This is a genomic window from Hymenobacter lapidarius, assembly GCF_001816145.1.
Taxonomy (GTDB): domain Bacteria; phylum Bacteroidota; class Bacteroidia; order Cytophagales; family Hymenobacteraceae; genus Hymenobacter; species Hymenobacter lapidarius.
This window is the reverse complement of sequence record NZ_MDZB01000101.1, coordinates 1-55,307: the sequence shown is the minus strand read 5'-3', so window position 1 is coordinate 55,307 and position 55,307 is coordinate 1. Positions and strand designations below refer to the sequence as shown.

Genomic DNA, 55,307 nt, shown 5'->3' with positions numbered 1-55,307 from the left:
TTTGTTGAACTTTTTTACTCAGCTGTTTTCCCTCTTTTCCCGCTAATTATGAACGTAGCCGTTATTGGTTCCGGCACCATGGGCAATGGCATTGCCCACGTATTTGCACAGCACGGTTTTTCCGTGGCCCTCATCGACATCAGCCAGCCGGCCCTGGACCGCGCGCTGGGCACCATCACCAAAAACCTGGACCGCCAGGTAAGCAAAGCCACCCTGAGCGAGGACGATAAAACCGCCACGCTGGGGCGCCTGCGCACCTTCACGTCGCTGCAAGAGGGCGTGGCCAACGTGGGCCTGGTAGTAGAAGCCGCCACCGAAAACGTGGACCTGAAGCTGCAAATCTTCCGCGACCTCGACCAGTTCGCACCGGCCGATACCATTCTGGCTTCCAACACCTCGTCCATTTCCATCACCAAGATTGCCGCCGTCACCAAGCGCCCGCAGCAGGTCATTGGCATGCACTTTATGAACCCCGTGCCGGTGATGAAGCTGGTGGAAGTAATTCGGGGCTACGCCACCTCCGACGCCGTGACCGAGCAGGTGATGGACCTGTCGCGCCAGTTGGGCAAAACTCCCACCGAGGTGAACGACTACCCCGGCTTTGTGGCCAACCGCATTTTGATGCCCATGATTAACGAAGCCATTATTTCGCTGTTTGAAGGCGTGGCCGGTGTGGAAGAAATTGACACCGTGATGAAGCTGGGCATGGCTCACCCCATGGGCCCCTGCAATTGGCCGACTTTATCGGCCTGGACGTGTGCCTGGCCATCCTACGGGTGCTGCATGAGGGCCTGGGCAACCCCAAATACGCCCCCTGCCCCCTGCTAGTGAACATGGTAATGGCCGGCCGCCTGGGCGCCAAGTCCGGCGAAGGCTTTTACCAATACACGGCCGGCTCGAAGGAACTGGTGGTAGCCGAGCGGTTCCGCCGCTAGTCAGCAGGGGCCACAACGCGCTCCGGAGAAAAGGCCACCGCTTTGCTGCGGTGGCCTTTTCTCCGGAGCGCCGCCCTGTTTACGGCACAATATGGCAGCGGCGATTGTTATGGCCGCACAATGCGCGCCCGAACGCTGGCGGCTAGGCAATAACCCAAGCGGGTGGCAGCGCGTTGTATTTACATCTTAATAAATCTCCCCAGTACATGGAAAAAGCAACATTTGGAGCAGGCTGTTTTTGGTGCGTCGAAGCCGTATTTCAGAACCTGAAGGGCGTGGAAAAAGTGGTATCCGGCTACGCCGGTGGCCGCATCGCCAACCCAACCTACAAGGAAGTATGCAGCGGCCTCACGGGCCACAACGAAGTCATCGACATCACCTTCGACCCGGCCGTTATCAGTTTCGAGGAGTTGCTGGAAATTTTCTGGAAAACCCACGACCCCACCACCCTCAACCGCCAGGGCAACGACTCGGGCCCCCAGTACCGCTCGGGCATCTACTACCACAACGAGCAGCAGCAGCAGCTGGCCGAAGGCTACAAGCAGAAACTCAACGACAACCAGGCCTTCCCCAATCCCGTGGTGACGGAAATCATGGCCGCGCCCACTTTCTACCCCGCCGAAAACTACCACCAGAACTACTACAACCAGCACGGCCACGAGCCCTACTGCCAGTTTGTGGCCCGCCCCAAGGTGGATAAGGTGAAGGCACTATTTGGCGATAAACTAAAAGCAGGCATCTAGACCACGGATGAGCTCGGATTTTTCCGGATTTCACGGATTTTGTGGACGACTACAAAACCAACTGCTTTCTTGAAACAAAATACCAACCACAAAAAAGGCGCTCAATTGAGCGGCCTTTTTTGCTGGTTCTGAATTCGTCCACAAAATCCGTGTAATCCGGAAAATCCGAGCTCATCCGTGGTCTAGACACTCACCCCAAAATCCCGCAGTGCATCATTCAGGCTCGTTTTCAAGTCCGTGCTCGGCTTGCGTTGGCCGATGATGAGGGCACACGGCACCTGGTACTCGCCGGCCGGAAACTGTTTGGGAATGGAGCCGGGAATGACCACCGAGCGGGGCGGCACATAGCCACGGTACTCCTTGGGCTCGGGGCCGGTCACGTCGATGATTTTGGTGCTGCCGGTGATGGTGACGCCCGCGCCAATCACGGCCTCCTTGCCGATGCGGCAGCCTTCCACCAGAATGCAGCGCGAGCCAATGAACGCGCCGTCTTCAATGATAACCGGAGCCGCCTGCACGGGCTCCAGCACGCCGCCCAGACCCACACCGCCGCTCAGGTGCACGCCCTTGCCCACTTGGGCGCAACTGCCCACAGTGGCCCAGGTGTCCACCATGGTACCCTCGCCCACGTAGGCGCCGATGTTGGTGTAGCTGGGCATGAGGATGACGCCGGGGGCCAGAAACGCGCCGTAGCGGGCCACGGCGGGCGGTACCACGCGCACCTGCTGGCCAGCGTAGTCAGTTTTGAGGGCCATTTTGTCGTGGAACTCAAAAGGACCCACTTCCTGCGTATTCATCTGGCGAATGGGAAAGTACAGAATCACGGCTTTCTTCACCCACTCGTTGATGGTCCACTCCCCGCCGTCTTCGGCGGGCGGGGTGGCCACTCGCAAGCGGCCTTTGTCGAGCTCCTCGATGACGTGCTCAATGGCCGCTTTAATTTCGGGGGTTTGGAGCAGGGCGCGGTCGGCCCAGGCCTGCTCGATTAGGGTTTGTAATTCAGCCATGAGAAGTTTAAATGTGCTTCCGGAAGGGCACTGGAAAATGCCAGCCCCGCTTGGAAGTGGCAAAACTAGCATCTTTGGGGCGTGCTTGGCTCCAGTCCCCCCCGTTTATTGGTGTTGCTGGCTTCGGTGTTGAAACCCGTAGACGACACCCGCATGCGCGGAAAGTTTGCCGAAACGCTGCTCAACCGCCCGCAGGTGCAGGTGCACGTAGCGGGCCGCGCCACGCCCGACGATTTGGATTACCGGCTGGTGGAAGCCTTTCCCCGCATTTGCCACCACGCTATTTTTTTGGGCTCTCGGCTTAGCTTCAACCGCCTGCTAGCCCAGGGGCGCTACTGGCGGCTGCTGCGCGTGCTGCAGCCAGCGGTGGTAATCGTGCACGCCCCGGAGCTCCTGCCGCTCACGCTGCTGTGGCAGTGGCTGGGCAAGGGCCGCAAGTTCATTTACGATATCCAGGAAAACTACGCGCTCAACGTATCTACCCAGCGCGTATACCGCGGGCTGGTGCGGCGCGGGGTGGCCGCGGCGCTGCGCTGGGTGCAGGGCTTGGCCGCCTGCCGGGCCGCAGCCATCATCCTGGCCGAAGCCAGCTACGCTGACGAGCTACCCTTTCTGCGCAAGCTGCCGCCCCACCGCGTGCTGGTGCTGGAAAACAAGTACCAGCCCCTGCCCGGCCAGCTTTTGCCGCACCAGCCCAGCAAGTTTCCGCTGCCCGGCGAGCCCCTGCGCCTGCTGTTTTCAGGTACCATCTCGGAGCTCAACGGCATTTTGGAGGCTTTCTGGTTTGCCGGGCAGCTACGCCGGGCCTGGCCCGGTGGCGTGCAACTAACCGTTATTGGATTTTGCCAGCAACCGCAACTGTTGCGGCAGCTGCAGCAGCTAGCGGCCGAAAATGCCGAGTGGCTCACCCTCATTGGTGGCCACGAGCTGGTGCCGCACGCGCAAATAGTGGCCGAAATCGAACGCAGCCACTTGGGCCTGCTGCCTTACCGGCCCCACACCAGCACGGCGCGCTGCCGGCCCACCAAGCTGTTTGAGTACCTGGCCCACGGCCTGCCGATTATCACCTCGCCCAATGCCCAGTGGCAACTGGTGCTGCAGCAGCACGGCGCGGGCCTACAGCTGGACTTTGACCAACCGTTTGACGCGCCTGCACTGGTAGATGAGCTGCGAGGGACCAATTTCTATCCCCAAGGCGTTCCAATTGACGTACTGTGGACGGAAGAAGGCAAAAAATTGTGGCTTTTGCTGGATTCTCTCGTTTAACCTGCCACCTTTGCCCCCCGTTTTGTGTGTTCGGAGCCGCTTCTTTTGGCGGCAACCTCGTTTGCGCTACCACTCACGTATCCTCAAAAATCCCACTCCAACTTTAGCTCCTCATGGCAACTTTGCGTCATTCTTACATTGCCGGCGTCGGCCACTATGTGCCCACCCGGGTGGTTACCAACGCGGAATTGGAGCCGATGATGAACACCTCCGACGCCTGGATTCAGGAGCGCACCGGCATTCGGGAGCGCCGCTGGTTTGAAGAAGGCACCGATACCACCGCCAACATGGGCGCCAACGCCGCCCGCAAAGCCATGGAGATGGCCGGCGTGGCTCCCAACGACGTGCAGATGATTGTCTTCGCCACGCTTTCGCCGGATTATTTCTTTCCCGGTTCGGGCGTGCTCATGCAGCGCGAGCTGGGCATCACCAACAACTGCCCCGCTCTGGACGTGCGCAACCAGTGCTCCGGCTTCATCTACGCCCTGTCCGTAGCCGACCAGTTCATTCGCACCGGCATGTACGACACCGTGCTGGTGGTGGGCTCCGAAATCCATTCTTCGGGCCTCGACAAATCCCCCGAAGGCCGCACGGTTTCCGTTATTTTTGGCGATGGCGCCGGCGCCGTGCTGCTGCGCCCCAGCACCCAGGAAGGCCAGGGCATCCTCAGCACGCACCTGTACTCGCAGGGCGAGCACGCCGAAGAGCTGATTGTGAAGGAGCCCGGCTCGAACCGTGCCGACCGCCTGCAGTACGTGCTAGACCACCCGCAGGACCTGTACCCCTACATGAACGGGCAAACCGTGTTTAAAAACGCCGTGGTGCGCTTTCCCCAGGTCATTAAAGAAGCCCTGGACCAGAACGGCATGGAGGCCGCCGACATCGACATGCTCATTCCGCACCAGGCCAACCTGCGCATCACGCAGTTTGTGCAGCAGAAAATGGGCTTATCCGACGACAAAGTCTACAGCAATATCCAGCGCTATGGCAACACCACCGCGGCCTCGGTCCCCATTGCCCTGAGCGAAGCCGTGCAGGAAGGTAAAATCAAGCGCGGTGACCTGGTGTGCATGGCCGCCTTTGGTAGCGGCTTTACCTGGGCCTCGGCCCTGTTGAAATTCTAAACCGGGCCACCTCAGGCACTACCCGCTTGAGATTCCGTCTTTCTGGACACCGAGCGGGGCAGAATGGCAGTAGTTGCTGCTTTGCCTCGCCTGTCCGCCCTTATTACACCTCCTACTGACGCCGTCAGCATGATTCCCTCCCCCCTTCCGGCGCAACCTTCGCGGCTCCCCAGCCAAACCGAGGAGAACTACCTCAAGGCCATTTACAAGCTGGCCGAAGACGCGCCGGACGCCGCCGGCGTGAGCACCAACCGCATAGCCGCCGCCCTCGACACGCGCGCGGCCTCCGTTACGGACATGCTCCGCCGCCTGGCCGACAAGGGCCTCCTGGCTTACGAGCGGTACCGCGGCGTGCAGCTGACGCCCGAAGGCAAGCGCCTGGCCCTGCTCACCATCCGGAAGCACCGTCTCTGGGAGGTTTTTCTGGTGCAGCAACTGGGCTTTAATTGGGACGAGGTGCACGAAGTAGCCGAGGAACTGGAGCACGTACAGTCGCCGCTGCTCATGCGCCGGCTCGATGCCTTTCTGGGCCACCCCGCCCTGGACCCCCACGGCGACCCCATTCCCGCCGAAGACGGGGCCATGCGCCGCCCCACCCACCGTCTGCTGGCCGACCTGGTGGCCGGCGAGCGCGGCACCCTGGTCGCGGTTAAAGACACCACGGCGCCCTTCCTGCAATACCTCGACAAAGTAGGCCTACAACTGGGTGCTCTAGTTGAAGTACTGGACAAAGTAACGTATGACAATTCATTCGAAATCAGAGTTAATGCGGAACGCACCGCATTGATATCGGCCGAAGTAAGCTGCAACTTGTTCGTTACCGAATAGCCATTTATCAGGGTCCGGCCACCAACTGCGACCCATTTGCTTAATCCCAAAATCCCGTGGTTCAGACAATTTTTTCCGACACCATCGTCGCGTTGTCTACCCCTCCCGGTGCCGGGGCGTTAGCAGTGATTCGGCTCTCCGGTCCCGCCGCAATAGCCATTACCGCCACCGTTTTCAGCAAGAAGAGCCTGCTCGCGGCCCCCGGCCACTCCCTGCACTACGGCACCCTGCGCGACCCCGAAACCCAGCAGCTGCTGGATGAAGTAGTCGTAGCCCTGTACCGCAACCCGCGCTCCTTCACTCGGGAAGACGTGGTGGAAATCAGCTGCCACGGCTCCGACTACGTGGTGCGCCAGGTACTGGCCGTGCTGCTCCGGCAGGGAGCCCGCCTGGCCGAAGCCGGCGAGTTCACCAAGCGCGCTTTCCTGCACGGCGCCATGGACCTGGCCCAGGCCGAGGCCGTCGCCGACCTCATCGCCTCCGACTCAGCCCTGAGCCATCGCGTGGCCCTAAACCAGCTGCGCGGCGGCTTCTCGCAGGAGCTGCGCGAGCTGCGGGGCCGGCTCATCAAGTTTGCGGCCCTGCTGGAGCTGGAGCTCGATTTCGGCGAAGAAGACGTGGAGTTCGCCGACCGCAGCGGCCTAGCGCTGCTGCTGGCCGAAGTGTGGGGCGTAATAGCCGGACTGCTGAGGTCCTTTGAGCTAGGCAACGTTATAAAGAACGGCATCACCGCCGTGATAGCCGGCCGCCCCAATGCCGGCAAATCCACGCTGCTCAACGCTTTGCTGCGCGAAGAACGCGCCATTGTTTCGGCCATTCCGGGTACCACCCGGGACTTCATCGAGGACGAAGTGAGCCTGGAGGGCATCCGGTTTCGGTTTGTGGACACGGCCGGCCTGCGCGATAACCCCGCCGATGAGATTGAAGCCATTGGGGTGAGCCGCACGCGGCAGCGGGTGCGCCAAGCGGCCCTGCTGCTTTATTTGTTTGACCTGACCGAAGTGACGCCCGCTGAAGTGCGGAGCGAGATTGAGGAGCTTACCGAGGGGCTGCACTTGCCGGTAGTGGCCGTGGGCAACAAAACCGACCTGGCCTCGCCGGAAACCCAGGCCAGCTTCGTGGCCGCATTTGAGGGGCCTGCCCAACCGGTGCCACTGGTGCTTGTGGCAGCCGGCCCCAAACAGGGCCTGGACGCGCTGCAGACGGCCTTGCTGGCTCAGGTGCGGGGCTCCGACCTGGAGAACACGGCCTCGGCTACCATTGTCACCAACGTGCGCCATGCCCGCGCCCTGGAAACAGCGGCGGCGCACCTGGCGGCAGTGCAAGCCGGCCTCGACAATAACCGCGGTACCGAGCTGCTAGCCGCCGACTTGCGCCACGCGCTGGCCGCCCTGGGAGAGATTACCGGAGAAATTTCATCGGAGGACTTGCTTACTAGTATTTTCACCGAATTCTGCATCGGCAAGTAGCTCAAGGCCGGCATCGTTGCATTTATTATCGAACCTCCACCCTGTTTATCCTGTATTTATCCTGACTCCGAGGCCGGGAAATTTCCCGGCTTACGGCTTATGCGTTAGTTTCGCACCGTAATTTCTTTCTCATCCCTCCCGCCCATGGCAGAATCTGCTGAACTTATCCTCGACGGCAAATCCATCACCTTGCCCGTCATTGAAGGCACCGAACACGAAAAAGCGTTTGATATCGGCAAGTTGCGCGACCAAACCGGCTACGTTACCCTCGATTCGGGGTACAAGAACACCGGAGCCACCAAAAGCGCCATTACTTTCCTCGACGGCGAAGAAGGCATTCTGCGCTACCGCGGCTACCCCATCGAGCAGCTGGCCGAAAAGTCGAGCTTTCTGGAGGTAGCTTACCTGCTGATTTACGGCGCCTTGCCCACGGAGAAGGAGTTCGCCGCTTTCAACCACGAAATCACGCAGCACACCCTTGTGCACGAGGACATCCGCAAGATTCTCGACGGTTTCCCGTCGTCGGCCCACCCCATGGGCATCTTGTCGTCGCTCATTTGCTCGCTCACGGCTTTTTATCCCAAGAGTATTGCGCCCGAAATCAGCAAGGAGGAGCTGGACCTGAACATCGTGCGCCTCATGGCTAAGATTTCAACCATTGCCGCCTGGAGCTACAAGAACTCGGTGGGCCACCCGCTTATCTACCCGCGCAACGACCTCGACTACTGCGCCAACTTCCTGTACATGATGTTCAGCTTCCCCACGGAGAAGTACGAAGTCAACCCCATTGTGGTGCGCGCCCTCAACAAGCTGCTCATCTTGCACGCCGACCACGAGCAGAACTGCTCCACCAGCACCGTGCGCCTCGTGGGCTCGGCCAACGCCAGCCTTTACGGCTCGGTTTCGGCGGGTATCAACGCCTTGTGGGGCCCCCTGCACGGCGGTGCCAACCAGGAGGTGATTGAAATGCTGGAATCCATTGAAGCCGACGGCGGCGATACCAGCAAGTGGATAGCCAAGGCCAAGTCCAAGGACGACTCGTTCCGTCTTATGGGCTTTGGCCACCGCGTATACAAGAACTTTGACCCCCGCGCCACCATCATCAAGAAGGCCGCCGACGAAGTGCTGCAAGCCCTGGGCCTGCAGGACAGCCCCTTGCTTAAAATTGCGCAGGAGCTGGAGCAAGCTGCTCTCACCGACCAGTACTTCATCGAGCGCAAGCTGTACCCGAACGTGGACTTTTACTCGGGCATTATCTACAAAGCCCTAGGCATTCCCACGGAGATGTTCACGGTAATGTTTGCCCTGGGCCGCCTGCCCGGCTGGATTGCCCAGTGGAAAGAAATGCGCGAAAACAAAGAACCCATCGGCCGTCCCCGTCAGATTTACACCGGCGAGCTGGAGCGCGACTACCAGGACATCAACGCCCGCTAGTTATGGGCGGTTGACTGAGCAGTTTTCTGCTTATTCAACCTGCTATAAACCTGCTATCAACTGGTAATTAGAAAAACAACAGACACAAAAAAGCCCGCTCTGCAAGGCGGGCTTTTTTGTGTCCAGCAGGGGCCTCCCCTACTTCACCCGGTGAGCGGTGAAGTTGGTGCGAAGGGCCTGATATGCCACCAGCTGCTGGGGTTTGAGCAGGAACATCAGCTCGCTCTCGTAGCGCTGCTGCGCCCAAGAGAGTTGGGTGTCCCGCTCTTCGGCGCTGGCGCCGTTAAGAAGAATTTCAAGGTCGCGGCGCTCGGTGAGCATGTTCAGGTGCAGCTGCTTCACGGCAATGAACTGGGCTTCGTTGAAATGGATGCGTTCTGCTAGGGCGCGGGTGAGCGTCGTGGCGCGGCTCATCATGGCGGGTGAATAGGCACCGTGGCCGGGGCCGCCAATTGCCCAAACAGGTGAAGCAACTGATACGCCCGCTGCAATGCAAGTAGCCAAGAACAGATTTTTCATGGGGGTAAGAAAGATTGGGTGAGAGAATGAGTGACAAAGCCAAACCGGTGTGTTCGACTGGGTCAAACGTAGTGGAAATAATTTCTCAAATGGCAAACCCTTTTTTTGGCACTTTTTTGACCTATCAATTTCTATTGAACGGTATAAATACCTCATTCATAATATATTAATTACACATTAAATAATTAGTCAGTGAAACAAAAAAAAGGCTCGCCAACGGGCGAGCCACATTTTTTTATTACCAGAATGCTATTATATTTTACACTTTCTAAAGCCTTGCTTTAAGTAAAAGCCCCCTTATTCAGTTTAAGAAGGCCCTGAGCACAGCTGCCGAACAGCACTTGCAGCTACAGAATATGGAGCTCAATGCGGCGGTTTAGCTGTCGGTGAGCCTCAGAATCGTTGGCTGCCAGCGGGGATTTATCGCCGTATCCCTTCGAACGCAGCCGGTTTGGCGAAATCCCGTGCCCCGACAAGTAATCCACCACCGATTGGGCGCGGCGCTGCGACAATTGCAAATTGGCTTCGGGTGTGCCCACGTTGTCGGTGTAGCCCGATACTTCAATCTGCACGTCGCGGTACTGGCGCAGAAATTCAATCAGGCGGTTCAGCTCGGTGCGGGACCGGGGCTTGAGCTCGTACTTATTGGTGTCGAAAAACAGGTTGTTCAGCACCACGCTGCGGCCAGAGCGCACCGGCTCCAGGTAAATATCCAGCGTGAGCGGGTCGAAGGTGCGCTGGCTGGAGTAGTCGAAGCTCAGGCTTTTAAGCAGATATTTATCGGCCGCCGCATACATGGTGGTGCTGTCGCTGTTGCGGGTCAGTACGAATGAGTTGGTGGGGCCCATTTTGCGGCCTGAGGTGGCTTCGTAAAGCCTGAGGTACTTCTCCAGCAGCTTTTGGGGCTGCTCGTTGCCGTCTACCACCAGGCCTTTGGCCGAGAGACGGAACTGAAACGTGTTCCGGTTCCTGATGAGGCCGTCTTTCAACAGCTCCGCACCCACGGCCTCCTCCACGGAGCCGTTTCTGGCACGGGCGCTTTCCGACTCCCGCATACGGTCGCGCATCTCCTCGCGGCGCTCCTCCATTCCTTCGCGAATTTCCTCCTGGCGTTCGCGCATTTCCTCCTGGCGGAGGCGCATTTCCGTGCTTGGCAGGCCCCCTTCGGCCCCACTCGAGCGCAGCTGCGACGTGGACGCCGCACTTTCCGTTTTCCTGAGTTGGGCCCGCACTTCTTCCAGGCGCTGGTTGAGGCGTTTGCGCTGTTCAGCACTCAGGTTTTTCACCGCGCTGGCTTCCTTGAGGGCACTCTCGGCGGTGCGCAGGGCTTCGCGCTGGGTGCGCAGGCCCTCTTGCTGCGCCCGCAGCGAACCAGCCGGGCCGGTGAAAGCACCGTTGGGCGTCACCATGGTAAACGCCCGGTTGCCGTTGCCCCTCAGGGCGAAGCCATACACTTGGCTATTAACCGAAGCGGTGGGCCCAGACTGGCGGCCGAAACCGCGCGTCCGGAATTCGTCCCCCCGCCGGAACTCGCGCCCGAACTGGTTTTCACCATCGTTCCGGTGCACAAAACCTCGCACTTCAGGCTCATCGCCGGGCATTAGCCGGATGATTTCCACCCGCTGCTCGTCGCGTTTGCCCTTGGTGCCTTTGCCAGGCCGCTTGCCCGTTTCTGTTTCCACGCGCTGGCCGTTTACCACCAGGTCGGTCAGCCTGCCTTTTTTGTCTTTGGTAATAACCACCGTGCCGGGGGTGCGGCCGAAAGTCGAAGCGCCCGGACCGCTGCCACCAACGACCACGCGGCGGTTGTCGCGCACCCGGCCCGGCTTGCTACGAATCACGCGGGTTCGAATGACGGTGTCTTCCTCCAGCATCAGTCGGTTCATACCGAACTCGTCCCGCACCACGCTCATGCGGCGGGCGTCATTGCCCATTGCCACCCCGCCCGCATTCACGGCAAATTCCTGAATAGTGGTAGGCGAGCTTCCCTCCTGCCAATCAAATGCCGCAGGGCCAGCGGCCGGAGCCGCAGTCCGCGTGAGCGGCCCGGCCAGCGCCACGCTGCTGCCCAGCAGCCCCAGGCCGCCCAGCACCAGCGCCCCGGCCAGTAGGCCCTCGACCAGGGTAGGCGCTGCCGGGCGCCGCTGCACTAGGCGGCGCACGCGGTTCAGCAGCGCCCCGCGGCTGCCGATAGCCGCCAGGGCTAAGCGCGGCGCGGTGGGCACCACCGCGCTCTGGCTCCACTCGGCCAGCGCGGTGAGGGCCCGGGCCAGGCGCAGCGAATCACCGTCGCACAGCGCAGTGGCGGCGTCGTCACAGCAGTTTTCGCGCTCGGTGCGCACGCAGCTGGCCACAAACCACACGGCTGATGGTAGAAAAACAGTACTTCCGCCACGGTCTGCAGCAGGTTCACGAGGTAGTCGCGCCGCAGGACGTGGGCCAGCTCGTGGGCCAGTATTGCTTCGAGATAAGCCGGCGGAAGGCCTGCCACTGCCCCCAAAGGCAGCAAAATCACGGGCCGCACATGGCCAACCACCAGCGGCACTCGCACCAGCGCCGATTCCAGCAGCGCCACCGGCTGGCGCAGGCCACTGCGCGCCGCCATCACCGCCACCCGGTCCTGCCACACCTGGCTGAGGGGCCGCACCCGGTAGCGCCGCAAGCGCTGCACATAGAGCAGCCCGCCCAGCATGCGCAGGCTCATGGCCAGCAGGCCCAGCAGCCACAGCAGCACCAGCAGCGGCATATGGTTATCAATGTAGCGCAGGCTCGTGGCCAGCCAGTTCGGCGCTGCCGGGAGCGCAACGGGCGCTTCACCGGCCGTCGCAGCCGGTTTTTGTGGTTGGGCGGTGGCATCAGTCGTTAACCGGGCCTTAGCAGCAGCCGGCGCCGGTAGGGCAGCCAGCACCACGGGCACCTGCTTGTTGGCTGCTGTCGCCTTCACGGTTTCAATTGAGCCGGAAGTCAGCAGCACGTCCTGGCCCGCGCCGGCATTGAAATAGAGGCCGAAGGTGATGCCGGCCAGGGCCACCACCACGCCCAGCGCACCGGCCGAGGCCGCGTAGCGCAATTCGGCCCGCTGGCGCCGGAGCAGGAGCAGCGCCCCCGCCAGCATCGCTGCCACCAGCGCGCCCTGCCAGAGCGAGTGCAGCAGCGTCCAACCCAAAGCCCGCATCAGCGCGGGCGAAACGAAATTCTCAAGCGCGGTCATCGTCGTCGGAATTAGAGGTGGAATTTTGGATTTCAATGTCGTTGAGCAGGCGGCGGATTTGCGCCAGCTCGTCGGCCGAGGTCTGGCGGCTGCCCAGGGCCTGCATCACCAGCTTCAGGGCCGAGCCGCCGAAGGTGGCATCCACGAACTTGTCGAGAAGCAGGCCCTGGGTTTCCTGCTCGCGCACCGCGGCCCGGTACACGTGGCTGCGGTCGGCATCGTCGCGCCGCACCAGGCCCTTTTCCAGCATCAGCTGCAGAATCTTGAGCGTGGTGGTGTAGCCCACCTCTGCCTGCCGGCGCTCGCTCAGGTTGTCGTTAATGGCCCGCACCGTGGCGGGCCCGTGCTGCCAGAGCACGTGTAGGATTTCCAGTTCGGAATCCGTAGGTTTGGAGGGCGGTGCTTTGCTCATGCTGAAAGATACGAAGCATCTACGAAGAATTTCGTAGTGTGCGGCAAAGATGGTACGAATGACTTCGTAGTTGCAAGAATTAACTACGAAGTCATTCGTATAACATAGTAACACTCTGTATTTCATTGCATTAATTTGAGATAGAATATCTCAATGCAAAACCCACTACTTCTTGTGCCGGGTCCTGACCCGCTTGAGGACTTTCGCCGCGCCTTCTTTGGACCCTATGACCACTACTTGGGCTGGCACGGTGGCTACGATGCCAATTTTAGCGTCCTCGACCGGCTAACGCCCCACCACCGCCTCTTGGCCCAGGCTGAGCTTTGCCAAGCCCTGCGCGCCCAGACCGCCGATCCGCGGGCCGTGCTGGGACTAGGGCACCTGCGCAGCCGCGCCAGCCTGCCCGTGCTCCACGACAATCTGATGAGCTTCGGCATTTACGCCCTGGGCGCAATAGCCAGCATCGACCCGGCTGCCTTGGCTACTGACCGGGTGCTGGCTCTCTTGTCTAGCAACAAGCTCTCTGAGGGACAGCTCTACCGTTTGGCCATCGGCTTGGGGACCTACTTCACTCGTGGCCAACTCGACCCGCGGGTACCGGCTCAGCTATTGGAACTGGTGGCCCACCAGCAATATTTGGTGCGGTACCACGCCCTGGCGGCACTTCGCCGGCTCTACCACTTGCCCGACCCGGCGGCTGGCAACGGTGTCACCATCACGCGAGCCGATATCAGCCGCGATACACTATTTGGCTACATCAGCACCAACGGGCGGGCAGCCGACTTTCGCCGGGCACAGGACCTGCTCCAGACCCAGATTCAGGCAGCTACCTCTTCCTGATACGTTCTTAGCTGGCGGCCTGCTTGCGGCGCCGCGTCAGCGTGACGCGCGCCCGGTGGCAGATGCCGCCCAGCGGCGGGTTGAACTTGCTCACGCTCACTTTCACCTTGCGCACGTGCGGCAATTCGGCCATGATGCGGTCCAGTACGCGGTGGGCCACGTGCTCCAGAAGGCGCGCTGGGGCCAGCATTTCTTCCGCCACCAGCCGGTACAGCACTTCGTAGTTCACCGTTTGCTGCAGCTTGTCCGACTCGCCCGCGGCCAGCAGATTGGTGCTGATGTACAGGTCCACGCCGTACTTATTTCCCATTTTCTGCTCTTCGTCGTAGTAGCCGTGAAAAGCAAAAAACTCCAATCCTTCAAGTGCAATCTGGCCCATGCGGTGGTGGTGAAATGGTGAACTGCGCGCTACGTAGTCGTTTGAAAATAAATGGTGTTGCCAACGAGTCGCTGCAATCTGCTGGTCGGGGCTCCCAAAACACTAATAGCTAACAACTGAAACCAGATTATTCCGCTACCACGGAACAAAAGTCGACCACAAAAAAAGAAGACCTGCCATCACAGCAGGTCTTTTCCAGAATCAACTATAGAATCCAATAAATCCGCGGTCTAAATTTCGTCGAAAAACGACTTTTCTGCTACGGCTACCGCGGCTGGCGCAGCGGTGGCGGCCATGCCGGGGTGGATGCTCGGCGAAGGCTGGGTGATTTCGGGCCGGTCGGGGCCAATGGGGCGAATTTCGGGCTCGGTGGGGTCTACGCGAGGCGCGCCGGGATGCGGCACCTGCGAAGGCTCGGGCTGGTCGATGTGGGGCGCGGGCGCAATGCCGGGGTTTTCGGCGGGCGCGTCGGGCCGTTCAATGTCGGGGTTGGGCGTGGTGTAGGGGTCGGGCGTGGTGTAGGGGTCGGGCTGCTGGCCGGGCTTGGGGTTGTAGCCGGTGGTTTCGGCGGTGCGCTCCAGCTGCTCTTCTGAGCGGCTGCGGGCACCCGGCGCGAACGACGCGGGCGTGGCAGCAGCAACAGCGGCAGCCGGCAAAATGGCGGAGGAAGAAGTAACCTGCATGGCGGGAGTGGGCTCAGGAGTGGGGTCAACGGCCGTTTCTTTCGGCCTTTCCACTTGTACGCGCGCCGCCCGCGAAAGGATGGCTGCCGTGCTGCCCTTGGGCCGGCTGCGGGCTTTTTCCACCTTGTCCAGGGCATCGGAGGCGAGGTGGTGCAGGTCGCGGGCCAGGCCGTCGAGCTGCTGCTCCAGGCGCTGGCACTCCTGGCCAAGGCCCGAAACCTCGCGCTGCATTTCCGATACCGTTTTCTCGGCCTGCTGGTAGGCTTCGTCTACCACGGCGCGGGCGCGCTGGCGGGCTTCGGTCAGCAGCTGCTCGGCCTGAAACTGGGCTTCGCGGATGCGCAGGTCGGCGTCGCGCTGGGCTTGCTCGGTGATGTTGTTGCCGGTGTCTTCGGCCGTTTTTAGGGTGCGGTAGAGGCTGCTTTCTACCTCGCGCATCTTTTGCACGTCCTGCTGGGCGTGCTCCAGCTTGAGGCGCAGCTCGCGGTTTTCGTCGCCCAGCCGCTCCCACTGCTGCGAAACGGTATTTAAGAAGGCCTGCACCTCGTCTTTATCAATCCCGCGAAAGGATTTTTCAAACGTTTTCTGGCGGATATCGAGGGCGGTAATTTTCATATTTTCAGTTAGCAGTTATCAGTGAGCAATGAACAGATTAGGAGATAAAGTGCGCGTCAAGCAGGTTTTATGCTAACTGTTCACTGTTAATTGCCAACTGTTAATTGCCACACAGCCAAGCTCCGGTCGTCGCTACACGAAACTAGCCGGTTTTCAGTGCCCGGCCAAACCAGCCGATTCACGGACGTGCCGTGTCCCGCCGCCCGGGCCCGGTCGAGCACGCGCAGCAGGGTCATGGTGGCCGCATCCCACAGCTTTATGCTTTTATCGAGGCTGCAGGAAGCCAGGTAGCGGCCATCGGGGCTGAAGGCCAAATGGTTGATGGTGTACATGTGGGCCGGCACGGTGGTGGTGAGGGCATAGCCCGCCGCCACGTCCCAGGTTCGGATTTGGGCATCGCGGCCGGCAGTAAATAGCTGGGTGCCATCGAACGAAAAAGCCACCGAAAATACCGAATTAGTGCTTTCGCCCAGGGTGTAGCGGGTTTCCAGCGAGTCCAGGTCCAGGATATAAGTGCGCGTATCGGAGCTGCCCACGGCCAGCTCGTCGCGGCCTTCGTGCAGGGCCAGGCAGCGCAGGCTTTTGTCGGCAAGGCGCAGGAGCTTTTCCAGCCGGAAGTCGGGTACGCTCAGCACGGCCAGGGTACCATCGCCCAGGGCCACATACAGCCGCTGCCGGATTTCGGAATACACCATCTCAAAGATGGCCACCGGAGGCAGGGCCGTGGCGTGCACCAGCTGCCGCTGGGCCAGACCAATGGCCTGAATGCCCTGAAAATTGTGCCCTAGCACCAGCATATCCAACGCGGGCAGGTGGCGCAGGGCGTACACCGAATTCTCCACGCGGGCCAACAGCTCGCCGTCCCGGTCGGGCTCGGCGGCGTTCCAGCCCACCACCATGCCGTCGGCACTACCCGAGTAAATAGCGCTGTCCGAGCCGCCCGTCAGGGCATACACCGCGTCGCGGTGGCCAGCCAGGGTGGCTATTTTGGTAACGGACGGGCGGAAAATTTCGGACATACGAGCGGCACAAAGGTAGCTTTGCCAGGGAGTAGTTCGCGGCAAATGGCCAGTGGGCAGCAGTGCGCAGCAGCTGGCTGCAAGCTGCCCGCGGCTTATTCTCCCCATCGGCACCACGCTATTGCGGCCCATTCACTCCCTCTCTTTAATGCCCCTGCACACCCTTCAGCGCCTCTCTCCTACTGCCGTGCTGGGCCTTTGGCACCTCACCGAAACCCCCACCGACCTGTGGCGCGCGTTGCCGCAGCCGGAAGCGTACCGGGCGCTGGTGCCCGCCACCGCCGATGCCACGCGCCAGGCCCAGTGGCTGGCCGGCCGGGTGCTGGCCCACGAGCTGCTCCGCAGCACCGGCACGGCCGACGAGGCCGGCGTGGTGGTGCACAACGATGCCACCGGACGCCCCTGGCTGGCGGGCGGCGGGGTGCATTCTGCCTTGTCCCTGTCGCATTCGGGCGTGTGGGTAGCGGCGGTGCTGGCACAGGGCGCCCGCGTGGGCATCGATGTGGAGATGATTCGGGACAAGGCCCAGCGGCTGGCCAGCAAGTTTCTGAACGCTGATGAATGGGCCGCAGCGCAGGCTGCCGCGCCGGCCGCCCATGCATCAGCGCCTGCGCACTACACCCTGCTGTGGAGCGCCAAAGAGACCCTGTACAAGCTGGCGGGGCAGCGGGGCATCGTTTTCAAAACCCAGCTGCTGCTTGGTACCTTCGAGCCCGGGGAATCCGGCGAAATCCCCGCTACGTTGGTAGTGGGCGGCGCTCATACCCGGCACTGCATTTGCTATTCACAACCGTCGCCGGGCTACGTTCTCACGTACTCTCACCAATCTGACCCGTAGCCTTCGGCACGCCCTCCCCCACAAGCCTTACCTTACCGCCATGTATTTTCGCCGAATTCCCCTTCTTACCGCCGTGGCGCTGCTTGCCGTGACCATGGCCGTGGGCGTGGCACGCGCCCAGTCGGTGGGCAGTACCGTTGCCGATTTCACGCTCAAAACCGCTACCAACTCCAACGTGTCGCTGAAAAGCTACGCGGGCAAGAAGGCCGTGGTGGTGGTGTTTTTGAACCCCGCCTGTCCTTTCTCGCTGGCTTACCAGGGCCGGCTGGCCGCGCTCAACAGCGCCTACGACGCCAAGGGAGTTGAGTTTCTGTTCATCAACGCCCCCATCTACACCGAGTCCGGCAGCAGCACGGCGCCCGGCAAGCTCGACCTGCCCACCCTCACCGATGGCAGTCTGCAGGTGAGCACGCTGCTCGGCGCCACCAAAACCACCGAAGTGGTGGTGCTGCAACCCACGGCGGGAGGCTTCGCCATCCGCTACCGGGGCGCCGTTGACGACAACCCGCAGGTAGCGGGCAGCGTGCAGCAGGCCTACCTCAAGCAAGTGCTCGACAACCTGCTGGCCGGCCGCCCCGCTGGCGTAGAAGAAAAACGCGCCGCTGGCCTGAGAATCAAGACGCAGTAATTGCCTGCTTATTCCAGAATGCTGAGCAGGACGGCCACCTCGGTCGCCTTCACGGGTTCCTGTAGCTTCTCGAAGCTCATTTGCAGGTTGCGCAGGGCGCGCCGCACAATGTCCAGGTTGGTGCAGGGCTCGTAGAAAATCGGGTTCGAGGAAATATTGAGCTGGCCCACGTAGTGCTCGATATCGGTGCGCGAGAGCACCAAGCCACGGTTGTAACAGTTGATGTAGAACGGCTCGGCCCCTGGCAGCTCGGGCCGGAACGTCAACACAAACAGGTTGGGCAGGTTTACCCCAAACACGGGCAGGTGCAGCCGCTGGGCCACCAGCAGGTAAATCACGCAAAGCGTGAGCGGGTTGCCGCGCTTGGTCTCAATCACGCGCTGCAGCATCGTATTGGCCGGCGAGTGGAAATGCTGGGTGTTGGCTGCGAACTTGTGCACCCGGAACATGACGTGGTTCAGGGCCTGCACCTGGTCGGCGGGGTGCATATCGGGGCGCAGGGCGGTCCAAGCCTCGAAGCGCAGCTGCTCAATGGCGCGGTTTAGGGCCTGGAGGTCGGCATCGGGGTATTGATACGTATTGAGCAGCCACATGCCCTCCAGCAGGTCGGTGGCGCCGGCCTCGCGCCACACCCGCAGGCGCTGCTGCAGGCCCTCAAACTGCAGGTGGTGAATCAGGTCCTCCAGCCGCTGCTGCTGCTGGCCGTCGAGGGTTTCCTCCCACGACTCCTCCAGAAACGGGATGATGCTTTCTCCTAAATTCTGGATTTTGTCCTGAATTTGCGGCGCCACTTCCGGGTCGTCGAGCAGCGAGATTAGGGCTTTGATTTCTTTGTTTGTCATTACGCAGGGGTAGCACAGCCCCGCAAATTTACGCCCGGAAGCGGTTGCGGTGCGTTTTGGGCACCGATTTTAACACCTCTCCCCCCGAAACAAGTTCGTTTTGCCCCACTCCGGCCATTCGCCGGGTCGCTCACGGATTGTACTGCCGCTACTGCCCGTGCAGGCTGTTTTCACGCCAGGTCTTTTGTGGCCAGGCCATCAGCCCCGAGCAAGTGCCGGGCGCGGCTGGCACAGGCCGGCTTTTGGGTATTGCCGTGCAGCAGCAGGGGCACCACAGCAGCCAAAAAGGTGCGCGGCTAAACGGCGCGTAGGCTGTACCAGCTTTTTGACCATTTTTGCCGACGACCAGCCGCGTAGCTGATTTTCTGGCGGGTTTTACCATCGGCGTAGTATTCGGTGCGGGTGCCGGTGAGGGGCTTGTCGTTCTGGTAAAACAAGCGGTTTTGCTCCCGCCCATCGGGGCCGTAGGTCATAAACTCGCCGTGGAGCCGGCCGGCTTTGTAGTGGCAAATGTCGAGCGAGCCATCGGAGTGGTAGTTCACCCACCGGCCCACGCGCAGGTCGTGGGCGTAAGCGCCTTCCTGCTCTTTGCCCCAGGCAGCATAGTGCACGGCAGCGCCGTGGCGCTGGCCTTTCCGGTAGTGCAGCACCGCCGCCGGGCAGCTTTTGGCGCCCCATTCCACATAGTCCTCGCACTGGCCGTGGCGCTGGCCGTGGCGCTTGCCGTGGCAGTAGTGATAGGCCGTGGCCAGCCGGCCACTGTCGGGGTGGTACTCGCGGTAGTAGCCGTGTTTCTGACCAGCCAGTTTGGCTTGCTGCTGGAGTGGCTGGAGTTTACGCAGGAGCAATGCCCCGAGCTGGCTACGCTGGAGCACAACGTGTACAATGAATTGCTGCGGGCTTTTTATGCGGTAGCCCAGCTACGTACCCATCACAGCCGGGCCTCGGTTCCCAGCGTGCAGGACCTGTTTCAGCTGGAAACCCACAGCTGGCTGCTCGACTATTACCAGGTGCACATCTGGATGGTGGAGTTGCACTTTGCCACCGGCACCGACGCGGCCGAGGAAACCCGGTTGCTCAGCCACATCCAGGAGTTTGCCGCGCTGCACAGCATGCCATTTTTTGAGCGGGTGGCCCGGCGCATCGGTGTGGCTTAAGCTGGTGTGGCTTTTTTCCGGCAGCGGGTGCGGGTTTAGTGCAGCGGAGCCCGCTATCGGAATTCTCTTTACAGCCCGAAAATCAGCGGACCCGTGCCCGCCTTCGGAACCTTGTGGGTTTTCAGAAAAGCTTTCAGCGCCGCCGGGTCGTGGCTGAAGGCCAGCACCTCGGCTTCCAGCTGCTTGATTTTGTAGTCCAGGCCAGATTTCTGGTACTGGTAGTCCAGCTCCATCGCAACGGGCGTGGGGGTGTAGTAGTAGGGCTTGCCGGTAAAGGCCGACTAGTCCTGCTGCTCGGCCAGCAGGGCCTCGTCCAGCTCACGGGTTTGCTCCTTCAGCAGCTTGTTGTAGTATTTGAGTTGGCCTTCGGCCAGGTTTTCGAGGTGGCTTTGGTCGATGCGCTGCAGCTCCAGTTGCAGGCGCAGCAGGGTGAGCAGCTCGTTGGCCTGGTAGGCGGTGGTGACCTGCTTGAGTAGCTCGGTTTTGCGCAGCTTTTCGGCTTCGTCGGGCTCCAGGTCGGGGTGCAGGTGCTTCACCAAATCCATGTAGAGCGTGCGCACGGCTTTGGTGATGTTCTTCTCCTCGGCCTGCTTCTGCTCCTCGGCGGCCTGCTGCTTCGGGCTCTTTTTGCGCCGGGTGCGGCGCTTGGCGGCCTGGGCTTCCGGCTGCTCATACTCGGCTTCGCGCTCGGCCATCTTCTGGTCTACGTAGGCCATGAATTTTGCCTGCGTGCTCACGTCTACGTTGGGGTCGAACTCGATGCCATACTGCATGGTGAATAGCTGCTTCATTAGCTCCGAAGTGTGCTGGTCGGCGGCCACTTCTTCTTCGGCCGTGAGCGGCGGCGCGTGCTTGTCCATGATGGGGGCAAGGTCGGCGTGGCCGCGTTCGAGCAGGTCGACGCACTGGGCGATGAGGTCGGCAATCTTGTTTTTTTCGCCTTTGGTGAGCTTGTGGGTTTCAAACGCCTGGTCGAGCTGGCGCACCAGGGCGGCGCGGGCGTCGTTGTGGCGGGCTTGCAGCGGACGGTACTCGTTTTGCACGCGCTGCCGCATCGCAGTAGCAGTTTCGCGGAAATCAACCACCTCCTTTTCCAGCCGGGCAATGCGTTTGGTGAGGCGGTTGAACTCTTTCTGGGCCTTGGAAAGCGAATCGGAGCCCGCGCCGGACGACTTAATGTGCACGAGCTGCGGCTTGGGCGCAGTGGTTTTCTTGGCCATTATGATTACAAAGCAGGTAGGCGGCAAAAGTAGTAAGTGGGGCCACTGCCAACCAAGTCGGGCAGCAGGGCGTAGGCAGCAGTGGTTTTGCCCGCGCCGTTGCAGCCGGCCAGGAGGTAGCGGGTTTTCATAGGCTATTCTCCGGCTTGCTTGAGAATTTCCATTTCAATTGCGGCAGAAAAACGAAAGTTGGTTTGCCTGATTTGGTCCAGCAGCGGCTTCACAGCCGGCACCAGCCCTTGGCCTTTGGCCCGCAGCAGCACGCCAAACGTACCGGTGATTCGAATTGCTAGCCTTTCAGCCGTCTTTCGCGCCTTATAATCGTCCAGAATCGGGGTGCATCCCGGCCACTCCAGCGCCAGCGCAATGGCACTGGCCTCGCCGGCATCTACCAGCAGCGCCAGCAACTGCTGCCGGGCGGCGTCGGTAGCCGCTTCCTGCTTCAGCCACGTCGGCAGCGGCAAGCCGTATTCAGCTGCCACGGTCGGCGTGGCCGTGCCGTAGAGCTGGCGCAACAAATCCAGCTGACTGATTTTGGTGAGCACAATCAGGCAGCTGGCATCAGCGATGATGAGTTCAGGCATTGGCCGCGTCGCGCGCAATACTCTCGGCCGGGTAGTTGAACACTGACACGCCATAATCGCCCAGCAGTTCCATAAAGGTGCGCTTGCTGTAGCCGGCCAGCTCAGCGGCCTGCCCCAGCGAGAGCTTGCCTTGCTCGTAGAGACGCGCGGCCAGCAGCATGCCCACCTCTTTGGAGGTAATATTCAGCGAATCGGGCAGTTGCAAGATGATGGTTTGCATGACTTTTCGGGTGAGATGGTTTCTCTAAGTTACGGCCGGCCTGGCAGCATTCACGAACTCGCGGCAACCCAACAGGTCGGACAGCAGGGCGTAGGCGGCCGTGGTTTTTCCCGCGCCGTTGCAGCCGGCCAAGAGGTAGAGGGTTTTCATGAATAATCCCGCGGCTTTACCTAACTTTTAAAACAATGAAAATTTAGAGCTAATCAACTTATGCAGCTTTTCGGTCTCGGGGCTCAGCTTTTTCCAATCACACACCGAATCATAGGTACAAGACTGCGTTACTTGGTTTGAAATAATGGTAAACCTAGCATAACCTACGTAATCTGTACAATAGCTATTGGGGCGAACCGGAGTAACAACTAATCTTTTCATCCACGAGTAAACACTGTCCTTTTCCCATTTAGCTATTTTGGCTTCGTAGCTTTTCTTGTTAATGGGAAGATGGTAAACCACACCACTATTTGCGAGAGAGTCTCGCGTTCCGTGCGTTTCCAACGTCATAACGTTGGTAAAGGCATTAGCAGATACTTTAGCCCATCCAAAATTGAGGTACAAGACGCTGTAAGGATACTTGTCTTTCTTTAAAACAGGCAACTCATGCTGTTTTTCTTTGCTGCAACTCAAGCAAAACATTGCGAAAACTAGCATTATTGATAGATACCTCATACTATTTGCTTTCGTAAAGAAAAACCGTTTACTCACACCTGAATAACGCCCACATTATACGCCTTCTCAATCGGCGCATGATTTGCGGCCGCAATGCCTTCCGAAATGACTTTCCGCGTTTCCAGCGGGTCAATCACGGCATCGACCCAGAGGCGGGCTGCGGCGTAGTAGGGCGAGAGCTGCTCCTCATAGCGGGCCTTGATGCGGTCGAGTAGCTCCTTTTCGGCTTCGGGGGTGATGGTTTCGCCCTTGGATTTGAGGGAGGCTACCTGGATTTGCAGCAGGGTGTTGGCGGCCGCCGCGCCGCTCATTACGGCCAGTTGGGCCGTGGGCCAAGCCACGATGAGGCGCGGGTCGTAGGCCTTGCCGCACATGGCGTAGTTGCCGGCCCCGTAGCTGTTGCCCACGATGACCGTGAACTTGGGCACCACCGAATTGGCCATGGCATTCACCATCTTCGCGCCGTCCTTAATGATGCCGCCCTGCTCGGAGGCCGAGCCCACCATGAAGCCCGACACGTCGTGCAGGAACACCAGCGGAATGCGCTTCTGGTTGCAGTTCATGATGAAGCGGGCCGCCTTATCGGCCGAGTCGGAGTAGATGACGCCGCCCATCTGCATGCCGGTTTTCTTGCTTTTCACAATCTTGCGCTGGTTAGCCACGATGCCCACCGCCCAGCCATCGATGCGCGCCAGCCCGCACAGCAGCGTCTGGCCGTAATCGGGCTTGTAGGCCTCAAATTCGGAGTTGTCAACCAGCCGGTTGATGATGTCCATCATGTCGTAGGGCTTCACCCGGTCCGAGGGCAGCAGGCCGTATATTTCCTGCTCATTCTGTGCAGGTTTGGCCGGCTCGGTGCGGCTGAAGCCGGCCGTGGGGTGGCTGCCCAGCTTGTCAAAAATGGCGCGGATGTGGTCGAGGCACTCCGCATCGGAATCGAATTTATTATCGGTCACGCCCGAAATTTCGCAGTGCATGCTCGCGCCGCCCAGCGCCTCGTTGTCAATGCTTTCGCCGATGGCCGACTTCACCAGATACGAACCCGCCAGAAACACCGAGCCCGTGCTGTTCACAATCATGGCCTCGTCGCTCATAATGGGCAGGTACGCGCCGCCGGCCACGCAGGGCCCCATGATGGCTGAAATCTGCACGATGCCCATGCTGCTCATCACCGCGTTGTTGCGGAAAATGCGGCCAAAATGCTCCTTGTCGGGGAAAATTTCGTCCTGCATGGGCAGATACACCCCGGCCGAGTCCACGAGGTAGATGATGGGCAGCTTGTTTTCGATGCTGATTTCCTGGGCCCGTAGGTTCTTTTTGGCCGTGATGGGAAACCACGCGCCGGCTTTCACGGTGGCGTCGTTGGCCACCACCACGCATTGCCGCCCGGCCACGTAGCCGATAACGACCACCACGCCGCCGCCGGGGCAGCCGCCTTCCTCCTGATACATGCCATCGCCCGCGAAAGCGCCGATTTCGACCTGCGCCGCGTCCTTATCCAGTAGGTAGGCTATGCGCTCGCGGGCCGTGAGCTTGCCCTTGGCCTTGTGGGCCGCAATGCGCTTCTCGCCGCCGCCGAGGGCTACTTTCTGGAATTTCTGGCTGAGCTTAAAGCTGAGTTGCTTGAGTTGGTCTTCGTTGCGGTTGAACTCGACGTTCATAAGAAAGGCAGTGGTGGGGTTTTGGGAGATAAGGCACAAAAAAATCCGCCCGGAGGCGGATTTCAAAGGTACAGCCTCGGCGCGTTCAATCGTGGCCGGGGTTGATGTGGAAACGCGCCCTGGCGCGTTCAATCGTTGGCGCGGATACCGGGCCATTGGGCGTGCAACCTGCTCCGGCGCCGAAAGCGCCAAGGCGCGTTCCTACTTTACGGTGGTCTTTACTTCTTTATCTACGGTGGTACCGTTGGGCTTGGTGGTGGTAGTTTCCACCTCGGTTTTCTTCTTACTGCCGCCGCCAAATACCGAGAAGTGCACGTAGCGCTTGGGGTTGGTTTTAAAATCGGTCATAAGGGCGTTGGAGCTGGCCGCGGTTGCGTTCAGGTTGTTGTACAGCAAGGTGTCGTTTATGAGCTTGCCCATGGAGCCCTTCTGGTCGTTGAGGGCCCGGTTAAGGCTGGCCACGGTGGTTTGGGCTTCGGCCATGGTGGCATCCAGGCGGCGCACCGCGGAGCTCACCGGCGCCTGCTTCAGCGAATCAGACAGCTGCGAGAAGTTCACGGCAATGCGGTCGAGCTTGCCCGTGGTCTGGTTCAGGGCGGAGGTCATCTGGGCCAGGTTGCGGGTAATCTGGTTGATGTTGGCCTGGTTGTCAATGATGAGCTTTTGCAGGGCTTCGGTGCTGGCGCGGGCGCTGAGCAGCGTGCTCTGAATGTTGGTTTCGGCGTCCTTGTTGATGATGCTGTTCACGTGGCGCAACGTGGAGTCGAGGCTGGTGAGCACGGGTAGGGCGCGGGCCTGCAGGGCCGTGGCTAGGCCCGCAATGCCCGTCGAGGACACAGTTAGCAACTCTTCACCGCCGGAATATTCCTTGTTGTTGCGGCCCAGGCTCAGGGTAATGGTTTTGGAGCCCAGCAGCGAACCGCCCAGACTGGCCACGGTAGAATCGCCGAGGACGATGCCCTTTTCCAGCTCCAGCGAAGCCCGCACGGCGTTGCCCTTTTCGGGCATCAGCTCCATTTTTTTTACTTGACCTACCTTGATGCCGTTCAGGATGACAGCCGCGCCCACGTTCAGGCCGTCCACGTCGGGGTAGGTGGCATAAAAAGTACGGTCCGACGAAAGAATATTACTACCCCGCAGGAAGTTGAAGCCGAAGATGAGTGCGGCAATGGCTACGAGGGCAAGTAGCCCCACTTTTATTTCTTTTGACACGAGTGGCGAGGGTGAATTGGTGGATGGGTGCGGCAATAGCACCGGTTCATAAACAGGGTACGTGAGAACTGCCTCCAGAGATTGAATACGGCCCTGACAGCGCCTACAGTGCCATTAATCAGGAGCCGCCTTCCAACTCGCGCTTGTACTCGCGAAAGGCGCGGTAAATTCCCGCTGCCATATACGACTGATTGCCTTTGTCGTTGAGGTACCGCTCTTCGCTGGGGTTGGTGAGGAAGCCCGACTCGATGAGCACAGCCGGCATGGTGGACTTCCAAAGCACCAGAAAACCGGCTTGTTTCACGCCCCGGCTGGGCCGGTTCACGGTGGTGCGCAGCTGCCGGTCTACCTGCTGGGCAAAGCGCAGGCTGTTGGTGATGTAGGCCGATTGAAACAGCGTAAACAGGATGTGGCTCTGGGGCGAGCTCGGGTCGAAGCCGTTGTAGCGCTTCTGGTAGTCCTTTTCCTGCAGAATAACCGAGTTTTCGCGCTGGGCCACGCCCAGGTTGGCCGTGGACTTGTGCAGGCCCATGGTCCACACCTCGGTGCCGTGGCTCTGGCTGGGGCCGGCGTTGCAGTGAATGGAGATGAACAGGTCGGCCTTGTTGCGGTTGGCAATGGCGGCGCGCTCGTCCAGCTCAATAAACACGTTGGTTTTGCGGGTGTAAATCACCTTCACCTCCGGCATGTTTTGCTCAATCTGCTGGCCCAGGGCCAGCACCAGCTTCAGGGCCACGTCGGCCTCGCGAGCCGAAACACCGGCGCAGCCGCGGTCTTTGCCGCCGTGGCCGGCATCGAGCACCACGGTGCGCAGCCGGTAGCGGTAGGGCGAGCCGGCAGCCGCAAGCGCGGAATCGGGAGCGGCACTCGCAGAATCGGCCGGGGTTTGGGCTTCCGCTTTCCACTCTCCGCTACCCGCGCCCAGCAAAAGCAGGGCGACACTGGCCAGGTTGACAATAATCCGCACGGCGTTCGTTGAAGGGGTGGTAGCGACCTGCTACCTTTGTAGAAGCCCCAAAAGTAAACGAATTAAACGCGACTATACTTTGCCTGTTCGGTTTGGCCCTTGTTTGAACGCCGGTTTTTGGCCTGGGCAGCCCCGCCCGGCTCCGGCCGGGGCCCGCCTGGGCTTGCCGGGAATGGTGTTTTTGCTCCTGCTGGCCCTGGCCGGTTCGGCCGGCGCCCAGACGGGAGCACCGGGCCAGCCCAAACCCAAGCCGAAGCCCAAAAAGTCGGTAAAGGTGCAGGAGCGTAAAGCCCGGACGAAAGCCATTCTGGCCACGCCCGCCACCCCGTCGCCAAACTACCAGGTCACCCCGCCCAAGAAGGCGGCACCGGCGCGCCCCCCAGCCCGGCCAGCGCGCCGGTAGCGCGCCCACCCCGCCGGTGCGCTACATCTCGCCCGACCCGCGCGACCCCGTGGGGCCGCCGCCGCCCGGCGTGCGCAACACCGGCAAGCCCCTGGTGCCCGGCACTTCCAACAAGGCCGTGCCCGATACCCTCACGCCCCGCGGCACCACCCGGCGGCCCGGCCTCACCCCCACCGACACCACCAACCTGGTGAACGGCGTGACCCGGAGCGGCGACTCGCTGCAGCTCGCGGCCCGGCGCCGCGGCCAGATTGAAACCACCATTCAGTACACGGCCAAGGACTCCATTCAGTTCGACGTGACCCGGAAGGTGGCGCGGCTCTACAACAAGGCCAGCGTGGACTACGGCGACACCGAGCTGAAGGCGGCCGTCATCACCGTGGACTATGGCAAAAACACCATGACCGCCGACGGCCGGCGCGACACCCTGACCAACCGGCTGGAAGACCGGCCCGTGCTCAAGGACAAGGCCGGGCTGTACACGGCCACCAACATTGCCTACAACTTCAAAACCAAAAAGGCCCGCGTGAGCGATGCCGTGACCACCCAGGGCGAAGGCTACGTGAGTGCTTCCGTCATCAAGCGGCTGCCCGACGGCACCATCAACGGCCTGGTGGGGCGCTACACCACCTGCAACCTCGAGCACCCGCACTTCTACATTCAGGCCCGCAACATGAAGGTAATTCCGGGCGATAAGGTGGTGACCGGGCCGTTTAATCTGGTGATTGGCGACGTGCCCACGCCGCTGGGCTTCCTGTTTGGCTTCTTCCCCACGCCCAGCAAGAGCCGGGGCTCGGGCGTCATCATCCCCACCTTCGGGCAGGCCGCCGACCGCGGCTATTTCCTGACCAACGGCGGCTACTACTTCGCGCCCAACGACTACATCGGCGTGCGGCTCACGGGGGATGTCTACGCCGGCAACGCCCAGACCTTCGGCGGCTGGGGCGGCACCGCCGACGTGTCGTACCTCAAGCGCTACACCTTTCAGGGCAATTTCAACCTGCGCTTCTCCACCCGGCCCGGCACCCAGATTCTGGCCACCGACGCCCTCACCACCAGCCCGGTTTACATTCAGCCGCCATCGGCCAACACCTTCTGGATTACCTGGAACCATACGCCCGTGCCCAAGCCGGGCGGCGGCCGCTTCTCGGCCAGCGTGAACGCGGGCTCCAGCAGCTTCAACAAGGTCAACAGCCTCGATGCGCGCCGCTACCTGGCTACGCAGTTCAACTCCAGCATCAGCTACTCCAAGCAGATTCGCAACTCGCCCGTTAACTACGACCTGCGCCTGAGCCAGAGCCAGGGCGCCGACGGCACCATGACCCTCACCCTGCCCGACGTGAGCCTGGGCGTGGCCCGGCAGTTCCCGTACCAGTGGTTCGGCATCGAGCCGGGCGCTTCCAAGCTGGGCAAGGTCTACGAGCAGTTCACGGTGAGCTACAACCTGACCGGCCGCAACGAAGTGACCAACGTGCAGGCCCCGCGCGTGCTCGCCAACGGCCTGCCCCTGCTGGGCGGCACCACCGTGCCCACCCGCATTCCGCTCGATGTGAAGAACCTGGGCCAGCTGCTGCTCGGTGGCCGCAACGGCCTGCAGCACACCTTCGGCATTGGCCTGGGCTCCTACCCCATTGCCCAGCACTTTCAGTTCACGCCCTCCGTGAGCTACGGCGAGGTGTGGTATGGCCAGCGCCTTGACTACCGCTTTAGCCCCACGGCCCAGGCCGTGCGCATCGACACCACCTACGGCTTCAACCGCATTGCCAACTACTCGGCGCAGGCCAGCCTGAACACCACGTTTTACGGCACCATTGTGCGCAAGGGCACCCGCAAAATTCAGGCCCTGCGGCACAAGGCCACGCCCAGCCTCTCCTACAGCTTCGCGCCCAACCTGGCGAACCGGCGCAGCGTGTTTCCGCAGCCAGACCTGTTTGGCCTCACCAACCAGTTTGGGGTGCAGGTGCCCACCCGGGACCGGGCCGGACGCAGCCTCTACCCCTTCGAGAGCTACAGCAACTTCCTGTACGGCGCGCCGGGGGGCAGCCGGCAGAGCGTTGTTTCCTTCACGTTTCAGAACGCTGTGGAAATGAAGGTGCGCAACGACAAGGACACCACCGGCACCAACCCGTTCCGCAAATCCAGCCTCATCGAGGGCCTGGATTTCACCACCAGCTACAACTTCGCCGATACCGCTTTCCAGCTTCAGCCGATAAACGTCAACTTCCGCACCCAGGTGGCCCGGAAGCTAAACCTGAACAGCACGGCCAGCTTTGAGCCCTACCAGCGCGACAGTGAGGGCCGGGCCATCAACAAGTTTCTGTTCGAGGCAAACCCGCGCAAGCTGCTGCGCCTGGCCTCGGCCAGCCTTCAGGCTACTTACGCCTTTAACCCCGCCAATGGCGAGCGCAGAAGCGCCATTCCCCGCACGGTAGCGCCCACCAACGACCCCACCCTGGGCACAGTAGGCCCGCCCAACTACTACGCCGACTACGTGAATTTCGACATTCCCTGGGAATTGAATATGAGCTACGCGGCCGGTTACACTACCAACCCCATTCCGCTACGCAAAGGCCAGGACCGGCCGCCCATTCTGGCCCTGAACACCGTGCGCATCGACGGCTCGGTGAAGCTGACCGAGAACCTGCGCTTCACCTACAACTTGGGCTACGACCTTACCCAAAACGCCATTACCTACCCCACCCTGGCCTTTTTCCGGGACCTGCACTGCTGGCAGATTGTGGGCAGCTGGATACCTTTTGGCCAACTGAAGGGCTACAATTTCACCATCGCGGCCAAGAGCAGCCTGCTGCAGGACCTCAAGCTCAACCGTAACCGCCAGGTCCAGTTCCAGTAAAGCGGTCGGCCAGCGGTGGGCCGTTCGCACAGAGCAGGCTTGGCTTGAACGGCCCCGGCCCGCTGTTGGTCTGATTGGGCCTTGCGGTGCGCGCCTGTGTTAAAACCTTCGGCTTGTGCTCCCCTCCTACGGTTATGTCTGCCAGCCCCCTGCGTGTCTTAGTAGCCATTGATGACGCTGAGCGCGCCGCGGCCCTGGTGGTGCATCTGCGCGCTGCTGGCATCGATGAAATCATCGTGGCTGAAGCCCGCGGCGATGCGGCTCTGCCAGTGGCCGGCCCAACACTCGAATCCTGAAGAGAAATGGAGTGCCTGACGCCTAATTTATATAACCCCTGTGCCTTGGCCAGGGGCTTTCCTATGTCCGCACGGCGCGAGATACCGAAATTGTTGCCAGCTTTGCCCCGCCAAATGGCGCATTGCCTCGTATTTCTGCCCTCCCTAGCCCATCATGTCCCAGCACAAGGAAGTTAAGCTCGTTACCACCCACCAGATGCTCGCCATGAAAGAGCGGGGGGAAAAAATCTCCATGCTCACGGCCTACGACTTCTCGATGGCCCAGATTCTGGACGGCGCCGGCATCGACGTGCTGCTCGTCGGCGACTCGGCCTCCAACGTCATGGCCGGCCACGAAACCACCCTGCCCATCACCCTCGACCAGATGATATACCACGCCCAAAGCGTGGTGCGCGCCGTGAAGCGCGCCTTCGTGGTCGTGGACATGCCCTTTGGCTCGTACCAGGGCAACTCGTCGGTGGCCCTGCAGTCGGCCATTCGCATCATGAAGGAAAGCGGCGGCCACGGCGTGAAGCTCGAAGGCGGAGCCGAAGTAAAGGACAGCATCATTCGCATTCTCACGGCCGGCATTCCGGTGATGGGCCATCTGGGCCTCACCCCCCAAAGCATTTATAAGTTCGGCACCTACAGCGTGCGCGCCAAAGAAGAAGCCGAGGCCCAGAAGCTGCTCGAAGACGCCCGCCTGCTCCAGGAAATCGGCTGCTTTGGCTTGGTGCTGGAGAAAATCCCCGCCACCCTGGCCAAGCAGGTAGCCGAGGAACTGACCATTCCCGTCATCGGCATCGGCGCCGGTCCCGATGTGGATGGCCAGGTGCTAGTAGTGCACGACCTGTTGGGCATCACCAAGGAATTTAAACCGCGCTTCCTGCGCCGCTACGCCGAGCTGCACGACATCATGACCGAAGCCGTGCAACACTACGTGGCCGACGTGAAAAGCCGCGAATTTCCGAGCAAGGAAGAGGGTTACTAAAGCACCATTGCAATCCGGAGCGCGCGAAGGGCCTTACCACGTTGCAACGTATTGTGCAGCGTTGGCAAGGTCCTTCGCGGCGCTCCGGATAACAGTCCTCAATCGGCTCACTCTCATTCAACCGCGTATCTTTGTGCTATCAACAGCAAGAGCGGAGCGCCCGGTGAGTGTGGTCTGACGACGTGCGGTAGCCCCCTGGTGGGCCCTGGCCCCCCTCCTGCTAAACTTCCTATCCCGCCCGCAACCGCCGCGTGAATCGTCCCAACATCTGGTCCGAAGGCAGAGAAATTCTGTTTGAGGACAACCACCTTCTCGTCATCAACAAGCCCGCTGGCCTACTCGTGCAGGGCGACGCCACCGGCGACGAGCCCCTCTCCAAAAAAGCCGCCGAGTACCTGCGCTTCAAGTACAAGAAGCCCGGCGAGGCCTTCGTGGGCGTGTGCCACCGCATTGACCGGCCCGTGAGCGGCATTGTGGTGCTGGCCAAAACCAGCAAGGCCCTGAGCCGCCTCAACGAGATGTTCCGCGACTCGCTGATGACCAAAACCTACTGGGCCCTCACCGGCAAGCCTCCCATTCCCGAAAACGGCACCCTGGTACACTGGCTGGTGAAGGATACGGTGCGCAACGTGACCAAAGCCTATTCCGAGAAGCATTCGCAGGGCCTGCGCTCCGAGCTGCACTACGAGCTGCTGGGCCAGGCCGGCAACCGCTACCTGCTGCAGGTGAACCCTGTGACGGGCCGCCCGCACCAGATTCGCACCCAGCTGGCCACCGGCCTCAACACGCCCATCGTGGGCGACGTGAAGTACGGCTTCATTGCGCCCCTGCCCGACGTAAGCATTGCCCTGCACGCCCGCCAGTTGCAGCTACAGCACCCCGTCACCAAAGAAGCCATGACCTTTGTGGCCCCCTTGCCCGACGCGCCGCACTGGGACGCCGCACGGGAGTTCTACAAATAGCAAGTAGCGCGCAGCGGCGCATCGCCGTGCCGTTGGAGCCGCTACAAGTATGACAAACGACGCCGGCACGCGAAACACTGCTGCGCGCTACGTGCAACATTTTGGCCTTCCTGGCCCAGAATACCCGCCAGGCGCACCCTGGCCGTAATTTTGCGTTACCTATTCTGAACCTTACCCCGGGCTTTCTGCTTGTGCGGGCAGTTCCGCTTGCTACTCATTCCTATGGCTATCCTCATCTTCTTCGTCGCGCACTACTATTTGTCCCTGTTCACGCAGACATTTTACCTGCACCGCTACGCGGCGCACAAGATGTTTACGATGAATAAATTCTGGGAGAAATTCTTTTTCGCTTTCACCTACATCTGCCAGGGTAGCAGCTTCCTCTCGCCGCGGGCCTACGCGCTGCTGCATCGCATGCACCACGCCTACTCTGATACCGCGCTGGACCCGCACTCGCCGCACTTCTCGAACAACGCGTTCGACATGATGTGGAAGACCAAGGTGATTTACAACGACGTGGTGAACGACGTGCACGAAGGTGCCAAGCGCTTCGACGGCGACATTCCGGAGTGGAAGTGGCTCGACAAGTTTGGCGGCACGGTGTACTCGCGTTTGGGCTGGGGCACGGTCTACGTGCTGTTCTACATCAACTTCGCCACGGCGTGGTGGCAGTACCTGTTGCTACCCATCCACTTCCTGATGGGTCCCATCCACGGCGCCATCGTGAACTGGGGCGGCCACAAGTACGGCTACCAGAACTTCGACAACCGCGACAAATCCAAAAATACGCTGGCCCTGGATTTCCTGGCCTTTGGCGAGTTGTTCCAGAACAACCACCACAAGCTGCCCATGCGCGTCAACTTCGGCGTGAAGTGGTGGGAATTCGACCCTACCTACGTGGCCATCTGGAGCCTCGACAAGGTCGGCGTCATTAAAATCAAACGCAAAAACATGAACCTGAACACCATATCCAAGCTGGCGAAGCCCAAGCCCAAGCGCGAAGCCATGGCAGCGTAGTTTCCAGCGTTTGTCATTCTAAGCGCCGCCAGGGCCCTCATCACGCATGAACGAATCGTGCCAACGTGCCAAGGTCTTTTACTATGCTCGGGATGACAAACGATATAAAAGCCCTGGCCCCGCGCCAGGGCTTTTTTTATGCCCGAGCCTAGCTAATACCCTGAACAAACGCTACCTTTGCACTCCCAATTTCGGGAAAATATCACCAGACGCACGAGCTGCGTCGCACCAAACCCATCGGTTTATGGCAGTTAAAATCCGCCTCGCCCGTCGTGGCCGCAAGAAGGCCGCAACTTACGACATCGTAGTAGCTGACGCTCGCGCTCCCCGCGACGGCCGTTTCATTGAGAAACTCGGTACCTACAATCCCCAAACCAACCCCGCCACCATCAACTACGACGCCGACCGCGCGTTTTACTGGATGATGACTGGTGCGCAGCCCACCGACACCGTTCGGGCCATGCTCAGCTACCGCGGCGTGCTCTACCGTCGTCACCTGCAGTTGGGTGTTGACAAAGGCGCCATCACGCAAGATGTAGCCGACGAGCGTTTCAGCGCTTGGAAAGAAGAGAAAGACGCTAAAATCGAAGGCAAGCGTACTGGCCTGGTTGACGCCAAGGCAACCGCCAAGCAGGCTGCTTTCGACGCCGAAACCAAGGTTAAGGAAGCTCGTTCGGAGTCCCAGCGTCAGAAAGCTGCCGCGCTGCTGGCAGCCAACACGCCCGCTCCCGCTGCCGAAGAAGCCGCTACCGAGGCTCCGGCCGAAGAGGCTGCTACCGAAGCTGCCGAGTAGTTTTTAGGTTTCTAAACCGAAAGGGTTTGGGGGTTGTGAGCCGGACCGGCACGCAACCCCCAAACTTTTTTTCGTTATCTCCCCTTCCCTGCTTATGACCCTCGACGAAACCTATCAGCTCGGCTACATCATCAAGACCCATGGCCTGCGCGGCCACGTGGTGGCCCACTTCGATGTTGACGACCCCAAATCCTACCTCAAGCTGAAAACGGTGCACCTCGCCCTGGCCGGTGCCCCCACCAAGCTGGTAGAGTACCAGGTAGAAAAAATACAGCCCCAGCCCGGCTCCAAGATTCTGCTGAAACTGCGCGGCATTGAGCGCATCGAAGAAGCCGAGCCCCTGCGCGGTGCTCAGCTGCACCTGCCCCTCGCGCAGCTCCCCGAGCTGGCAGAAGACCAGTTTTACTTCCACGACGTCATCGGCTTCACCGTAGTTGACGAAAACCTGGGCCAGCTGGGCACCGTGGAGAATTTCTACGAGCTGCCCCAGCAGGATATGCTGGCCATGCGCTACCAGGGCCAGGAAGTGCTGATTCCAGTAGTAGACGAGCTGGTGACCCACGCCAACCACGAAAAAAAGGAGATATACGTAAAGCTGCCCGATGGCTTGCTGGATGTGTATCTAAAGCCCAGCACCCGCCAGCAGGACGAAGCAGACGAAGCCTAAAAAAAGCTGTCAGCGTCAAGCTTCAAGCCTTTCCTAAAAAATGCAAGCTTGCGGCTTGAAGCTTGGAGCTTGCGGCTTATAGTTAAAAACATGCGCATCGACATCCTCACCTGCCTGCCCGAACTGCTCGTCAGCCCCTTCGCCCATTCCATCGTGAAGCGGGCGCAGGACAAGGGCCTGGCCGAAATCCACGTGCACGACCTGCGCCAGCACGCCATCAACAAGCACGGCCAGATTGACGACTACGTGTTTGGGGGCGGGGCCGGCATGGTGCTGCGCGTGGAGCCCATTGCGGCCTGGATGGATGCGCTGCAGGCCGAACGGCCCTACGACGCCATCATCTACCTCACGCCCGATGGCCAGACCCTGCGCCAGCCGCTGGCCAACCGGCTGTCGCTGTTCCAGAACATCATCATGCTCTGCGGTCACTACAAGGGCATTGATGAGCGGATTCGCCAAACCTACATCACCCACGAAATCAGCGTGGGCGACTACGTGCTGAGTGGTGGCGAGCTGGGCGCGGCCATCTTGGTAGATGCCGTGGTGCGGCTGCTGCCGGGCGTGCTGGGCAACGAGGAGTCGGCCCTGTCGGATTCTTTTCAGGACGATTTGCTGGCGCCGCCCGTCTATACCCGCCCGGCGGAATGGCGCGGCCAGGCCGTGCCGGACATTCTTTTATCGGGCAATACGCCCAAAATTGAGGAGTGGCGGCACGAACAGGCGCTGGCCCGCACCCAGGCCCGTCGCCCCGATTTGCTTTTGTGAGGTAAGCTTTAGCTGGCACCGCAGGGCCGTTAGCAGGAACAACATCTCGTTTTAACGGCCCTGCGGTGCCAGCTAAAGCTTACCTCACAAACCGCTTGCTATCCTCACCCGAAAGCATTATCTTTGCGGTCCGTTTCGTAAAATACTATTTCCCGACGGCAGCGCCGTCTTTTGCAATTTCCCAGCCATGAGCGTACTACTTGACTTTATCCAGGCCGAATCGCAGGAGCGCCGCGCCAGCTTCCCCCTGTTCGCCGCGGGCGACACCGTGAACGTTCACGTGAAAATCCGTGAGGGCAACAAGGAGCGCATCCAGCAGTTCCAGGGCGTGGTACTACAGCGCCGCAACCCAAGCTCCAATGGTGAGACGTTCACCGTTCGCAAGATTTCCAACCAAATCGGCACCGAGCGTATTTTTCCCCTGCTGTCGCCTAACATCGATAAAATCGAAGTTATCCGTCGCGGCAAAGTACGTCGTGCCCGTCTGTTTTACCTGCGTGGCCTGTCCGGCAAAGCTTCCCGCATCAAGGAGCGTCGCCTCAACCCGGTTGCCAAGGCTAAGGCCTAAGCATTGCCGCAGCCATTTGGCTGCTATTGACATCAAAAAAAGCCGCCCCACGCGTGGGGCCGGCTTTTTTAGGTTCGAGCGGGGCAGCAAGCATTCAGCTGCTGACCCGCTACGCGTGGCTTAGCTGTGCGAGGACAAGTCCTGAGGCAGGCTGCCGTCTACTTCTGCCGAGCCGCCTTGCAACTGCTGCGCCACGGCGCTGAGCACCTCGCCCAGCTTGGTTACGCGGGGAGCGGTGTTGCCTTCGGCAAAGTTGGCCGCCTGGGTGGTGTTGGTGCCCAAGCGTGCTATGAGAGGGGCAATAACGTTTACGTCGAGCGTGCCGCTGCCGAAGTGGGCCTTCAGGGCTTGCATGTCGACAACCAGCTGGTGGAAAGCGGGGTTGTTGGCGTCTTTCAGGTCCTCTATCCAACGCTGGAACTGGTTGTCGAGCCCGGCGCGCTCGGCTTCTTCGTTGAGGTCGCCGGAAAGGAATTTGATGGCGCTGTCGAGGTGCACCTGGTGCTGAACTTCTGTCTTTTCCATGGGTGGGGTGTGGTAAGCAGCCGCTACTGTAGCGGACTATGTTGCCAACGTATTTTGCCCCCGCGGGGTTGGCCCCTGCCCCCAAACAAAAAGCCCTGCCGATAAAGGCAGGGCTTTGGTAAGAAGCTCAAATAGCGCAGAACGACTACTCAATCTTGGTCATTCGGTCTTTCACGGCCTCCAGGGCGATGCGCATGCTCACAATGTCGCCGCGGGCAGCCTCCTGCTCTTTCAGGTTGGCATCGATGAGGTTGTTGAACTGCTGCAGCTCGGCAGCGTTGGCAGCCAGCAGCTGCTGGATTTCAAGTTTACGAGCCTTGTTCTTTTCGATGTCCTTCTTGATGGTGCTTGATTTATCAATCACGGCGGAGTGGTTGTTTTGCGAGGCCACCAAGGCGCGCTCGGCTTCGGCAATCTGCGACACCAGGTCTTCGCGGTACATCATGCGGGCGAAATCCTTCAAATACTTCTCGGCCGACTTCCATTGCGCCGGAGTTGCTTCTTTGCCCAGGTAAGCGTTGCCCAGGTCAATGCTCCACCATACGGTGGTACCGGTAGGAGTACCATCTACCTTGCTGATGACGCGAATGGGAGTGGGTGCAATTTCTTCAATGATGATACCGTCCAGGTTCAGCACGCCCTTGCTGTTCTTCAGCTTGTTGCCGAACTTCTCGCTGAGTTGCTTCAGCCACGCAGCTTCTACGCGCTTGTTGTCGAGCTGTATGCTCACGCGCTGGCCCTTGCGGGGAATGTTGTTGATGGACATATCCACCTCGTCCACAGGAGACTTCTGGGCATAACCGCCGAGCGTCGCCAGGCATGTAAAGAGCAGGATGAGTAGGCTATTCTTCATGGAGATAATAACTTATGAAAGCTTTAAAAATGGCAAAGGGAAAAGGCTATTTGCGAAAGTATCGTTGTCTGGCATTTCAAATTTAGTGTCTTTCTTCGATGCAAATTCTGTGTACTCAAACTTTTTTAGGAATATGGTCGTTTTTATTACTTTAATTATATTAGTGCTTTTTTAAATTCTACTCAATTCAAAGGACAACCGGTGTTGCTTAATAGTTTGCCTGGTTGCGGTGCAACAATGCGGACCGGACATCGGTTGTAGGCCCCTATGCAAGTCACTGTCTGCCGCACCGAGCACTTCAACGCCGCCCACCGCCTGCACAATCCCGCCTGGGACGCCGAGCAGAACCAACGCGTGTTCGGCAAGTGCAACAACCCCAACTACCACGGCCACAACTATAATTTGACCGTGCGCCTTACCGGTCCCGTCGACCCCGAAACCGGCTACGTATACGACATGAAGCGGCTGAGCGACCTTATAAAGGTGGAAGTTCTCAACCGCTACGACCACCACAACTTGAACCTGGACACGGAAGATTTTCGTAATTTGAATCCCACGGCCGAAAACATGGCCGTGGTAATTTGGCAGCGGCTACGCCCCCATCTGGCGGAAGCCCTTGCCCTTTCGGTCACGCTCTACGAGACGGACCGCAACTTTGTAGAATACCATGGATAACCCTTCCGGCTCAGCCCCGGCACCCGATGCGCACCTCCCCGCCGAACTGCGCACCCCCCTCCGCGACAACGCTTTCGCGGAATCTGATGAAGCCAAGATTACCGCTATCAGTGGCCATTTTGAGGCCATCATGCGCGAGTTGGGCCTTGACCTGACCGACGACAGCCTAGCTGGTACGCCGCGCCGCGTGGCCAAGATGTACGTGCAGGAGTGGTTCAAGGGCCTCGACCCGAAGAACCGACCGGAAGTGCGCATGTTTGACAACCGCTACAACTACCACCAGCTGCTGGTGGAGCGCGATATCACGTTGTTTTCGTGCTGCGAGCACCACTTTGTGCCCATCATTGGCAAGGCCCACGTGGCCTACCTGCCGGGTACCAACGTGGTGGGCCTGAGCAAGCTCAACCGGGTGGTGCAGTACTACGCCCGGCGCCCGCAGGTGCAGGAGCGCCTCACCCGCCAGATTGCCGAAGAGCTGAAGCAGAGCCTGGGCACCGACGACGTGGCCGTGCTCATCGAAGCCGACCACTTGTGCGTGATGAGCCGTGGCGTGAACGACACCAGCAGCTCCACGCTGACGAGCGAATACAGCGGGCGGTTTGCGAAGGACGAGGCGTTGCGCGGGGAATTCCTGCGGCAGATTGGAAAGTAAGCAGGTCCGTTGTACGTTCACACCCCGGAACGGCAGCCCGGCAGTTTCGACGCGCGTGCCGGAACCACCGGCGCCCTGTTCTACCTTTGCCTGCTATTAGCGCCATGACCGAAAATTCTCCCCGCAAAGTCCTCATTACCGGCGGCACCGGTCTCATCGGCTCCCGCCTGTCTGAAATTCTGATTGACAGCGGCTACGAAGTGGCGCTGCTGAGCCGCGAGCCGGCCAAAAGCAGCCATTACCGCACCTTTCGCTGGGACCCGCGCGCGGGCACCATCGACGAAGCGGCCGTGCCGTACGCGGATTACATCGTGAACCTGGCCGGCGCCAGCGTGTCGGACGGCAAGTGGACCGATGAGCGCAAGCGCGACATCATGACCAGCCGCCTCGGCGGCCTGGCCCTGTTGCACCGCGAGTTGGCCAAGTCCAACCACCACGTGAGAGCCTTTATCTCGGCCTCCGCCATTGGCGTGTACGGCGACACGGCCGATACCGTGCTCACTGAAGAAACGCCCCCCGGCCTGCCCACCCACGACTTTCTGGCCGATGTGGCCCATCAGTGGGAGCTCGCCGCCGAGCCCGTGGCGGCGCTGGGCATCCGCACGGTGGTGCCGCGCATTGGTATTGTGCTGAGCACTGAAGGCGGCGCCCTGCCCCAGATGGCGCGGCCCATGAAGCTGGGCGCCGGCGCGGCGCTGGGCAGTGGCAAGCAGTACATGTCCTGGATTCACCTCGACGACCTCTGCCGCCTGTTCATGGCGATGATAGACGACGACACTTGGCGCGGTACCTACAACGCCGTGGCGCCGGCGCCGGTCACCAACCTGCAATTCACCGAAACGCTGGCCCAGGTGCTACACCGCCGCCTGGTGTTGCCCAAGGTGCCAGCCTTCGGCCTCAAGCTCGCCCTGGGCGAGATGAGTGACATCGTGCTGGCCTCGCAGCGGGTAAGCGCCAAGAAGGTGCTGGCCCACGGCTTCGCGTTTGAGTACCCGGAGCTGCGCGGGGCGCTGAAGTCGCTGTACGCGGGCGAGTAGGGGTGTTTGGGTTGCTTGTTGTCAGTTGTTAGGCTGCTGACGAGCCCTGGTTGGCAACGAGTGGCTGACTACTTACTTTGAAACGACTGCTCAGATGTGCCACTGGCGGGCAGGTGGCAGCATAGCGCCCAATAAGCCTTTGGTTTGTGCCTCCCTGCGAATTCTAGCGGCGCGGCAGGCTGTCTGGCACCCCTCCTTCGGCGTTCATTCGCTCCAGGAGGTTGTCGGCGGCAATGGTATCTACGGCTTCGGCGCGGCGGCGCGGCTCGCTGGGTGATACGCAATTGTACTTCTTGCTGATTTTGACCGAGGGCTTGGGGAAGGGGCCTTGGGTGTAGTCCAGCTCTTTGTCCTGGTATATTTTCTCCATGAACTTGCCGAAGATGGGCAGCGCGGTGCGGCCGCCCTCGCCCTGCTGCGAGCCCGTGAAGTGCGTGCTGCGGTCTTCGCCGCCCACCCACACGCCGGTCACCAAGTCCTTGGTCATGCCCATGTACCAGCCGTCGGAGTAGTTGGAAGTGGTGCCGGTTTTGCCGCCGATTTGGTTGTTGTTGCGAAAAAGCTCGTAGTCCCACAGGGCCTGGGAGGTGCCGCCGGGCTCCTCCATGCCGCCGCGCAGCATGTAGGTCATCAGCCAAGCCGTTTCGGCGGAGATGGCGCGTTTTTGCACCGGGTCAAACTGCTTGATAACGTTGCCGTTGCGGTCTTCAATGCGCGTAACCAGCCGCGGCTCGCTGCGGAAGCCGTTGTTCATGAACGTGCTGTAGGCATTCACCATTTCAAACACGCTCACGTCGCCGCCCGAACCCAGGCCGATGCTTGGCACCGCCAGCAGGGGGCTGGTAATGCCCATTTTGTGCGCGTATTTGGCCACGTTCTCCCACCCTACTTTCTCGGTGAGCTGCGCAGTTACGGAGTTTACGGAGCGGGCCATGGCGTAGCGCAGCGTCATGTTGATGCCGGTGTATTCGCGGGTCACGTTGTCGGGCTTCCACTCCATGGGCTGGCCGTTTTCCACGTAGTTAATGGTCACCCGCTCGTCGCGCACCCGGTCGCAGGGCGAATAGCCGTTGTCGAGGGCCGTGAGGTATACGAAGGGCTTGAACGTAGAACCCGCTTGGCGCCGGCCCTGCTTCACGTGGTCGTACTGAAAAAAGCGGTAGTCGAGGCCGCCCACCCAGGCTTTGATGTGCCCCGTGTAGGGGTCCATGGTCATCATGCCGGCGCGCAGGAAGTGCTTGTAGTACGCCAGCGAATCGAGCGGCGACATGACCAGGGTGGTATCGCCGTCGTCTTTTTTCCAGGTAAACACCTTCATGGGCCGCTTGGCGTTCAGGGCCGAATCCAGACGCGCGGGCTGGTTTTTGTAGCGGTTGGCGAGGGTCTTGTAGCTCTGCGTGCGCTTCATCTGGGTGGCAATGAAGTCGGGGATTTCGTTGCCTTCGTCGTTCACCCACGGGTCCCGGCCCTTGTTGCGCCAGAAGGTGTCGAACTGGCGCTGCAGGGCCTTCATGCGCTCGTGCAAGGCCTCTTCGGCGTGGGCCTGCATGCGGGAGTCGATGGTGGTGTATATTTTCAGGCCGTCGCGGTACATGTCGTGGCCGGTACTGTCGCACCAGGCATCCACAAACTGGCTGATGGCGCTGCGGAAGTACGTGTCGGGCCCGTCGATGTGCTTTTCCACGTGGTAATCGAGCACAATGGGCGTGGCCTTAAGTGCGGCGATTTCGGCGGCCGGCAATACCTTAGACTGGCCCATGCGGTCGAGCACCACGTTGCGGCGCCGCAGGGCCGCCACCGGGTGGAAGCGCGGGTTATAGGCGGTGGGGTTGTTGAGCACACCCACCAGCATGGCGGCCTCTTGGGGCTTGAGGCTGTCGGGCGAGGTATTGAAGAAAGTTTTGGCGGCTACTTTAATGCCGAAGGCGCTGGAGCCGTACTCCACCGTGTTGAGGTACATCCGCAGAATTTCCTCTTTGGTGTAGCGCTGCTCCAGGTCCACGGCCGTGAGCCATTCCTTGGTTTTGGCCACAATGGTGCTCACCACCGGGATGTAGCCCAGGGCCCCGCGGCTTTGCTGCCGCCGAATTTTATAGAGGTTTTTAGCCAGCTGCTGGGTGATGGTGGAGCCCCCGCGCTTCTCACCCCGCAAAGAAGAATAGAAGCCGCCCAGCACGGCCGTGAGGTCGATGCCGGAATGCTCGTAGTAGCGCACATCTTCCGTGGCAACGAGGGCTTTGATAAGCAAGGGAGACATTTTACTCAGCGGCACCGGCGAGCGGTTTTCGCGGAAGTATTTGCCAATCAGCACGCCATCCGACGTGTACAACTCGGAGGCGCGCTCCACTTTGGGGTTTTCCAAGTCGGCCAGGCTGGGCGATTTGCCAAAGAGAAACATGAAGTTGGTGCTCACCAAAACGGGGTACACCAGGAACAGAATCACCACCAAGCCAAACAGGACCCAAGCCCAGCTGGTGACCCGCAACGGCCAGCGGCGGCGCGAAGCAGTGGATTTTGGGCCGGTAGAAGCGGAAGCAGCAGGTGGTTTGAGGTTGGCCATGCGGGGCAACTGGTGGAAGACAGGACCGGCACCCAACCGGGTACGGCCCCGCTGCGAGGAACGGCAAATATACCAGCCGCCTGCGCCGCAAGGTCAGTAGTTTTTCCTGCGCTGGTAAAATTGCCGGGGCCCGGGGAATCCTTTAGTGGCGCTGCCGGGCGGCCAGCAGGGCCTGGTGGTGCACGTTGCGCCGGGCCTTGGCCTGGCGGCGCTGCCAGCGCCACCCCAACTCGCCCAGGGCCAGCAGAATAAAAGCCAAGCCCAGGAAATAGCTCCAGTGCAGCAACCGTACCTGGCTGCGCGTGGGCGAGTCCAGCTCCTGAAACAACAGTAGCCCCCACAGCTCATCGAGCAGGGTAAACGCCCACACGGTCGTGGCAAATACCCGCCCGGCCCGGCCCAGGGCCAGATGCCAGTGCAGCAGGTAGAGCACCACCCCCGGCAGCGCCGACAGCAGCACCAGGGGCGCTTCTTTCACCAGCGGCAGGCCCAGAAATATAATGCTCAGCGTCTCCTTCAGCACCTGCGCGCCGGCCAATGCCCGGCCAAGGCGCGAGAGCTTCGGAACAGCTGGCAGCGGGTGCACGTGAGAAGTGGGCATAAGGCGGATGCTGTTAGGAGTGAGCCAATTAGCCGCCAATATACTACTTTGTGGCTAGTAGCGCGTATCATCATACGGGTGCGCTGACAGTACCAGGTCAGCAGTACAATGAGCAGGCCTTTTACGGAATCCAGCAACAGGTTGTCGGGTTTGCCAAAGGTGTAGTAGATGCCGATGCCAATACCTATCCACCATAGGCCCAGCACGTAGCACCACGTGGCGTAACTGGGCCGCCGCTGCCATACCTGCCCAAAAGCCACCAAGGCCGCCAGCGACACAAATAGCAATAGCCACCCGACGATGTATGTGAGGAACTTCGTCTCCGGCCCGTACTTCACCCCAAATTGCGTGAGGGTGAAAGCCGGCGCGAAAAAGGCCCCTCCCGTTAGCGCCAATTCTACGACCAGGGCGATGAAGAGGACCAGTAAGAGCAGGGTTCGGGGCATGGCGAGCAGGCAAAAAGTTAACCGCAAAGGCCCTTTTTGACCAGGCTAGGCAGAACGGGCCGCCAAGCTAAACAATAATCCTGAATAAGCATTTATTGTTACCTGCGATGCGTCACATTTCATGCATTACTCCGCACTGTTTTACAGCGGCTTGCGTTGGCATCAGCTTCCTTTAACCCTACTTAGTTGAAAGCGTATCTGCTGCATTCAGGCGTGGCTAACTACACCCTCACGTTGGCAAGGCCCACGTCCAGCATTTCGGTAATGAGCACAAGGGCGGACACGAAACCCAGTATGCCAATGATGACGCACCCGGCCATTGCGGGTACCACCGCCATGCGCAACAACAGCCGGGCCCACCCCGGACCATCATAGCCCGTTGACCACGCCTGCAACACCACAACCAACTGGCAGCAGCCAGCCAGCACGGCTCCAAGCGTAGCCAGTAGGAGGACGGGCCCCGCACTCGGGGTATTGGGCCATATTTCCGCTAGAAGCACCAGATTTGCCGCGGCCAGTGCCCCAAATCCGGCTGTGAGCCACAGCCGCGGCGGCACCCGCGGCCACTCCGGCAGCAGGCGCGTCAAAGCGTTACGCATGAGCTAATTGCTGAAATAAGTTATCAGTCACTCGTTGCCAGTTGTCAGCATGCTCACAAACCTTTAGCTGACAAGCAACTGACAACCCTTTCATTTTTGAATGGCTGAAAGAAATCGACCCGAACAAGCTACTGCTCCGACCACAGCAGCATGATTTGCACAAACGCCAGCAGCAGCAGCGCCACCAGCACTACCGCCAGAGGCAGCACCGTGCGCAACAGCCGGTGGCGGCGGGCATCGGGCGAGGGCGCGCGCTCCTGCCACGTGAGCAGCACGCCGAGGATGGCCACGTCGCCGGCACAGAAAAGTAGGCCCAGAAACGTGAGCAGAAGTTGGGGAAGTCCGGTCATGGCAGTTTGAAAATTGAGTTTAGAAGCAAGAAATCAGCACTATTGCGCCCGCAGGGCCTGGGCAGTGCGCCAATCGGTATAGGTGCGGCTCTGCCAGCTGGAGTGGGCCTGGTAGCGGCTTCGCCAGGTGGCCACGGCGGCGTCGAGCCGGCGCTGGGCTTCGGGCGCCGAGATGCTTTCGGTGCCGCCGTATTCGCCTTCGGACGTTAGGTTGGGGGCCGCGTCGATGAGCGCCCGCCGGGCCACCAGCGTGGGCAGTACGCGGCCGGGCATGTCGAGCAGAAAGCCGATGTCGATGCTGCGGAAGCGGGCCTGCAGGTTATAGCTGGCAATCCAGACTTCCCAGTTGCCGGCGGCCAGCAGGAGCAGCGCGGCATACACCGCCAGGAAATTCATTCGAATAAGGCTGTAGGCCGAGCGGCGCTGCCAGATTTTGAGTAGCACCGTGCCCAGTCCAAAAAACACCAGCAGCAGAAAGAAACATACCCCAATACGCTTGTAGGCCAAGCCGCTATGCTGGATGTAGTAGTAATTGCGCAGCCCCACCGACACGGCCAGCACCGCGTTTTGCAGCACCCACACCGTGGCGCCCCAGCGCAGCCACGGCAGGCCGGGCGCGTAGAAGTTGAGGTTGCGCCGGAAAAACCACAGCACAATGCCCATGGCCAGTAGAATGCTGAAAATGAGGACGTAAGTGCCCTCATGCACAAACTGGGTGAGGTCGAACCCCGGCTTGGGCACGAACCCAAACCACAGCCAGTTGATGTCGATGGCATTCACGACCAGCAGCAGGGCATTCACGAGGGCAAAAAGGGCCACTGCCGCTACCCATTCCTTGCGCAGGTCGAGGGCCCGCCGGGCGTTGGGCTGGAAATTGGGCCGACGCACGGTAAACGACGCCACCCGGTCGCGCTGCCGCCGGACAAACTCCCCGAAACGTGATTCGTGGTCGGCGTAGAAATACACCGGCACCATCACCACTGCCCCCGCCGTAACCAGAAAACCCAGCGTGAGGAACACTACGTGCACCAGCGACATTTCCGGCAGCAGCCACAGCAGGAACTCGCCCAGCGCGTCCATCACCCGGCCAAAGTAGGCCATGTACCGGGGGTTGGCGGCCATAAACAGCAGGTGAAAGGCCCCCAGCACCAGCAGCGGCACCAGCAGCATGCGGCCGTAAAACCAGCCACGGCGCACGCCATCCCCGGCATTGCGCGGCGCCCGCAGCCCCAGCAGCACCCGCGGCCCCGCCTGCACCCCGCTGCCCAAGGCCGTGAGCAGGGCATACAGCCCCAGTCGCAGGTGCGGCTGATTGACGTAGCCCAGCAGCATGAGCACCGAGGCCCCGCACGCCAGCGCCGCCACGCCCGAGCCGTACACGGCCATCATGCCGCCGCTCAACAAGCTGCCGCCCACCATCAGCCAGAAATAGCCCGAGCGCCGCACTGCGGCCACTTTGGGCAGCAGCACCAGCTGCGCCGCCACCACAAAAACAGTGAACACGAACACATTCAGCCCCACGCCCTGCAGGCAGAACAGCCAGTCGAAGAGCAGCGCACCCAGCAGCAGGAGCAGCTTTTGGGCCAGGGAAAGCGGCGCGGCGGCGGGGCGCGAAGTGGCGCGTGCTACCGGCGATACCGGCCGGGGGACCGGACCAGCCGGCCAAGACGCGGAAGGTTGCGTGTAATCATTCATGAGCTTGTTGTATTTAAAAGAACTTTGTAATTCAAAGTTTAAAATCAAAAAAAAGATACCTGTATTTGTCGCCTGGTTTTTACGGGCGCAAAAGTTTTTCCAAAGTGGCCAGATGCTGCTGAAAGGCAGTTTTGCCTGCCTCGGTGGCCGAGTAGGTCGTGTTCGGTTTCTTGCCGATGAATTGCTTGCTCACCAGCACGTACTCGGCCTTTTCGAGGGCGGCCACGTGGCTGGCCAGATTGCCGTCGGTGAGGTCGAGCACTTCTTTCAGGTCGTTGAAGCTCACCGAGTCGTTGGCCATCAGCACGGCCATGACGCCCAAGCGCACGCGGTGGTCGAAGGCCTTGTTGAGGGTGTGAATGAGGTGCTTCACCGGGCCACTGCGGAGTTAGGCGCCGCGCCGGCCGTGCCCGGCCGCTCGTAGCGGTTGTACATCACCAGGCCGTAGCCAATGTGGCCCAGGCCGAAACCCAGCGCGAAAAACAGCAGGCCCCAACCCGGCAGCAGCATGCACAGCAAGCCCAGCCCCATTTGCATCAGCCCCAGCCAGCGGATTTCCTCCAGCGTGTATTTGCTGGCGTTGAGCAGCGCCAGTCCATAGAACACCAGCAGGCCGGGCACCACCATGGCCGCATCGCCGCCCAAAAACAGGCGCAGGCAAAACAGCCCGCCCGTGACCAGTGGCACGGCCAGCGCCAGCGCCAGCCGCCGCGCCGGACCGCTCCACAGCTGCTGCCCGTCGTGCCTGGTGCGGCGCTGGGTGAAGAAAAACGCCACCAGCAGCGCCACGCCTATCATCACGGCCGTGAGCAGCAGCAGAAACGGCAGCGCCGCCTGCCGCTCCCGCGCCGAGCCCTGCATCAGCTGCAGGTAGCCGTCGGAGTAATGGCTTTTCAAATAGAAATGACCTACTGCGGCCCCGGCCAGGGCCACCACGCCCGCCCCTACCCCGCTTAGGCCGGACAACGACAAAAAGCGCGAGCTACGCTCCATAATGGCGCGAATCTCGGTGAGTTGGGCAAGCGGGTCGGCGTGGGCGGGCTTCATAACCATAGAAGTACTTTGTACTGCAAAGTTAGATGCAATAGGGGATTGCCAATGCTCTCCGGAAATTTTTTTCAAAATAATTGCTCCCAAAAGCGGAATGAATTTCTAACAGCTGGATAAATACCTCTCAACTTTATTTTATAAATAACTTAATATCAAACCATTAACCTATTCAGGCGCCTGTGGTTCCGGCCTTAGCTCCCCGCTCCCCGATTCCCAATAATATAATTTATCTGATTACAAAAACCAGACAAATGAAGTGGTTCGTAAATTATTCGCCGGTTGAAACTAGACGTTCATCCTTCATTCTGGCACGTTCACAGAATTCATCAGCTTATCGCATTTTCTTTTCTTGCCTGTCCTTTTTTGCATTATGCCATTCACTTACCTTTCTACTCCTGCTACTGGCCAGTCCGCTTTGGTCCGTACCCTCTGGATATGGCTGCTCAGCAACCTGGGAGGCACTGCCCTGCTGGCGCTGGACTTCAGCTTTAAATACCCGACTGACCTGGCGGTGCCCTTGGTAGTAGGCCTGATGGTGGCCTTGCTTTCCCTGGCTTGCGTGCCCCTGGCTTGGCCTTTTTTTGCGATGTCCCGTCATGCCTGCACTGAACTGCGCTGCCGCCTGCTGGCCCTGGCGGGGGTGCTGGTGGTGTTTGGAGTTGCCCACATGGCGCTGCTGCATTGGTTGCCCATTGGCCCGCCTAGCAGCTTGTTGAGCTTTTCGCGGCCTTACCTGGGCGCGGCCGTATTGGCAGTTGCCTGGCTGTATCGGCCCCGCCAAAAGACTTCAAAAGTTGTGTACGCCTAGCTAATGCAAGCCGTTGGTGCGCGATAAGGCTAGCGCTGCGGCCTTGGTACGGTGGCGACCATTGCGCCAAATAAGCGGCCACAGTCGGGCTATTTAATAGAGCTTTTTTGGCTGCTTCCGTCCCATTTGCGTATTCTTGGGCCATGCGCCTCCGCTTACGCCTGTTTGAGTTTGAAGACTTGCCGTGGTTTCCAACGGTTATTCGGGCTGGGATGATGGACTACCTGCGGTTCATGATTTCGGCGCTGGGCACTTATCGGCCCATTGCGCCCTTGCTGGCCGAGGGCCTGCGCCGCACCAGCCAGACCACCGTGCTGGAGTTGGGTGCCGGCGCCGGGGGCGGCACCGAAACCGTGTGGCGCGCACTGGAAGCGCAGGGAATGAGCGGCATACGCATTACCCTCACCGACCTGTACCCCCAGCCCGCCGCCTGGGCCGATATTGCCGAGCGCACCCAAGGCCGCATCGGGCACGAATCCGCCTCAGTTAATGCGCTGGCTGTGCCTTCTCATCTGCCAGGTTTCCGCACCATTTTTTCGGCCTTTCACCACTTCCCACCCGAAGCCGCCGAAGCGTTGCTGCGTGACGCCGTGCGGGCCGGCACGGGCATCGGCGTATTTGAGGGCGCCGGAAAGCACTGGCTGGAACTGCTGCTGGCCTGCACGGTGCTGCCCGTGGCGCAGCTGCTGCTCACGCCGTTTTTCCGGCCATTCCGGCTAAGCCGGCTGGTGTTTACCTACCTCTTGCCTATCATTCCGCTCTGCACCATCTGGGACGGTTCGGTGTCGCTACTCCGTATGTATTCGACGCATGAGTTGCTGAACCTGGCTCATTCGGCCGACCCGGCTGGGCTGTTTGAGTGGCAAGCGGGCAAAAAGCACCACTGGTGGGGCCCGCAAGTCACCTACCTCATCGGCTGGCCCAAGAAGTAGCGAGTAGCGCGAAGCCGTGCTTTGCGTTCCCGCGCCGTTCGGGTATCGTTCAGGGCCGCGAAGCACGGCTTCGCGCTACTTTCGTGCATGTCTCTTGCTGCTTACCGACGGGCGCTGCCGCTGCTGCGCATTCCCTTTTCTATTTACCTGATGCCCGTATTCTGGTTTGGCTTAAGTGCCCTGCGCGGGCCGTGGAACGGCGGGCGGGCGGCGGGCGTGTTTGTGGTGCTGCACCTGCTGGCCTACCCCGCCTCGAATGGCTACAATTCCTTTTACGACAAGGACGAGGGCAGCATTGGTGGCCTCAAGGCGCCGCCCAAGGTGACGCCGGAGCTGCTACACTTGGTGTGGCTCTTCGATGCACTGGCTGTGGCCGGGGCGGCGCTCATTTCGCTGCCCTTTGCGGGGCTGGTGGTGGTGTATCTGCTGGTTTCGAAGGCGTATAGCTACGAGGGAATCCGGCTGAAAAAGTACCCGCTGCTGAGCACGCTGGTGGTGGTGGTATTCCAGGGTGCCTTTACTTTTCTGATGACGCAAATAGGTGCGGGAGCCACGGAAAACCAGCTTTTTGAAAAAACCAACCTGCTGCTGGCGCTGGTGAGCACGCTGTTTTTGTGCGGATCCTACCCGCTCACGCAGGTGTACCAGCACGAGGAAGACGCCCGGCGCGGCGACCGCACCCTGAGTTTGCGGTTAGGCATTCGGGGTACGTTTGTGTTTGCGGCAGTGGGGCTGCTGGCGGGCGCGGCGGCGCTGGGGCTGGCCTATTGGCTGCGCCAGGAAATCCGGCCGCTGCTCCTGTTTCTGGTGGCTACGGGGCCGGTGGTGGTGCTATTCAGCCGCTGGGTCTGGCTGGTGTGGCACGATGAGAAAGCCGCCAATTTTGAGCACACCATGCGCATGAACCAGGTTTCGTCGCTGTGCCTGAGTGCGGCCTTTATTGCCATGCTGCTCTGGCGCTAGAGCGGCCCGGCCCTAAAAAAACACCTCCAATCCATCGCGGCTGCGTAGAAATAGGTGTTTTATCTTTCCTTCTAACTGACCTCATGCGTTATTCCTGGTTTGCCCTGTTACCGCTGCTGCTGGCGGCTTGCAACTCCACTCCTTCGGCCGTGCAGGAAGGCACCGACTCCGCCGCGGCCGGCCAGCCAGCCCGGGATTCCGCGGCCCTGCCCCCGCCCGATACCTCCGGCACCAAAGCCGTCTCGGCCCTGCGCGACACCCTGCGCACGGTGCGCGAGCGGCGCAATTTCAGCAGCCCGCAGGGGCCACCCGATACGTTCCAGCTGGTATTCCGGGGGCCGTCAATGCTGGAAGGCACCGGCGAATTCACCATTACCAACGCCGAGGGTCAAGTCATATTCCGGGAAATGCTCACCGAGCCCGACCTCGAAGCCACACTGGTCTATGAGATGACAACGCCCACCGCCACCCGCGCCCAGCGCGCGGCTTACGTACGGCGGCGCATCGACCGGTTCTTTCAGCCTTCGCAATTCCACGCCCCCGCCATCGCCGCCACATCTGTTTTCCCAACCGAAATCGAGAATCTGGACCGCGCCGCCTGGAACGACCTGAAGCAGCGGCCCGATGCCATTCGATTCGACTATTTGAAAGGCAAGGAAGACCGGCAGCAGATTGCGTGGTCGCCACTCAAAAAACAGGTTATCCGGGTGCGGTAAAGCGGCTAGCTACTGCGCGCCGTTCTCCCGCAACAGCTGCTCCAGGCCCTGCTGCACCAACTCGTAGGGCTGGTAGCCGAGGGCCAGCACGTAGCCCTGCTCGCCCAGCCGCACCACGCTCGTCGGGAAGCCCTGCACCCCAATGCGGGCCACGGCGGCAAATTCCTGCTGCGTCGCCCGAGCCGTTTCTAGGGCCGCAAACCGGCGGTGAAACTCCGTTGCATCAACGCCGAATGGCGCGAGCAGCGCGTTGTAGGTAGTAGGGTCGTTCAAATCCATTCCGTCCCGAAACAGGGCCAGTTGCACAGCCTGCGCAAAGGCCACGGCGCGGGCGGGGTTCTGCGTAATCTGGCGAAAGGCGACAATGGCCCGGCTAGGCGGCTCCGAGTCGTACACGTAAGTCCCTTCCTCGGCTAGGGCGATGAATGCGGCACCTATTTCCACGCCCGTGGCCTTTTTCACATCAGCCAACTCCTTTTTGAGGTCGTGCCACGTTTCTGCGATGGGCGCGGTCTGAGCGCCGGTCAGCATCCCGCCGCATAGCACTGAGACGTCGAGCCGGCCGGCGAAATCGGCCTGTACGCGGCTGATAACGGGGCTCATGCCGTAGCACCAGCCGCAAAGCGGGTCATGAATATAAAGCAGTTCGGGCTGGGAAACGGGTGCAACAGGAGCCATTGGGTAGTATGATAGGGGCTCAAATTTAGCGGGGTTTCCTTGTTGGCATAAGGGCGTAGAGACGCAACATATTGCATCTCTACGCCCTTATAAAGCACAAAAGAGCCCGCTGCATGATTGCAACGGGCTTTTCGCTTGTGAAACAGACCAGAATTAGCCGTTCATGGAGATGAGGAATTCCTCGTTGTCCTTGGTGCCTTTGATGCGGTCCTTGAGGAATTCCATGGCCTCGGTGGCCGTCATGTCCGACATAAACTTGCGGAGTACCCACACGCGGCTCAGCTCGTCCTTGCTCATGAGCAGGTCTTCGCGGCGGGTGCCGGAAGCCGGGATGTCGATGGCCGGGAACACGCGCTTGTTGGCCAGCTTGCGGTCCAGCTGCAGTTCCATGTTGCCGGTGCCTTTGAATTCCTCGAAAATAACCTCGTCCATCTTGGAGCCGGTTTCGATAAGCGCGGTGGCGATGATGGTGAGCGAGCCGCCGCCTTCCACGTTGCGGGCCGCACCGAAGAAGCGCTTGGGCTTTTGCAGGGCGCCCGCGTCGATACCACCCGAAAGGATGCGCGAGGAGCTGGGCTGCACCGTGTTGTAAGCCCGGGCCAGGCGGGTGATGGAGTCGAGCAGAATCACCACGTCGTGGCCGCACTCCACGAGGCGGCGCGCCTTGTCCAGGGCCATTTCGGCGATTTTCACATGGCGGTCGGCCGTTTCGTCGAAGGTCGAGCTGAGCACTTCGGCCTTCACGGTGCGGGCCATGTCGGTCACTTCCTCGGGGCGTTCGTCGATGAGCAGAATCATCAGGTACACCTCGGGGTGGTTTTCCGAAATGGCGTTGGCCACCTCCTGCAGCAGCACGGTTTTACCGGTTTTGGGCTGGGCCACAATCAGGCCGCGCTGGCCCTTGCCGATGGGGGCAAACAAATCAAGCACGCGGGTGCTGATTTGGCTGGACTTGGTGCTCAGCTTCATGCGCTGGTCCGCAAAAAGCGGGGTGAGGTGGCTGAATGGCACCCGGTCGCGGACTTCCTCCACAGTGCGGCCGTTCATGCTGTCCACGCCCACCAGGGCAAAGTATTTTTCGCCTTCGCGGGGCGGACGAATGGTGCAAATCACCGTATCGCCGGGCTTCATGGCATACTGCTTCACCTGCTGCGGCGACACGTAAATGTCGTCGGGCGAGGAGAGGTAGTTATAATAGGGCGAACGCAGGAAGCCATAGCCGCCGTCGGGCATCAGTTCGAACGTGCCACCGCCGGGCACCACCAAGTCCAGGTCCTGGCGGGCGGGGCGCTGGGGCTCGCGCTGTTGCTGGGGTTCGCGCGGCTCGCGCTGGGGCTGGTCGGTGCGGGGGGTGCCGTCGGGGTTGAGGGCGCGCTGTTGGCGCTGCAGGTCGCGCTGGGCGTAGCGCTCCTCGCGGGTCAGGTTGCGATTATTGTCGCGGTCCTGGCGGGGTTCCTGGCCGTTGCGGGGTTGGTCGTTGCGCGGCTCACGCGGCTGGTCGTTGCGGGGTTCGCGCGGCTGGTCGCTGCGCGGCTCGCGGTTTTCGCGGGGCTGGTCGTTGCGGGGGAAGCGCTGCTCGCGGCCGTCACGCGGCTCGCGGTTGTCGCGCTCGAAGCGGTCGGCGCGGTTTTCGCGGCGGTCGCCAAAGCCACTGCCGCCAGCTTCGCGACGGTTGTCGCGGCTGCCATCACGGCCATCGGCGCCATTCTCCAAGGGCGCGTTAGCGGCTTCTGCAGCGGCCGCAACTTCGGCGGCGGCCTTTTCGGCGGCCATCTCGGCGGCGCGCTGCTCCGTGATGGGGCGGCCTGCACGGTCTACCCGCTCGCGGCGCTCCCGGCGCTCGGGGCGGGCGGCGTTGGCGTCCTGCTCGGTGCCGTTAATCTGTTGCTCGGCGCTGGGGCCGGCGTCATCGTTGACTTGCGGCTCTGCTACGGGCACGAGCTCGTTGGCCAGGGAGGCACCGGTAGCTTCAGAAGCAGGCACCAGGGCCAAGCCTTCGATGGGGTCCAGGATTTCAACGTTGGCGGCGGGCTGAGTTTCGCGGCGGGGCTCGCGTGGGGCACGGTCGGCTTTGGCAGCCGGCGGAGCCACGTCCGAAAACGGCTGCTCGGCAGTGCTGGGGCCGGGCGGCGGGCTTTGGCGGCGCGCGGCGGGGCAGCCACAGGGGCTTCGGCAGCCGGAGCGGCCACAGGAGCAGCCTGGTCGGCGGAACCCGGAATGACGGCTTGTTGGTCGAGGATTTTGTAAATCAAATCCTGCTTGCTGAGCCGTTTGAAGTTGCCGACATTCATCTGCTCGGCAATTTCTTTGAGGTCGGACAGCAGCCGGTCCTTCAACTCGTTAATGGTGTGCATAAAGGAAATAAGGGGAGAAACATCGGCGTGAATCGAGGGGCTGGCGGCCCTGGGGGCCCGCGTGGGGCTCAACAAACCAGCTATGGCACGAAAGCGGACAGGCCGCGATAAAGCATTGGCAGGAAACGCGGGCTATTATAAGAATAGCAGCGCGCGGCGCGCAATGGGATAAGCAAGAAAATGAGGTGCGAAAGGGGCCGCGGGGGGAGTTCAGCAAATGACGGGCCGGAAGCAGGCGCCAAGGCCTGCGGTTCCAGCCACGGCGGCCGGTTGCTAACGCAATGTTAGCGCATTACGGGCAAACCGCCAAATCGGATGCCGGTCGGTGAGGGTTTAACAGGTGGGGCCGCAAAATAAGTTGCGGCCCGCGGCAGGGCCCACAGCAGCAGCCCTGTGGTTCCACCCGGTTTTACTTCCGACATTTGCCCCCGTTCCACTTCGACCCCCATGCTGCAAATTTCCGTTCTCCGCGACCAGACCGAGCTGGTGCTGGCTGGCCTCGCCAAAAAACACTACGCCACCGGCCCCGCCGATGTGGCCGCCATCCTGGACCTGGACCAGCGCCGCCGCTCGCTTCAAACCAGCCACGACCAAGCAAAAACTGAAGGTAATGAAATGGCTAGGCTCATTGGCCCTCTGCTCAAAAAGCAGAATTCTGCTGCTATTCCCGCTTTAGATGGCTCTTTGAGCCCTATGGAGGGAATCAGCTTAGCATCTTACCAACGTCAAGCTACTGAAGCCAAAGAAAGAGTTAAAACTGCTCTTTTAGATTTAGCCCAAGTTGAGAAGGAGCAGCAGCAATTGCTTTACAAGCTACCCAACCTGCCCCACGCCAGCGTGCCCCAGGGCCGCGCTGCCCAGGACAATGAGGTGGTGCGCGAGCACGGCACTAAGCCCACGCTAGGCCCCGACGCACAGCCGCACTGGGAGTTGATTAAAAAGTACGACATCATCGATTTTGAGCTGGGCAACAAAATCACGGGCGCGGGCTTTCCGGTGTACAAAAACCAGGGCGCCCGGCTGCAGCGGGCCCTCATCAACTTCTTTCTGGACGAGGCCCGCAACGCTGGCTACACCGAAATTCAGCCTCCGATTCTGGTGAACGAGGCCAGCGGCTACGGCACCGGTCAGCTGCCCGACAAGGAGGGCCAGATGTACCACGACGCCAAGGACGACCTCTACCTCATTCCCACGGCCGAGGTGCCGCTGACCAATATTTACCGCGACGAAATCATTGCCCCGGACAAGCTGCCCGTGCGCATGGCCGGCCACACGCCCTGCTTCCGCCGCGAGGCCGGCTCCTGGGGCGCCGATGTGCGCGGCCTCAACCGCCTGCACCAGTTCGACAAGGTAGAAATTGTGCAAATCACGGAGCCCGACCAGAGCTACGGCGCCCTGGAAGCCATGCTGGCCCACGTAGAAGGCCTGTTGCAGCAGCTCAACCTTCCCTACCGCGTGTTGCGGCTGTGTGGCGGCGACATGGGTTTCACCGCTGCCCTCACCTACGACCTGGAGGTGTGGAGCGCCGCCCAGGGCCGCTGGCTGGAAGTGAGCTCGGTGTCGAACTTTGAAACCTACCAGGCCAACCGCCTCAAGTGCCGCTACCGCGCCGATGGTGGCAAAACCCAACTCCTGCACACGCTCAACGGCTCGGCCCTGGCCCTGCCCCGCATCGTGGCCGCCCTGCTGGAAAACAACCAGACCAGCACGGGCATCGACCTACCGCAGGTGCTACACAGCTACTGCGGCTTCGAGCGGATTGGGTAAAATGGTTTTTAGTTGCTGGTTGTCAGTTGTTAAAATCGGAGTTGGCAACCAGCAACTAATAATAACGCCAAGTGCAGACATTAAAAAGGCGGCCCCAACTGTGGTTGGGGCCGCCTTTTTGCTGCCGCTAGCCGGGGCAGTTAAATTAAGATTTGGGAGCGGTGTAGGGGAATTTTTTGGAAGCATTGCGCATCAGCGCGTCCACGATGGTTTCGGGCGAACTGAAAACCGAACCGGCGGCCAGGTAGTCGTACTTCCAGAGCAAAGTACCG

Annotated in this window: 60 protein-coding genes and 1 pseudogene; 29 read left to right on the top strand and 32 right to left on the bottom strand. The window is 60.7% G+C overall.

Annotation, left to right across the window (positions count from 1 at the left end):
- Positions 1–45 precede the first annotated feature (45 nt).
- Together BEN47_RS09985 and msrA are read left to right on the top strand one after the other, a co-directional pair.
- A pseudogene (locus tag BEN47_RS09985) lies at positions 46–935 on the top strand (3-hydroxybutyryl-CoA dehydrogenase).
- 206 nt (positions 936–1,141) lie between these two features.
- Positions 1,142–1,678, top strand: coding sequence for a peptide-methionine (S)-S-oxide reductase MsrA (gene msrA / locus BEN47_RS09980; protein ID WP_070727952.1), 537 nt, complete (start codon positions 1,142–1,144; stop codon positions 1,676–1,678).
- Between the two features lie 182 nt (positions 1,679–1,860).
- On the opposite strand, the gene BEN47_RS09975 is transcribed toward msrA, so the two are convergent.
- Positions 1,861–2,685: a 2,3,4,5-tetrahydropyridine-2,6-dicarboxylate N-succinyltransferase gene (locus BEN47_RS09975; protein WP_070727949.1), complete on the bottom strand. Its 825-nt coding sequence runs from the start codon at positions 2,683–2,685 to the stop codon at positions 1,861–1,863.
- Between the two features lie 126 nt (positions 2,686–2,811).
- Between BEN47_RS09975 and BEN47_RS09970 the strand changes: the two genes are divergently transcribed.
- The 5 genes from BEN47_RS09970 (at position 2,812) to BEN47_RS09950 (ending at position 8,806) form a co-directional block, all read left to right on the top strand.
- Positions 2,812–3,951: a glycosyltransferase family protein gene (locus tag BEN47_RS09970; protein ID WP_139147363.1), complete on the top strand. Its 1,140-nt coding sequence runs from the start codon at positions 2,812–2,814 to the stop codon at positions 3,949–3,951.
- 122 nt (positions 3,952–4,073) lie between these two features.
- Positions 4,074–5,075 (top strand): 3-oxoacyl-ACP synthase III family protein, encoded by a 1,002-nt coding sequence (locus BEN47_RS09965; protein ID WP_070727966.1) that lies wholly within the window; start codon positions 4,074–4,076, stop codon positions 5,073–5,075.
- A 129-nt stretch (positions 5,076–5,204) separates the two neighbouring features.
- Complete coding sequence (locus BEN47_RS09960) at positions 5,205–5,903, top strand: metal-dependent transcriptional regulator (protein WP_070727944.1); 699 nt, start codon at positions 5,205–5,207, stop codon at positions 5,901–5,903.
- A gap of 56 nt (positions 5,904–5,959) precedes the next feature.
- Positions 5,960–7,372: a tRNA uridine-5-carboxymethylaminomethyl(34) synthesis GTPase MnmE gene (gene mnmE / locus BEN47_RS09955; RefSeq protein ID WP_070727942.1), complete on the top strand. Its 1,413-nt coding sequence runs from the start codon at positions 5,960–5,962 to the stop codon at positions 7,370–7,372.
- Positions 7,373–7,516: 144 nt separating this feature from the next.
- Positions 7,517–8,806, top strand: a complete 1,290-nt coding sequence (locus BEN47_RS09950) for a citrate synthase (protein WP_070727940.1) — start codon at positions 7,517–7,519, stop codon at positions 8,804–8,806.
- Between the two features lie 138 nt (positions 8,807–8,944).
- Here the strand turns inward: BEN47_RS09950 and BEN47_RS09945 are convergent, their stop codons facing one another.
- The 4 genes from BEN47_RS09945 to BEN47_RS09935 form a co-directional block, all read right to left on the bottom strand.
- On the bottom strand, positions 8,945–9,325 hold the full coding sequence (locus BEN47_RS09945; protein ID WP_125921606.1) for a hypothetical protein: 381 nt from the start codon (positions 9,323–9,325) through the stop codon (positions 8,945–8,947).
- Positions 9,326–9,672: 347 nt separating this feature from the next.
- Complete coding sequence (locus BEN47_RS09940) at positions 9,673–11,550, bottom strand: OmpA family protein (RefSeq protein ID WP_239691560.1); 1,878 nt, start codon at positions 11,548–11,550, stop codon at positions 9,673–9,675.
- The gene (locus BEN47_RS20285) at positions 11,529–12,536 is read right to left on the bottom strand and encodes a M56 family metallopeptidase (RefSeq protein ID WP_083322296.1); all 1,008 of its coding nucleotides are present in this window, start codon (positions 12,534–12,536) and stop codon (positions 11,529–11,531) included. The genes BEN47_RS09940 and BEN47_RS20285 overlap by 22 nt, the downstream gene beginning before the upstream one ends.
- Entirely contained in the window at positions 12,523–12,948 is a 426-nt protein-coding gene (locus BEN47_RS09935) for a BlaI/MecI/CopY family transcriptional regulator (protein ID WP_070727931.1), read from the bottom strand. Before BEN47_RS09935 ends, BEN47_RS20285 begins: the two co-directional genes overlap by 14 nt.
- A 174-nt stretch (positions 12,949–13,122) precedes the next feature.
- Between BEN47_RS09935 and BEN47_RS09930 the strand changes: the two genes are divergently transcribed.
- Complete coding sequence (locus tag BEN47_RS09930) at positions 13,123–13,788, top strand: hypothetical protein (protein ID WP_158010967.1); 666 nt, start codon at positions 13,123–13,125, stop codon at positions 13,786–13,788.
- Between the two features lie 7 nt (positions 13,789–13,795).
- On the opposite strand, the gene folB is transcribed toward BEN47_RS09930, so the two are convergent.
- The 3 genes from folB to BEN47_RS09915 form a co-directional block, all read right to left on the bottom strand.
- The gene (gene folB / locus BEN47_RS09925) at positions 13,796–14,167 is read right to left on the bottom strand and encodes a dihydroneopterin aldolase (RefSeq protein WP_070727925.1); all 372 of its coding nucleotides are present in this window, start codon (positions 14,165–14,167) and stop codon (positions 13,796–13,798) included.
- 230 nt (positions 14,168–14,397) lie between these two features.
- A complete protein-coding gene (locus tag BEN47_RS09920) occupies positions 14,398–15,465 on the bottom strand; it encodes a DivIVA domain-containing protein (protein ID WP_070727921.1) in 1,068 nt (355 codons plus the stop codon).
- A gap of 86 nt (positions 15,466–15,551) precedes the next feature.
- Positions 15,552–16,484 carry a WD40 repeat domain-containing protein gene (locus tag BEN47_RS09915; protein WP_070727918.1) on the bottom strand — a complete coding sequence of 311 codons (933 nt, stop codon included), beginning with the start codon at positions 16,482–16,484 and terminating at the stop codon, positions 15,552–15,554.
- 148 nt (positions 16,485–16,632) lie between these two features.
- Between BEN47_RS09915 and BEN47_RS09910 the strand changes: the two genes are divergently transcribed.
- Together BEN47_RS09910 and BEN47_RS09905 are read left to right on the top strand one after the other, a co-directional pair.
- Positions 16,633–17,322, top strand: coding sequence for a 4'-phosphopantetheinyl transferase family protein (locus tag BEN47_RS09910; protein ID WP_070727914.1), 690 nt, complete (start codon positions 16,633–16,635; stop codon positions 17,320–17,322).
- Positions 17,323–17,362: 40 nt separating this feature from the next.
- Positions 17,363–17,950, top strand: coding sequence for a redoxin family protein (locus BEN47_RS09905; RefSeq protein ID WP_083322295.1), 588 nt, complete (start codon positions 17,363–17,365; stop codon positions 17,948–17,950).
- 8 nt (positions 17,951–17,958) lie between these two features.
- On the opposite strand, the gene BEN47_RS09900 is transcribed toward BEN47_RS09905, so the two are convergent.
- Both BEN47_RS09900 and BEN47_RS09895 read right to left on the bottom strand, forming a co-directional pair.
- Positions 17,959–18,792, bottom strand: a complete 834-nt coding sequence (locus BEN47_RS09900; RefSeq protein ID WP_070727912.1) for a transglutaminase-like domain-containing protein — start codon at positions 18,790–18,792, stop codon at positions 17,959–17,961.
- Between the two features lie 296 nt (positions 18,793–19,088).
- The gene (locus BEN47_RS09895; protein WP_070727909.1) at positions 19,089–19,640 is read right to left on the bottom strand and encodes a toxin-antitoxin system YwqK family antitoxin; all 552 of its coding nucleotides are present in this window, start codon (positions 19,638–19,640) and stop codon (positions 19,089–19,091) included.
- Between BEN47_RS09895 and BEN47_RS09890 the strand changes: the two genes are divergently transcribed.
- Entirely contained in the window at positions 19,605–19,949 is a 345-nt protein-coding gene (locus BEN47_RS09890) for a hypothetical protein (RefSeq protein ID WP_070727907.1), read from the top strand. The genes BEN47_RS09895 and BEN47_RS09890 overlap by 36 nt on opposite strands.
- Before the next feature lie 68 nt (positions 19,950–20,017).
- On the opposite strand, the gene BEN47_RS21430 is transcribed toward BEN47_RS09890, so the two are convergent.
- The 10 genes from BEN47_RS21430 to BEN47_RS09860 all read right to left on the bottom strand — a co-directional run bounded on the left by BEN47_RS21430 (position 20,018) and on the right by BEN47_RS09860 (position 26,326).
- Complete coding sequence (locus BEN47_RS21430) at positions 20,018–20,182, bottom strand: hypothetical protein (RefSeq protein ID WP_158010965.1); 165 nt, start codon at positions 20,180–20,182, stop codon at positions 20,018–20,020.
- Positions 20,183–20,230: 48 nt separating this feature from the next.
- Positions 20,231–21,169: a hypothetical protein gene (locus BEN47_RS09885; protein WP_083322294.1), complete on the bottom strand. Its 939-nt coding sequence runs from the start codon at positions 21,167–21,169 to the stop codon at positions 20,231–20,233.
- Between the two features lie 5 nt (positions 21,170–21,174).
- Positions 21,175–21,300, bottom strand: a complete 126-nt coding sequence (locus BEN47_RS22485) for a hypothetical protein (protein WP_262490394.1) — start codon at positions 21,298–21,300, stop codon at positions 21,175–21,177.
- A 3-nt stretch (positions 21,301–21,303) separates the two neighbouring features.
- Positions 21,304–21,753, bottom strand: coding sequence for a PIN domain-containing protein (locus tag BEN47_RS09880; protein ID WP_070727905.1), 450 nt, complete (start codon positions 21,751–21,753; stop codon positions 21,304–21,306).
- Positions 21,746–21,973: a UPF0175 family protein gene (locus tag BEN47_RS09875; protein ID WP_070727902.1), complete on the bottom strand. Its 228-nt coding sequence runs from the start codon at positions 21,971–21,973 to the stop codon at positions 21,746–21,748. The genes BEN47_RS09880 and BEN47_RS09875 overlap by 8 nt, the downstream gene beginning before the upstream one ends.
- Before the next feature lie 24 nt (positions 21,974–21,997).
- Positions 21,998–22,123 carry a hypothetical protein gene (locus tag BEN47_RS22480; protein ID WP_262490393.1) on the bottom strand — a complete coding sequence of 42 codons (126 nt, stop codon included), beginning with the start codon at positions 22,121–22,123 and terminating at the stop codon, positions 21,998–22,000.
- 27 nt (positions 22,124–22,150) lie between these two features.
- The gene (locus tag BEN47_RS21775; RefSeq protein WP_204378301.1) at positions 22,151–22,621 is read right to left on the bottom strand and encodes a hypothetical protein; all 471 of its coding nucleotides are present in this window, start codon (positions 22,619–22,621) and stop codon (positions 22,151–22,153) included.
- Between the two features lie 50 nt (positions 22,622–22,671).
- A complete protein-coding gene (locus tag BEN47_RS09870; RefSeq protein WP_070727901.1) occupies positions 22,672–24,300 on the bottom strand; it encodes an acyl-CoA carboxylase subunit beta in 1,629 nt (542 codons plus the stop codon).
- Positions 24,301–24,501: 201 nt separating this feature from the next.
- Positions 24,502–25,512 (bottom strand): MlaD family protein, encoded by a 1,011-nt coding sequence (locus BEN47_RS09865; RefSeq protein ID WP_070727898.1) that lies wholly within the window; start codon positions 25,510–25,512, stop codon positions 24,502–24,504.
- 118 nt (positions 25,513–25,630) lie between these two features.
- Positions 25,631–26,326 carry an N-acetylmuramoyl-L-alanine amidase family protein gene (locus BEN47_RS09860; protein ID WP_070727959.1) on the bottom strand — a complete coding sequence of 232 codons (696 nt, stop codon included), beginning with the start codon at positions 26,324–26,326 and terminating at the stop codon, positions 25,631–25,633.
- 256 nt (positions 26,327–26,582) lie between these two features.
- Here BEN47_RS09860 and BEN47_RS09855 point away from each other — a divergent pair, with 256 nt between their 5' ends.
- From BEN47_RS09855 to rplS, 10 genes are all read left to right on the top strand, one after another.
- Positions 26,583–26,882, top strand: a complete 300-nt coding sequence (locus BEN47_RS09855) for a hypothetical protein (protein ID WP_070727897.1) — start codon at positions 26,583–26,585, stop codon at positions 26,880–26,882.
- 16 nt (positions 26,883–26,898) lie between these two features.
- Positions 26,899–29,736: a putative LPS assembly protein LptD gene (locus BEN47_RS09850; RefSeq protein WP_070727894.1), complete on the top strand. Its 2,838-nt coding sequence runs from the start codon at positions 26,899–26,901 to the stop codon at positions 29,734–29,736.
- A 134-nt stretch (positions 29,737–29,870) separates the two neighbouring features.
- On the top strand, positions 29,871–30,032 hold the full coding sequence (locus tag BEN47_RS21425) for a hypothetical protein (RefSeq protein ID WP_158010963.1): 162 nt from the start codon (positions 29,871–29,873) through the stop codon (positions 30,030–30,032).
- Positions 30,033–30,186: 154 nt separating this feature from the next.
- Positions 30,187–31,002 carry a 3-methyl-2-oxobutanoate hydroxymethyltransferase gene (gene panB / locus BEN47_RS09845; protein ID WP_070727893.1) on the top strand — a complete coding sequence of 272 codons (816 nt, stop codon included), beginning with the start codon at positions 30,187–30,189 and terminating at the stop codon, positions 31,000–31,002.
- A 251-nt stretch (positions 31,003–31,253) separates the two neighbouring features.
- Positions 31,254–31,964, top strand: a complete 711-nt coding sequence (locus tag BEN47_RS09840) for an RluA family pseudouridine synthase (RefSeq protein ID WP_070727889.1) — start codon at positions 31,254–31,256, stop codon at positions 31,962–31,964.
- Between the two features lie 222 nt (positions 31,965–32,186).
- Positions 32,187–32,981, top strand: coding sequence for an acyl-CoA desaturase (locus BEN47_RS09835; RefSeq protein WP_070727887.1), 795 nt, complete (start codon positions 32,187–32,189; stop codon positions 32,979–32,981).
- A 244-nt stretch (positions 32,982–33,225) separates the two neighbouring features.
- Entirely contained in the window at positions 33,226–33,774 is a 549-nt protein-coding gene (locus BEN47_RS09830; RefSeq protein ID WP_070727884.1) for a 30S ribosomal protein S16, read from the top strand.
- A 94-nt stretch (positions 33,775–33,868) separates the two neighbouring features.
- Complete coding sequence (gene rimM, locus BEN47_RS09825; protein WP_070727881.1) at positions 33,869–34,441, top strand: ribosome maturation factor RimM; 573 nt, start codon at positions 33,869–33,871, stop codon at positions 34,439–34,441.
- Positions 34,442–34,531: 90 nt separating this feature from the next.
- Entirely contained in the window at positions 34,532–35,206 is a 675-nt protein-coding gene (gene trmD / locus BEN47_RS09820; RefSeq protein WP_070727878.1) for a tRNA (guanosine(37)-N1)-methyltransferase TrmD, read from the top strand.
- A 187-nt stretch (positions 35,207–35,393) separates the two neighbouring features.
- Positions 35,394–35,774: a 50S ribosomal protein L19 gene (gene rplS, locus BEN47_RS09815; protein ID WP_070727876.1), complete on the top strand. Its 381-nt coding sequence runs from the start codon at positions 35,394–35,396 to the stop codon at positions 35,772–35,774.
- A 120-nt stretch (positions 35,775–35,894) separates the two neighbouring features.
- On the opposite strand, the gene BEN47_RS09810 is transcribed toward rplS, so the two are convergent.
- Positions 35,895–36,299 (bottom strand): hypothetical protein, encoded by a 405-nt coding sequence (locus tag BEN47_RS09810; RefSeq protein ID WP_070727873.1) that lies wholly within the window; start codon positions 36,297–36,299, stop codon positions 35,895–35,897.
- 145 nt (positions 36,300–36,444) lie between these two features.
- Positions 36,445–37,152, bottom strand: a complete 708-nt coding sequence (locus BEN47_RS09805; RefSeq protein WP_070727868.1) for a hypothetical protein — start codon at positions 37,150–37,152, stop codon at positions 36,445–36,447.
- Positions 37,153–37,419: 267 nt separating this feature from the next.
- Here BEN47_RS09805 and BEN47_RS09800 point away from each other — a divergent pair, with 267 nt between their 5' ends.
- From BEN47_RS09800 to BEN47_RS09790, 3 genes are all read left to right on the top strand, one after another.
- Positions 37,420–37,827, top strand: coding sequence for a 6-pyruvoyl trahydropterin synthase family protein (locus BEN47_RS09800; protein WP_070727865.1), 408 nt, complete (start codon positions 37,420–37,422; stop codon positions 37,825–37,827).
- Positions 37,820–38,479, top strand: coding sequence for a GTP cyclohydrolase I FolE (gene folE / locus BEN47_RS09795; protein WP_070727863.1), 660 nt, complete (start codon positions 37,820–37,822; stop codon positions 38,477–38,479). The genes BEN47_RS09800 and folE overlap by 8 nt, the downstream gene beginning before the upstream one ends.
- Positions 38,480–38,583: 104 nt before the next feature.
- Positions 38,584–39,516, top strand: a complete 933-nt coding sequence (locus BEN47_RS09790) for a TIGR01777 family oxidoreductase (protein ID WP_070727858.1) — start codon at positions 38,584–38,586, stop codon at positions 39,514–39,516.
- A 163-nt stretch (positions 39,517–39,679) separates the two neighbouring features.
- Here the strand turns inward: BEN47_RS09790 and BEN47_RS09785 are convergent, their stop codons facing one another.
- The 7 genes from BEN47_RS09785 to BEN47_RS09750 form a co-directional block, all read right to left on the bottom strand.
- Positions 39,680–42,076 carry a penicillin-binding protein 1A gene (locus tag BEN47_RS09785; RefSeq protein WP_239691558.1) on the bottom strand — a complete coding sequence of 799 codons (2,397 nt, stop codon included), beginning with the start codon at positions 42,074–42,076 and terminating at the stop codon, positions 39,680–39,682.
- A 142-nt stretch (positions 42,077–42,218) separates the two neighbouring features.
- Positions 42,219–42,677, bottom strand: coding sequence for a hypothetical protein (locus BEN47_RS09780; protein WP_125921603.1), 459 nt, complete (start codon positions 42,675–42,677; stop codon positions 42,219–42,221).
- Between the two features lie 667 nt (positions 42,678–43,344).
- Complete coding sequence (locus tag BEN47_RS09770; RefSeq protein WP_070727847.1) at positions 43,345–43,722, bottom strand: hypothetical protein; 378 nt, start codon at positions 43,720–43,722, stop codon at positions 43,345–43,347.
- 128 nt (positions 43,723–43,850) lie between these two features.
- Positions 43,851–44,072, bottom strand: coding sequence for a hypothetical protein (locus BEN47_RS09765; RefSeq protein WP_070727844.1), 222 nt, complete (start codon positions 44,070–44,072; stop codon positions 43,851–43,853).
- A 39-nt stretch (positions 44,073–44,111) separates the two neighbouring features.
- A complete protein-coding gene (locus BEN47_RS09760) occupies positions 44,112–45,767 on the bottom strand; it encodes a DUF4153 domain-containing protein (protein ID WP_125921602.1) in 1,656 nt (551 codons plus the stop codon).
- A 79-nt stretch (positions 45,768–45,846) separates the two neighbouring features.
- Positions 45,847–46,140, bottom strand: a complete 294-nt coding sequence (locus BEN47_RS09755) for a winged helix-turn-helix domain-containing protein (protein ID WP_070727837.1) — start codon at positions 46,138–46,140, stop codon at positions 45,847–45,849.
- Positions 46,137–46,814 carry a hypothetical protein gene (locus BEN47_RS09750; protein WP_070727834.1) on the bottom strand — a complete coding sequence of 226 codons (678 nt, stop codon included), beginning with the start codon at positions 46,812–46,814 and terminating at the stop codon, positions 46,137–46,139. Before BEN47_RS09750 ends, BEN47_RS09755 begins: the two co-directional genes overlap by 4 nt.
- Before the next feature lie 373 nt (positions 46,815–47,187).
- On the opposite strand from BEN47_RS09750, the gene BEN47_RS09745 reads away from it, so the two are divergent.
- The 4 genes from BEN47_RS09745 to BEN47_RS09730 all read left to right on the top strand — a co-directional run bounded on the left by BEN47_RS09745 (position 47,188) and on the right by BEN47_RS09730 (position 50,236).
- Positions 47,188–47,625: a hypothetical protein gene (locus tag BEN47_RS09745; protein WP_125921601.1), complete on the top strand. Its 438-nt coding sequence runs from the start codon at positions 47,188–47,190 to the stop codon at positions 47,623–47,625.
- Positions 47,626–47,768: 143 nt separating this feature from the next.
- Positions 47,769–48,557, top strand: a complete 789-nt coding sequence (locus BEN47_RS09740) for a hypothetical protein (RefSeq protein WP_070727828.1) — start codon at positions 47,769–47,771, stop codon at positions 48,555–48,557.
- An 87-nt stretch (positions 48,558–48,644) separates the two neighbouring features.
- Positions 48,645–49,520: a UbiA family prenyltransferase gene (locus BEN47_RS09735; protein WP_070727824.1), complete on the top strand. Its 876-nt coding sequence runs from the start codon at positions 48,645–48,647 to the stop codon at positions 49,518–49,520.
- 83 nt (positions 49,521–49,603) lie between these two features.
- Positions 49,604–50,236 carry a hypothetical protein gene (locus tag BEN47_RS09730; protein ID WP_070727821.1) on the top strand — a complete coding sequence of 211 codons (633 nt, stop codon included), beginning with the start codon at positions 49,604–49,606 and terminating at the stop codon, positions 50,234–50,236.
- Positions 50,237–50,245: 9 nt separating this feature from the next.
- Here BEN47_RS09730 and BEN47_RS09725 read toward each other — a convergent pair whose 3' ends face one another.
- The 3 genes from BEN47_RS09725 to BEN47_RS23030 form a co-directional block, all read right to left on the bottom strand.
- Positions 50,246–50,914 carry a DsbA family protein gene (locus BEN47_RS09725; protein ID WP_083322292.1) on the bottom strand — a complete coding sequence of 223 codons (669 nt, stop codon included), beginning with the start codon at positions 50,912–50,914 and terminating at the stop codon, positions 50,246–50,248.
- Positions 50,915–51,067: 153 nt separating this feature from the next.
- Entirely contained in the window at positions 51,068–52,687 is a 1,620-nt protein-coding gene (rho, locus tag BEN47_RS09720) for a transcription termination factor Rho (RefSeq protein ID WP_438830501.1), read from the bottom strand.
- Positions 52,688–52,842: 155 nt separating this feature from the next.
- Positions 52,843–53,268 carry a Rho termination factor N-terminal domain-containing protein gene (locus tag BEN47_RS23030; RefSeq protein WP_083322291.1) on the bottom strand — a complete coding sequence of 142 codons (426 nt, stop codon included), beginning with the start codon at positions 53,266–53,268 and terminating at the stop codon, positions 52,843–52,845.
- 447 nt (positions 53,269–53,715) lie between these two features.
- Here BEN47_RS23030 and serS point away from each other — a divergent pair, with 447 nt between their 5' ends.
- A complete protein-coding gene (gene serS, locus BEN47_RS09710) occupies positions 53,716–55,035 on the top strand; it encodes a serine--tRNA ligase (RefSeq protein ID WP_070727806.1) in 1,320 nt (439 codons plus the stop codon).
- Positions 55,036–55,307: the final 272 nt, after the last annotated feature.

Coding starts and splice junctions, on each gene's coding strand:
- BEN47_RS09960 (WP_070727944.1), top strand. CDS start 5,205: ATGATTCCCTCCCCCCTTCCGGCGCAACCTTCGCGGCTCCCCAGCCAA.
- BEN47_RS09835 (WP_070727887.1), top strand. CDS start 32,187: ATGGCTATCCTCATCTTCTTCGTCGCGCACTACTATTTGTCCCTGTTC.
- BEN47_RS09910 (WP_070727914.1), top strand. CDS start 16,633: ATGCCCCTGCACACCCTTCAGCGCCTCTCTCCTACTGCCGTGCTGGGC.
- BEN47_RS09810 (WP_070727873.1), bottom strand. CDS start 36,299: ATGGAAAAGACAGAAGTTCAGCACCAGGTGCACCTCGACAGCGCCATC.
- BEN47_RS09735 (WP_070727824.1), top strand. CDS start 48,645: ATGTCTCTTGCTGCTTACCGACGGGCGCTGCCGCTGCTGCGCATTCCC.
- BEN47_RS09790 (WP_070727858.1), top strand. CDS start 38,584: ATGACCGAAAATTCTCCCCGCAAAGTCCTCATTACCGGCGGCACCGGT.
- folB (WP_070727925.1), bottom strand. CDS start 14,167: ATGGGCCAGATTGCACTTGAAGGATTGGAGTTTTTTGCTTTTCACGGC.
- trmD (WP_070727878.1), top strand. CDS start 34,532: ATGCGCATCGACATCCTCACCTGCCTGCCCGAACTGCTCGTCAGCCCC.
- BEN47_RS09975 (WP_070727949.1), bottom strand. CDS start 2,685: ATGGCTGAATTACAAACCCTAATCGAGCAGGCCTGGGCCGACCGCGCC.
- BEN47_RS23030 (WP_083322291.1), bottom strand. CDS start 53,268: ATGCACACCATTAACGAGTTGAAGGACCGGCTGCTGTCCGACCTCAAA.
- BEN47_RS20285 (WP_083322296.1), bottom strand. CDS start 12,536: ATGACCGCGCTTGAGAATTTCGTTTCGCCCGCGCTGATGCGGGCTTTG.
- BEN47_RS21430 (WP_158010965.1), bottom strand. CDS start 20,182: ATGGAGCTGGACTACCAGTACCAGAAATCTGGCCTGGACTACAAAATC.
- panB (WP_070727893.1), top strand. CDS start 30,187: ATGTCCCAGCACAAGGAAGTTAAGCTCGTTACCACCCACCAGATGCTC.
- BEN47_RS21425 (WP_158010963.1), top strand. CDS start 29,871: ATGTCTGCCAGCCCCCTGCGTGTCTTAGTAGCCATTGATGACGCTGAG.
- BEN47_RS22480 (WP_262490393.1), bottom strand. CDS start 22,123: ATGAAAACCCTCTACCTCTTGGCCGGCTGCAACGGCGCGGGAAAAACC.
- msrA (WP_070727952.1), top strand. CDS start 1,142: ATGGAAAAAGCAACATTTGGAGCAGGCTGTTTTTGGTGCGTCGAAGCC.
- BEN47_RS09950 (WP_070727940.1), top strand. CDS start 7,517: ATGGCAGAATCTGCTGAACTTATCCTCGACGGCAAATCCATCACCTTG.
- BEN47_RS09800 (WP_070727865.1), top strand. CDS start 37,420: ATGCAAGTCACTGTCTGCCGCACCGAGCACTTCAACGCCGCCCACCGC.
- BEN47_RS09805 (WP_070727868.1), bottom strand. CDS start 37,152: ATGAAGAATAGCCTACTCATCCTGCTCTTTACATGCCTGGCGACGCTC.
- BEN47_RS09880 (WP_070727905.1), bottom strand. CDS start 21,753: ATGCCTGAACTCATCATCGCTGATGCCAGCTGCCTGATTGTGCTCACC.
- BEN47_RS09945 (WP_125921606.1), bottom strand. CDS start 9,325: ATGAAAAATCTGTTCTTGGCTACTTGCATTGCAGCGGGCGTATCAGTT.
- BEN47_RS09770 (WP_070727847.1), bottom strand. CDS start 43,722: ATGCGTAACGCTTTGACGCGCCTGCTGCCGGAGTGGCCGCGGGTGCCG.
- rimM (WP_070727881.1), top strand. CDS start 33,869: ATGACCCTCGACGAAACCTATCAGCTCGGCTACATCATCAAGACCCAT.
- rplS (WP_070727876.1), top strand. CDS start 35,394: ATGAGCGTACTACTTGACTTTATCCAGGCCGAATCGCAGGAGCGCCGC.
- BEN47_RS09745 (WP_125921601.1), top strand. CDS start 47,188: ATGCCATTCACTTACCTTTCTACTCCTGCTACTGGCCAGTCCGCTTTG.
- BEN47_RS09875 (WP_070727902.1), bottom strand. CDS start 21,973: ATGCAAACCATCATCTTGCAACTGCCCGATTCGCTGAATATTACCTCC.
- BEN47_RS21775 (WP_204378301.1), bottom strand. CDS start 22,621: ATGCTAGTTTTCGCAATGTTTTGCTTGAGTTGCAGCAAAGAAAAACAG.
- BEN47_RS09915 (WP_070727918.1), bottom strand. CDS start 16,484: ATGTCCGAAATTTTCCGCCCGTCCGTTACCAAAATAGCCACCCTGGCT.
- BEN47_RS09725 (WP_083322292.1), bottom strand. CDS start 50,914: ATGGCTCCTGTTGCACCCGTTTCCCAGCCCGAACTGCTTTATATTCAT.
- BEN47_RS09750 (WP_070727834.1), bottom strand. CDS start 46,814: ATGAAGCCCGCCCACGCCGACCCGCTTGCCCAACTCACCGAGATTCGC.
- BEN47_RS09780 (WP_125921603.1), bottom strand. CDS start 42,677: ATGCCCACTTCTCACGTGCACCCGCTGCCAGCTGTTCCGAAGCTCTCG.
- BEN47_RS09785 (WP_239691558.1), bottom strand. CDS start 42,076: ATGGCCAACCTCAAACCACCTGCTGCTTCCGCTTCTACCGGCCCAAAA.
- BEN47_RS09765 (WP_070727844.1), bottom strand. CDS start 44,072: ATGACCGGACTTCCCCAACTTCTGCTCACGTTTCTGGGCCTACTTTTC.
- BEN47_RS09760 (WP_125921602.1), bottom strand. CDS start 45,767: ATGAATGATTACACGCAACCTTCCGCGTCTTGGCCGGCTGGTCCGGTC.
- BEN47_RS09900 (WP_070727912.1), bottom strand. CDS start 18,792: ATGACAAACAAAGAAATCAAAGCCCTAATCTCGCTGCTCGACGACCCG.
- BEN47_RS09730 (WP_070727821.1), top strand. CDS start 49,604: ATGCGTTATTCCTGGTTTGCCCTGTTACCGCTGCTGCTGGCGGCTTGC.
- BEN47_RS09830 (WP_070727884.1), top strand. CDS start 33,226: ATGGCAGTTAAAATCCGCCTCGCCCGTCGTGGCCGCAAGAAGGCCGCA.
- BEN47_RS09740 (WP_070727828.1), top strand. CDS start 47,769: ATGCGCCTCCGCTTACGCCTGTTTGAGTTTGAAGACTTGCCGTGGTTT.
- BEN47_RS09935 (WP_070727931.1), bottom strand. CDS start 12,948: ATGAGCAAAGCACCGCCCTCCAAACCTACGGATTCCGAACTGGAAATC.
- BEN47_RS09885 (WP_083322294.1), bottom strand. CDS start 21,169: ATGGCCAAGAAAACCACTGCGCCCAAGCCGCAGCTCGTGCACATTAAG.
- BEN47_RS22485 (WP_262490394.1), bottom strand. CDS start 21,300: ATGAAAACCCGCTACCTCCTGGCCGGCTGCAACGGCGCGGGCAAAACC.
- BEN47_RS09920 (WP_070727921.1), bottom strand. CDS start 15,465: ATGAAAATTACCGCCCTCGATATCCGCCAGAAAACGTTTGAAAAATCC.
- folE (WP_070727863.1), top strand. CDS start 37,820: ATGGATAACCCTTCCGGCTCAGCCCCGGCACCCGATGCGCACCTCCCC.
- BEN47_RS09905 (WP_083322295.1), top strand. CDS start 17,363: ATGTATTTTCGCCGAATTCCCCTTCTTACCGCCGTGGCGCTGCTTGCC.
- BEN47_RS09870 (WP_070727901.1), bottom strand. CDS start 24,300: ATGAACGTCGAGTTCAACCGCAACGAAGACCAACTCAAGCAACTCAGC.
- rho (WP_438830501.1), bottom strand. CDS start 52,687: ATGGCCGCCGAAAAGGCCGCCGCCGAAGTTGCGGCCGCTGCAGAAGCC.
- serS (WP_070727806.1), top strand. CDS start 53,716: ATGCTGCAAATTTCCGTTCTCCGCGACCAGACCGAGCTGGTGCTGGCT.